Source organism: Prevotella sp. P2-180, assembly GCF_002251435.1.
In the GTDB taxonomy this organism is placed as follows: domain Bacteria; phylum Bacteroidota; class Bacteroidia; order Bacteroidales; family Bacteroidaceae; genus Prevotella.
In genome coordinates, this window is the sequence record NZ_NPJI01000014.1 from 1 (window position 1) to 57,671 (window position 57,671).

Consider the following 57,671-nt stretch of genomic DNA (forward strand, 5'->3'; position numbering starts at 1 on the left):
AAAATAGTCAGAAAGAAGATTTCCTATCTCCTTCATCTGCTCATCAGACTTTACATGTTCCATCAGTCCAATGATCTTCATTTGATACGGTGAAAATGCTGTAGCTTCCATATTCTTTCCATTTTTTTGGAGCAAAGATACAAACTATTTTCCATACCTCCAAACTTTTCCCAGATTATTTGAAATAATTTGGTTTCTCTCAACTCCATCCAATAACCCCGAGCATCACATGTCAAATGGATTTCGGAAAGATTCACTTTTCCCTCTTCCCTACAATCCAATTCCACATAATCACGAGGAATATCGACCAAAGTAATATCTGCATAACCCTATTTCTTTATTTCAACAACCAATCCCAAGTTAAGTTCTTTGGAAACTTTATCGAGAAACTGTTTCTTCATTTTGTTATTGCTATGGGTTATCAGTAACCAACCACCTCCAAGAGGTCTTTGCGAACTGCCATATTTCTCATCACGGCGGTTGGAGATTACAGGCACCTTACAGAACTTCAGGTTAAGCTGCTCCACCACTTGACGCACTCTGTCAGTGCCAATTTTCTTTACTGCTTTCTCAAAAGTGTCGGCAGCTTTCTTTTCAGCGATTACCTCACCATTAGGAAAACGCACCGTCAAGTCTGTTGCAGGACCACGCTGTGTTTGAGTTTCTGTGCGGAAATGTTTTGAATGAGTCACCTCTGGGTCAATCACAATCTCCTTGGCATCTGGTATATCCGCCGCGAAGTTACGCTTACGGCTGAGATGCACACTGAGAGGATTGCCTGGCACATAGTCAACCACAAGCACAAGTTCCCGCTTCACTGGCTGCAGTGCCGGTTCTATGTTCTGTTTCAAAACAGGAAGAATCTCATTCTTTATTATTTCTTCTTCCGCAAGGCTTACCTTTGCCTCAAGGTCAGCCGTTGAAAGATGCTCACGCCGCATTGTCTCAATTGCCTTATATAAATCGTCTTATCTGCTCATAAAAACTAACTTAGTAAACTATAATAATGATTTAAAACCTCTTTTGCTGGATGTTTAAGCATTATTATTGGATCAATAAAATACAAACACTCATCGTCAGCCAAAACATTATCGCCCTCATTAGAAACATCCGTCACCGCCAACCACTCGTTGCCATAATAGTACTTATTTTCTTTCTTCAAACCTAAGCCGTTCTGAAGATACGATTCAATTCTATCTATTGATGGCACGGGATATTTATCTGAAATATAAGGCTGTCTAAATACAAGTCTTACCTCACCATTTTCTTCTCCTATACCAACCAACGAATATCGAGTATTTGGAAATAATATGTTATGGACAAGATGTTCAAAGATAACATCATGGGCATGTAGTCGTTTCAAATGAGATTTTGCAAAGGGATTACGAACTTTATATACACATGAATTCTTCCCATCAAAATACACGACACTTTCACCTGATGGCAATCTCTTTCTATCACCAAATGATTCAATTTGGCTTTTCGTAATAAATCGTCCGTTGTTTTTAGCAATGTCAATTAAGCGCGCGCTCTCATTCTCATACGCTGAATTTCCCGTGCCTTGCTCGTAATCTCCATATTGTTCAGAGGATAGCCCAATCTCAAACACTCCAATATCGCGTCGGTCGCAATCTGCCTCACTCCGACATTCAAGCTCTGCACATAAGCCAACGCATTCTCGCCGTTTCTTAAATATATTGCCGATAATTTTTCTTCCATATCTCCACATATAATTTAATATTGAGAATTTTCTGCAAATATACTGCATTTCCATCATTCCTCCAAACTTTTCCACGATTTTCTGCCAAAACGAAAGGCAGCGACCGCTATTTGTCGCTGCCCTTAAACCAATTCCATGCAATTGTAGGAAGATACTAAGCAAAACAGGACACTCAACTGTCCCACTGTCATAACCTAATCTACTTCCAAGTCACCATCCTGGTCTGTGCCGCCAAAGCCTACACGACCGTTACTTTCAACTCCACTGCCAGCCAAAATGGCTTGACGTTCGATGTTGAAAACCTTAATTCTTGGAGATTTGTACTGCTTTTTGTTTTCGTTTTTCATAACCTTGTTATTTTTGTAAATATTTCTTTCCACTTTTAATTATCATGCCTTTAGCCGAACCATCAACTTTCATTCCCTTCAAATTAAAGGTGCTATTGTCAATATTGATATCGGCATCCAGGGAATCAATGCGAGTGACATTACCGTCGTTGAATGTTATGCTTAAACTCATAGGTGCAGCCTTTTGAGTATTGTAACTATCCAAAACGGTTTGGAAATAGAAGTAAGCCCTATAGCCTTTCATATGTGTCAAACCTGTAGAATACCAAAACTTATTGTCACTGAGGAACAGATTTTCCTCTTCTATTGTAATAGGCACATAACTTCCTGTAAATGAACCAAATGTACCTTTACTGTTTTTACCTACTGTTACACATGGATCTTCGTCCGCCTGAATATCCACTGCGTCCGCAACAAATTCGGTAATTAGAGATGACACCTTTATTATATAAGGTATATTAGCTTCGATTTCGTTTACCTCCAAGAAACCTACTGATATGCCATCATCTTCCGTTTCTTCCCAACCTGTAAATTTAGCAACTTCAACGTCATCTCCAAAAGCTGCCTTAACCTGCTCATTGGACATTGAAAATGGTAATACAATGGAACTCCACGTGTTTGCCTTGATTGTTCGTTTCACTCTTACATCCACACCACTAACTGTTGCTGGTAATACGCTCGACTCCTCGTCAAGCACAACCCTTGTATCCATAGGTTCGCCAATGCTCAGCGTAAAAGGAATGTCGTCGAAATAATACGGTTCCGTCTCATTCGTTGTAAACTCGATGGCTGTAATCTTACCAGTAAATGTGCTTCCAATTGTTGTAGCCTCGTCTATTGTGGCATATGCCCTTAATACGGTTCCACTGAGAGGCAGAAGTTGACCGCTAAGTGAAACCACAACAAAGCGATACTTGTTGCCTGACACTTTTGAGCTTGAAACAATGTGGTCGGTATTGAAACCATTTTCTCCAATGGGTTTTCCCGCCTCATCAAGCTCGAGCGACACTCCATCGGCAAGTTCTATGTCAAATTGATAACCCTTGAATTGTGACTCGAAATCGCATTTTATTTCAATTGCAGTCTTGTCGCCTAATGGAATTACAACATCGTTGACACTCAACTTGTTCTCTGCAAACACGTTCCCTATCATCATAAAGAACGCAATGATAAAAAGATGAATCCTTTTCATATACATATTTCTTTTATTGTTATTTTCCTAATATTTTATCTATGACTGATATTGCATCTGTTACTGTAATGTTGCCATCATCATTCAAGTCAGCTGCAGGAGTCAGAAATTTGTTTGGTCTTTCCTCCAATACATAACTTATAATGCTAATAACGTCAGTCACGCTTATACTTGAGTCACCATTGACATCGCCAGGGACAACGGGGGCAATGGTTAGAGTGGCTTTCTTATCAAGCGGATGGAGTTCTTCAAAGTCACTGCCGTTTTTCACTGTTAAGCCTATGGATTTCAATGTAATGTCGTATTGTCCATTAGGGATTTCATCGGTTGTTTTTACCGCTATGCTCATTATTTCGCTATCTTGTGGCGAAATGCTCTTCCCCGATAGGGACACTACTACGAAACGATATAGGCCATCGGAAACCTTGCTTGCAGAAATTGTATGTGTAGATGCACAATCGGCAAGGCTGGCAAATAGTTTTCCATTCTCGTCCTCAGACACGGAAATACCTTCGGGCAATGCCAAGTCGAATTGGAATCCGTAAATGTTATCTTCATTCTTTAACCCTACATGAAGAACGTCATATCCACCAGCGCATAAAGCCATGTCCTTCAAAGTCAATCTGTCGTTTCTCATTACCATTATCTTGCAGCTTGATGTTTTTCCGCTGCCATCATTTGCAGTGGCTTTGATTGTACAAGTGCCAGTAGAAACAGCGGTCACTAAACCATTCTCATCAACAACGGCAATGTCTTCATTTGAGCTCGACCATGACACTGATTTGTCAGTAGCATTCTCAGGAGCAACACTTGCCGTAAGCAGCAAATTGTCTTCTATTGCCATTGTACATTCGCTTTGGTTCAGCGTAATGCCAGATACTAAAGTTGGCTTCACTGTAATCTGGCTCTGTGATGTTACACCATTGAACGCCGAACAAGTGATAGTTGTTGTTCCTAAACCGACGGCTTTCACATTGCCCTCTTCATCGACTGTGACAACTGAAGGATCTGCACTTTGCCAAGTCAAACCTGCGTATGCTTCAGGGGAAGATATTATTGGATTGAAGGTATATTCGTCTCCAACATACAAGTCAATAGACTGTGGTAACGAAATGTTCGTCAAATCAACAATCTTTACTATATATGTAACTGTAGCATGAGAATTATACGTCATACCCAAAGAAGGATGATAACAATATAACATTTTCAGCGCCATTGTAAATGTCCCAGTTTGAGTAGGCGTTATTGTATAAACATTATAATGACATCCAGACCTGACAGTGCAACCAACGGTATTAGTTGTAATGACTACACTTCCATTGGCATCCGTTGGAGTCACTGTTTTAGAAGATTCAAACTCAATCCGTGATGCAGGCAATCCTAATCCCTCAGCTGGGTCAATGACAAAAGATCTGCCCACCGTAGCCGTAATGTTTATCGTTTTGTCTGACACTTCCCATCCTTCCAACGCATAAGCTAATGTGTGGATGTAAACAAACAATAATAGTACAATTGCTTTCTTCATAAATGAATAAGAATTTGTTGCCTCCAACCCTCAAGAGACGTTATAAAATAATGTGATTGAAAAAAGGAAGGTTGCGAAAGAAATAAAAAAAGAGGCATAGGGTTGACATCTATCCTCTGGTTGAAGGCTCTGGACTGCCCATCGAAGAAAGAACATAGTCAAGACCCTACACCTATTCGGTGCAGGGCATTAAACCTTTGTTCTTTTCTTCGCTGTGAATTGTCCAGATTCTCAACCAAAAGAAACAAGAGTTAACGCTCTGTTTTATAAATCTTTATGTCGCACTATCAGTACTACGTCATCGGCATTTATTGTTTTGGGGTCTTTGTCGGCATATCCGTCTAAGACCAGTTAATACTAAGTTTATATCACCATTTGAACGACCGCCTTATCGTTGGCTGTCATTTTCAACATGCAAATATAAATAAAAATATCATATAAACAATAGAATAAAAGAAAAATTCAACTAAATAAACATTGTTTAACAACCTTTGGGCAACATTAAAAGGATAGGCAACCATGATCTTGTCTTGATTGATGGTTACTGATTATTGATTTATCTACAATAAATGGTGAATTATGGTTTCTACAGAAGAGCTTATTAGGGACTTCAGGGACAAAAAAGGTGACGCCTTCGTCGAAATGTATGGTTTCTACAAGCCAAAATCCTTGCAGCAAACACCATAAAGTGGAGTCCTTTGCGGAAGGGATCATGACGGATCATGGGGACAGGTTCCTTCGTTCGTTTCCATTTCGAAGTATCTTCTCATGATGCAGTCCTCCGAATTATTCTTGATTGTTATTGTCCCTCATGTTTCCTTTCCCCTTCTTGCCAAGCATCTTGATGCTGTCAAGATATGCCTGTTCCACAGGCGAGAGGGTCTTGACCTGGTATTTACGATACTCAGCAAGGGCCTTTTCCATTGTCTCTTCATGACTGACACTGCCAGTTCCTTGAAGCAAGGGACGACCTGTTGACATCAGGATGGAATCAAGCTGCTTTACATAGTCCATCATATACACAGGCTTATGCTCCAACGCCATAATCTCCGCGAAGTCGAAGTAACCTGAGACGATGTTGTTGAGTATCTTTATCTCTTTTTCATCCAAATAATTTTTGGCAATCTTAATATCATTCAAACAAGGAAGTTCTCCCTTGAATGACATTAAGCCCATAAACGGTTTGTCGGCATCGGCACGCTCGTAAATCACCTCGGCAGCTGTATGTCCATGGGCTGCATAATGCAACTTGTTTTGGACTATCTTGAAGAACAATCGGGATGCTTCTGTACGAGGGTCATAGTCAACACTGGTGGAATAAATATCAAGAACTTGACGATAAAGCACCTTTTCTGACGAACGTATGTCCCTGATGCGGTCGAGCAGTTCCTTCCAATAGCTACCGCCACCAAGGTTTTTCAACCGCTCGTCATCCATGGCATATCCTTTCACAATATATTCATGTAGCCGTTGCGTGGCCCATTGTCTGAAGCGTGTGCCTTGAATTGATTTGACACGATAACCTACGGAAATGATGACATCAAGGTTATAATACTTCACCTCCTTCGATTGTGTTTTACCCTCTATTGCGCCATGTTGAGTGGTATGTCGGAAATTCCGACATACCACTTTTTCTTCGAGTTCACCTTCTTTGAAAATATTAGAAATATGACCACTTATTGTAGTTCTACCCTTATTGAATAATTGGGCTATCTGCTCGATATTCAGCCAAACTGTATTACTCTCAAGCCGCACGTCAAGTCTTATGCCCTTGTCCGACTGGTAGATAACCATTTCGCCCAAATCACCATCGGTAGCGTCTTCCCACTTGTAGCCGCAATCCAAGCACAAATGCAGTAATCCCTCAGATTGTATATTCTGAGAATTGCATCTGGGACAATTTATATTATTGTCATTTATTGACCTATTCTCTTGCATACTTTACTCTATTGAAGTTCCTCACTCATTATTAATGTTTCTTCCCCATCATCAACTTTGTTTTGCGACGAGACGATGCGTGCGATATATTCCGGCGTAATCTTCTGAGGAAGCGATGCTGCATCTTTCAATGTCAGCTGATTGATGGTATGAATTTCATATCCTGAGAGGGCATCTGCCTTGATTACAGTGATAAGGTCGCACAGATAATCTTTGGGCAGTATGTTTGACTTCAACAGAGCCTTTATCTTGGCTACGGCATTGACGAGTTCCTTGTCATTCCGTTCCTGTACATCGCTCTTAAACAGAGAGGTTGTCATTTTGATATCAATGTCCAAACCAACCAAAATCCTGACATGCTTGTCTTTTAGTTGGTCTGACAATTGTTTGTAACCAGAACAATAGAAGTATCCGACAAGAAAATCAACTGCATTTGTTTTGGGGAGGATGCCATTGATAATGTCTGACAGGTATTTGTTCTTATTTGTTATAAAACTATTGCTCATAGCTATTGTTATTTTATGATGCAAAAGTAAATAAAAACAATCAAAACGCCAAACTTTTCGCGGTTTTTTTGATAGAAAGGAAATATTGAGGCAATAGAAGTTTGCACTACGTGGCTACGCTTACATTCAGGCATGGATGTCGCTACAACCCTACACTCTACATTATTGGGGGTTAAGTCCCACTGTTTCAATAAGTTGTAGAATGTAGGGTATGCTCTAACCATACATTCACCCTACATTCGCCCTACATTATCGCATTTTCGGCGTTTTTTCGGCTTGCATTTTCGCATTTTCGGCGCTTCTTCGGCTTGATGTAAGGTGAATGTAGGGTTAATGTAGGGTTAATGTAGGGTTAATGTAGGGTTAATGTAGGGCTGGGAGTCACCCTACATTCGCCAACATATTGATTATCAGTGAGAAATTGGCAAATAATGTAGAGTGTAAGGTGTTAGCGAAGCTGGCTTATATACGAGAGAATTAAGACTTGAATAAGCCAACAAATCCAATCGTCTTCGTCCACTCTGTCACTCTTATGACAGTCGCCTGCCATAGTTACGACAGTCGCCTGTCGTAAGCTGACAGTCGGCTGAACATAAGGTTACGTTAAGAGGTTTGAATGGTTGTGGAGTTTGGGAAGTTCAGTTGACAACTGGATACTCGAATATCACGGTCGTTCCATAACTGTTGAGACGGTCGTTCCATAACTATGGAACACTCGTGTTCAACGAGTATGGAACGACCGTGATACAAGGCGTTTGTAGTTTAACTATGTCATTGTTCACTCTGAAGGTTGACCACCACAACATAACGAAACAAAGAGATTGTTGTGAAATAAAAAACTCCCCCGAACCTCCTTATTAGGAACGGGGGAGTTGTATAAATGGGAAAGCAAGTGGTTACTTGCTTACTGGTATCTTCTCTACACGACGCTGATGGCGACCGCCTTCAAAAGTGGTCTTGAAGAACTCGTCCATGATTGCTCCAGCTGTCTTATTGTCGATGAAACGGCCTGGCATAACCAGTACGTTAGCATCGTTGTGCTGACGGCAGAGATGAGCTATCTCTGGAATCCAAGCGAGTCCGGCGCGAACTCCCTGGTGCTTGTTGAGCGTGATACTGATACCCTCGCCACTGCCGCAAACGGCAATGCCAGGATAAACCTCACCGCTCTCGATAGCTTCGCCCAAGGCATGGCCGAAGTCGGGATAATCGCAGCTAAGGTCGCTGTATGTACCGAAGTCCTTGTAGGCATAGCCATGCTCTTCAAGGTACTGGAGCACATATTTCTTTAAAGCAAAACCTGCGTGGTCGCAAGCTACTCCTACTGTCTTTACTTCCATATTACAACATTGCCTTTACTTGGTTGTAAACGTTCTCTGCGGTATAGCCGAGTTTCTCGTCAAGCACCTTGTAGGGAGCGGAGAAGCCGAAGCTCTCAAGTCCCCAAATCTTTGACTCAGGAGCGGCACCAATGAGGAAGCCCTGAAGGTTAACGGGCAGACCGGCGGTCATACCGAACACCTTGGCTCCTGCTGGAACAACGCTCTGCTGGTATTCGGCACTCTGTGTGCGGAACAGACCCTCAGAAGGAACGCTCACGATGCGAACCTTAACGCCGTCCTTGCGGAGCAACTCGGCACCACTGACGAGTGTAGATACCTCAGAACCGGTAGCCACGAGCACTACGTCAGGATTCTCGTCAGAACCAGCTACTACATAGCCACCCTTGCGAGCCTGCTCGTAGTCGTTGCCCTCAGGCAGGTTGTTGATGTTCTGACGGCTGAAGATGAGCGCTGTTGGAGTGTCGGTGTTCTCCATTGCCATAGCCCAAGCCACTGTTGTCTCCTTGGCGTCGGCTGGACGGAGCACGAGGCAAGAGTTCTTGCCGGCGTGGTTCTTCAGTTTCTCCATCAAGCGGATCTGTGCCTCCTGCTCAACAGGCTCGTGGGTAGGTCCGTCTTCACCTACGCGGAATGCGTCGTGGGTCCAGATGAACTTAACAGGCAACTGCATCAGGGCTGCCATACGGACAGCTGGCTTCATATAGTCAGAGAATACGAAGAAGGTACCGCAAGCAGGGATGACACCACCGTGGAGAGCCATACCTATGCAGCAGCAAGCCATGGTGAGCTCGGCCACACCAGCCTGGAAGAACGCACCACTAAAGTCGCCCTTAACGAGAGCCTTGGTCTGCTTCAGGAATCCGTCGGTCTTGTCGGAGTTAGAAAGGTCTGCAGATGCGCAGATCATGTTTGGTACCTGCTGTGCCAATACGCTCAGACAAGCAGCTGATGCGCTACGTGTGGCGTCGTTGTCCTTCTGTACGCACTTGCTCCAGTCAATCTTCGGAGCCTTGCCGCTGAACCACTCAGCCTGCTGGGCTGCCTTCTCAGGATTAGCGTCAGCCCAAGCCTTCTCCTCTGCATAACGCTCGGCGCAGATGCCCTTGAGTTCCTCAGCACGCTTTGCGTAGAGTTCCTGTACTTCGGGGAAGATCTGGAATGGGTTCTCAGGATCACCACCGAGGTTCTTGACGGTGTTGACGTATGCGTCGCCGCCGAGAGGAGCACCGTGGGTCTTGCAGTTTGCCTCGTAAGAAGAGCCGTCGGCCTTCAGGGCACCCTTACCCATGATACACTTACCGATGATGAGGGCAGGCTTGCCTTCCACCTGCTTTGCCTTGTCGAGAGCCTCGCGAATCTGGTCAACATCGTTACCGTTGATCTCGAATACCTCCCAACCAAGTGCACGATACTTGGCGGCTGTGTCCTCATTCATAACCTCCTTGGTCTCTGTAGAGAGCTGGATGTCGTTGCAGTCGTAGAACATGATGAGGTTGTCGAGACCAAGAACAGAAGCTATGCGGGCTGCACCCTGTGAGATTTCCTCCTGAATACCTCCGTCTGAGATATATGCATAGATGGTCTCCTTGCTGAAAGTCGGGTTGCCTGTATGTGCAGCAAGGAACTTTGCTGCGATGGCTGCACCAACAGCAAACACATGACCCTGTCCGAGAGGACCAGAGGTGTTCTCGATGCCACGTGCGATCTCAAACTCTGGGTGACCAGTGGTGGGTGAGCCCCACTGACGAAGCTGTGCCAGTTCATCGAGTGTGAACTTACCTATAAGTGTGAGCTGAGAATAAAGCATCGGAGCCATGTGGCCTGGGTCGAGGAAGAAACGGTCGCGACCTACCCACTCAGGGTTCTGTGGGTCATACTTCAAGTACTCGCTATAGAGCACGTTGATGAAGTCTGCACCACCCATGGCACCACCGGGGTGACCACTCTTAGCCTTTTCTACAGCTGAGGCAGCGAGAATACGGATATTGTCCGCTGCCTTGTTCATAAGATTCTTGTCATTCATACTATTCTTTGATTTAAGTTTGTATAAATAATTATTTGGTTCAACAATATTTACTATTTAACGTCAAGAACCACGATGGAACGTGCAGGTACCTTAACAGTGAGCACACCTTTCTTGAGCTTTGCGTCCTTGAAGTTAACGGGACGAATGCGGTCGGGGTTCTCAAAGTCATTATAGTCAGCCACGTTGTCGCAGGTGAGGATGCGTCCGCTTACAGCCTTTGCCTGTGCACCTTCAAGAGTTATCTCCACTTCCTGTGGTTCAGTGAGGCTTACGTTAGAAAGCGAGAGGATGATGCTGCCGTCGGCCTTCTTTGCTGCCGAAGAGTAGAGCATGCTTATCTCGCGGCCATCCTTGGCATGACTGTCACCGCGCGCCATCTTTGTTGTGCACTGAACATCGAGAGGGAGATAAGTAGCCTCCTGGAAGCCCTTGTACATCTCAAACACGTGGTAGGTTGGAGTCAGCACCATGTGTCCTGTACCCTTCTGGTCGGTGAGAATCATCGACTGCAACACGTTAACCACCTGTGCGATGTTTGCCATACGCACGCGGTCGCAGTGACGGTGGAACACGTTGAGAGAGAGAGCAGCCACGAAAGCGTCGCGCATGGCGTTCTGCTGGTAGAGGTGACCTGGAATGGTACCCGGTTCCTCATCCCACCATGTACCCCACTCATCCACGAGCAGACCAATCTGCTTTTTCGGGTCTTTGCGGTCCATGATTTCTGCATGTTTGTTCACCACATCCTCAATCTCTAGACACTTGCCGATGGTCCAGTAGTAGTCGTCATCGGTGAACTTTGTGGCAGCACCCTTGCTTCCGCTCCATCCTGTCACAGTATAATAATGTAGAGACAAACCGTTCATACGATGACCTACACGGTCCATAAGCACGTTGGTCCAGTTCCAGTCATAGTCACTGGCTCCACTGGCAATCTTGTAGAGATTATTGCCATCGTAGTTTCTGCAATATACAGAATAACGGCGATAGAGGTCTGAATAGTATTCAGGACGCATATTACCACCACAACCCCAGCTTTCGTTACCAACTCCGAGGAATTTCACTTTCCATGCCTTGTCACGACCATTCTGTCGGCGGAGCTTAGCCATTGGAGTGTCGCCATCGCTTGTCATGTACTCGACCCACTTGGCAAGTTCCTCAACGGTGCCGCTACCTACGTTGCCACTGATATAAGGCTCGCAGCCAAGCATCTCGCAGAGGTTGAGGAACTCATGGGTACCAAAGGAGTTGTCTTCTATAGTGCCACCCCAGTTGTTGTTCTGCATCTTGGGGCGCTTGTCCTTTGGTCCGATGCCGTCCATCCAGTGATACTCGTCGGCAAAGCAGCCTCCAGGCCAACGAAGAACAGGAATCTGAAGTGCCTTCAGAGCTTCGAATACATCCTTACGATAACCATTGATATTGGGTATCTGAGAGTTTTCTCCAACCCACAGTCCGCCGTAGATGCAGGATCCGAGGTGCTCAGCAAACTGTCCATAAATCTCCTTATGGATTTTCTGGGAGCCTTGGTTTACGTGTACTGTAACCTTGGCGTTGTCAGCCATTGCCGTCATTGAGAATGCGGCAATGGTGATAGCTGTGAATATTCTTTTCATACGTTCAAATGAACTTTAATTCTTTAATTTTTAATCCCAACAACAAACCCTCTTAAGCCTTGTTGTTGACCGCAGCCTGCTCGATGGCAAGACCACGCTTGTAGTTTTCAATCCACTTGTTGAAACCTTCAACATCTTCTGCGGTAGGCGCTATCTCCTCTCCGGTGTTGCCGGCGAAGACGCAGTCCTCGAGCCATCCTGCAAGTGTCTTTGCCTCCGGGTTATTCACAAGGAACGAGGCAAGCAGTGCAATACCCCATGCACCACCCTCGCCTGCTGTCTCCATTACTGAGATTGGAGAGTTGATGGCTGCCGCAAGCACACGCTGACCAACACCCTTTGTCTTGAAAAGACCTCCATGGCCTGTGATGCGGTCTACCTTTACATGCTCATCGTTGAAAAGGATGTCGTTACCTATCTTAAGCACTCCTACTGAAGCGTAGAGGTTGGCACGCATGAAGTTTGCAAGGTTGAACTTGTCGTTGGCTGAGCGCACGAACATTGGGCGTCCCTCTGCCAGGCCGGTTACAGGTTCGCCTGAGATGTAGTTGTAGGCAATAAGTCCGCCACAGTCAGCGTCGCCAGTCAGGGCATTGTTATAGAGTTTACCAAACACTTCGTTCATATCTACAGGAATTCCAAGCAGTTGCTGATATTCCTTAAAGAGATTTACCCAGGCGTTCAGGTCGCTGGTACAGTTGTTGCAGTGAACCATTGCCACGAGCGATCCGTCAGGAGTAGTCACCATATCAATCATCTCGTAAGGCTTTGTGAGGTCTTTCTCCAATACTATCATCGAGAACGAAGATGTACCGGCCGACACATTGCCTGTGCGCTGCTTAACGGCATTGGTGGCCACCATTCCAGTTCCAGCGTCGCCTTCAGGAGGACATACGGGTATACCAGGTTTCAGATGTCCGGAGATGTCAAGTTTCTTTGCACCCTCGGCAGTGAGGAAGCCAGCGCTTTCTCCTGCCAGTTTTACCTGTGGCAGTATGTCGAGCAGCTTCCATGAGAATCCTTTTGGTTCTACGAGTTTGTCAAACTTGGCAACCATCTCTGCAGAGTAGTCGCGGGTCTGCGGGTCGATGGGCAGCATACCTGAAGCGTCGCCTATGCCAAGTACCTTCTCACCTGTAACCTGCCAATGGATATATCCTGCGAGTGTGGTGATGAAATCGATGTCGGTCACATGCTCCTCGTTGTCGAGTATGCACTGGTAGAGATGTGAGATGCTCCAGCGCAAAGGTATGTTATAAACAAACAGTTCAGACAGTTCTGCTGCAGCCTTTGCGGTATTGGTGTTACGCCAGGTGCGGAAAGGCACGAGAATGTTCTGTTGCTTGTTGAAAGCCATGTAGCCGTGCATCATGGCAGAGAAGCCGATGGCGGCAAGGATTTCTATTTCGCAGTCGTACTTTGCCATTACATCCTTACGGAGGTCAGCATAACAGTCCTGAAGTCCATACCATATAGCTTCCACACTGTATGTCCACAGTCCGTCAACGAGTTGGTTTTCCCACTCGTGACTTCCCTGTGCTATCGGGTTGTTCTCCTGATCTACGAGAACAGCCTTGATGCGGGTTGAGCCAAACTCGATACCGAGAATGGCTTTACCCTGCTGAATAGTTTCTTTTGCGGTCATATCTTCTATATTTTGTTTGGGAGTTATAATGGGGAGTTATTTAACTCCTCACCATAACTTCCCCCTAAAAAAATATTACTTAAACGCCTTGTTCAACATGTAGTAAACCTCGTTGTTGCGGAGCTGGGTCTTGAATCCGCTGGTAGTGGTGTCCTTGTCGATGTTGATGCACTCGATGTCGAGCATCTCGGCAAAGTCTTCCCAGTATTCGGCAGTGATGTCGTAAGAGAAGGCGCTGTGGTGAGTACCACCGGCGAGAATCCATGCGCTGGCACCAATCTCGAACGATGGCTGCGGAACCCAAAGGGCAGAAGCAACAGGGAGCTTAGGCATTGGCTTTGGCTCGATGCACTCTACTTCAGAGGTGATGAGACGGAAACGGTTACCAAGGTCTACAACAGTAGCCTTGATACCACGACCAGTCTTCGAAGTGAACACGAGGCGTGCAGTCTGCTCCTTACGGATACCGATGCCAAGGAAGTGTACCTCAAGGGTGGGCTTGTTGACAGCGATGAGCGGACAAACCTCGAGCATGTGGCTCTGGAGGCTGGATGTGCAGTCAGGAGCGAAGTTGAGGGTGTAGTCCTCGAGGAACGAACAGCCCTTCTCCATACCTTGGTTCATAACCCACAGAGAACGGTAGAGACATGCTGTCTTCCAGTCACCCTCGGCACCAAAACCAATACCCTCGGCCATGAGGCGCTGAGAGGCGAGACCTGGTATCTGGTCGAAACCGATGAAGTTCGGGTCGTGGATGTCTGCCTCACCAAGGTCATCGAAGTTGGTAGTGAAGGCTGTGGCGCCCTCTTCCTTCAATACGCGACGTAGGGCAATCTCTGCCTTGGCGGCATGGAGCACCTTCTCCCAATATACCTCTTCGCCCGACTCGTCAATCTTTATGGTGTATTCCTTCTTATACTCCTCAACGAGAGCCTGTGCCTCCTCGTCGGAAACCTGCTTCCAGTACTCCATGAGGTTTGACACTGGATAGTAGTCAACATGGTAGCCTAGACGCTGCTCAAACTCTACACGGTCACCGTCGGTAACAGCCACGTTGTTCATGTTCATACCGAACATCAGACAGCGGCAGTTGTGGGCGTCAGCCACTGCGGCAGCCACACGCGACCATACGGCAATTCTCTCCTGAGCCTCAGGGCTCTTCCAGTGGCCAACAACAACCTTACGTGGAACACGCATGCGGGTGCAGATATGACCAAACTCGATGTCGCCGTGAGCCGACTGGTTGAGGTTCATGAAGTCCATATCGATAGTGTCCCATGGGAGGTCGGCGTTATACTGTGTATGGAAGTGGAGCAGAGGCTTCTTCAGAGCCTGCAGACCCTTTATCCACATCTTTGCTGGCGAGAAGGTGTGCATCCATGTGATGATACCCACACATTTCTCGTCGTTGTTAGAAGCCTTCATGATGGCCTCTACCTCAGCCGAAGAGTTGGCTGTACCTTTATATACTACCTTGATAGGCAGGCGACCAGACTCGTTGAGTCCTGCCACCATTTCCTTTGAATGACTGTCAACTGCTACAACGGCGTCGCCTCCATAGAGGAGCTGTGCGCCAGTTACGAACCAAACTTCGTAATTCTCAAATGCTTTTACCATAGTAATTATGTTTTTTAATTAGTAATTATGATTGTTTGAAATATTATTGCTTTTTCTTCTGTCCGTAGTAAGCATTAGGACCGTGCTTTCTGCTGAAGTGCTTCTCAACGAGCAGTGGGTTCATGGTAGTGCCTGGGTTTACGGCAAACGACACGAACGCCATCTTTGCCACTTGCTCCATCACAACGGCATTGTATACGGCATTGTCGGCATCCTTGCCCCAAGAGAACGGACCATGGTTTTTCACAAGCACACCCGGAGTGTGTACAGGATTGATGTTGCCTGCCTTGATGCGTTTCACGATTACATTACCAGTCTCGAGTTCATAGTCACCTTTCACCTCTTCCTCAGTCATCGAGTCGGTGCAGGGTATGTCGTCGTGGAAATAGTCGGCATGTGTTGTTCCGATGTTTGGAATGTCCTTGCCGGCCTGTGCCCATGCGGTGGCGTAAGTGGAGTGAGTGTGTACCACACCGCCTATTTCAGGGAATGTGCGGTAGAGCACAAGATGGGTAGGTGTGTCGGATGAGGGATTGAGGTCTCCTTCCACCACCTTGCCGGTCTCGAGGTCAACGACCACCATGTCTGATGCCTTCATATTGTCATAGCTCACGCCTGAAGGCTTTATTACTACGAGGCCTTTTTCGCGGTCGATACCGGAGACGTTGCCCCATGTGAATATCACGAGATTGTGTTTCACCAAATCAAGGTTGGCCTTGAACACTTTTTCTTTCAGTTCTTCTAACATAATTGTTTGTATTTGATTGTTATTGTTGTCAAAGTTTAAAGTAAGGGCCGTCCTTATAAACCCTTTTGTTGAAGCGGTAGAGCGAAGCGCCGCGCTTAGAGTTTTCCTTGTCTATGAGTTCGGTCTTCTCTATGAAGTCCATTTCTTTTATTCTCTTACGGAAATTTCTCTTGTCGACTTCCTCTCCCATCACAGCCTCGTAGAGTTTCTGTAGCTGTGTGAGTGTGAAGAGGTTTGGTAGGAGGTTGAAACCTATGGGCTCGCTGGAAATCTTTTGTCTCATCATCTTTCTCGCACGTCTCACCATTTCGTTATGGTCGGAGTAGAGTGTGGGCATATCCTGTATGTTTACCCATTCCAGGTTGTGCTGCTCTCTCAGTGCCTTGTCATAGTCCTTTACGTTGATGAGTGCGTAATAGGCTATGGAGATGACCCTTTCGCCCGGGTCGCGGTCGACTCTTCCGAAAGCGCCGACCTGGCGTATGTAAAGGTTACGAAGTCCAGTCAGTTCAAGTATAACACGGTTGGCTGCCTCGTCGATGCTTTCGTCTGTATTGACAAAGCCACCATACAAAGACCATTCGCCGCGCCCCGGGTCCATCTTTCGTTTGCCCACGAGTATTCGCAACTGGCCTTCGTCGAAACCGAAGATGATACAGTCTACAGCGACCAGAACTTTCGGATATTGTTGATAGAATTGTGTCATCTATCTATTTGGTTTAATTTTGTATTTGTTGAAACTATTTTCGGCTAAGTTCAAGGAGTTAAAGACAACTGTCTTTGCACTTCTCTAAGTACGAAGTAGTTATCAAGGCTTAAGACAATTGCCTTTAACTTCCTTAAACCCTTTAATATCTTTTACTTCCGATTATTCGCTAAAGTTGAGTGACAATCGAAAAATATTACCAGAAGTATGCGTAGAAGGCTGCGCAAAGTCCGATAACAAGGAGAGTACCTACGATATCAAACAATCCCCAACTCTCACGGATAGACTTCTTGAAGTCGGCAGTAAAGGTGATAGCCTCCACCTGTTCCTTGCTCGGAGCGGGAGTGAAACAGCTCACTACCACCATGAATATCAAAAGGAACACGAGCAGCCAGCACTCAAATACCAGCCAGTTGGTCTGCCAGAACCATGCTGTGGCATCCCAGAAAGCTCCGTCCATGGTGGCCTTGCCAGTGTCGGTGATGACGTTGGTGACAAGGCGGAGCATACCGATAAGGAAGCCCACTATCATGGTGTACTCACCAGACTTAGGAGTAATCTTCTTTGAGAAAATACCCATTGCAAACACAGCTACCATTGCAGGTGCGAGCAACGACTGGATTCCCTGGAGATAGTTGTAGAGTGTATCCATCTTCATCATTATTGGCAACCAAGCGAAACCAAGCACAACAACTATCACTGTCGCCACGCGGCCAACGAATACGTAATGCTCTTCGCTCATACCCTTCTTGAGAGGCTTGTAGAAGTCTTCGGTAAAGAGGGTTGCGCAGCTATTGAAGAAGGCTGCAAGCGAAGCCACGAGAGCACAGATGAATCCGATGGTCACGATACCCTTGATACCAGCGGGAAGTACGTTCTTCACCATGATGGCGAAGGCGGCATCGGTCTCCTGCATCTCTATGGAACCTTGCTCTGCCAATGCAGCTGCAATCATACCAGGGATAAGGAACATAAAGCAAGGGAGGACCTTAAAGAAACCGGCTGCGATAGTACCGCGGCGGGCACGCTTCATTACCTCCTCGTTGCTCTCGCCGGGAACCTGACCGAGTACACGTTGAACGATGTGCTGGTCGGTACACCAGTACCAGAAACCGATGATGGTGGCTCCGAGGAACACAACAAATCCAGGATACTCCTGATACATGCTGTCACCAGCCTCCCAGTGGAACATATGGGTTGTACCGTAACCATTGTTCAGCTGGTTGCAATAGTTCATCATGCTTGTCCAGCCTTCACCTATGCTGCCGCCACCGAGAGTGGCAAGACCGAGGAAGAGAACGAGGAATGAACCAATGACGAGGATAGGAGTCTGTATAGTGGAAAGTGTCATCACACCCTTCATACCACCAAACACGGTGAAGATAGTTGTGAGGATAATAAGTCCGATAGCGCCAGCCCAGAAGTTCAAGCCCCAAAGATATTCGAAGAAAATACCACCTGTAAGGGCAGTCACACTCACCTTAGTAAGGATATAAGCCACGAGGGTGATGATAGAAAGCCATGAACCTGTGCGCTGTGTGTAACGGAACTTCAGGAAGTCGGGCATGGTGATAATCTTGCCCATCTTGTTGATAAGAAGCTGGTAGAACGGCACGAACAACCAACCGAGTATAAGGATCATCCATCCCTGCATCTCCCAGTGGGCCATTCCCACACCACTCTTCGCTCCAGTACCGGCTAGACCTACGAGGTGTTCACTTCCGATATTGGCTGCGAAGATAGCCATACCGATTACATACCATGGCTCGCCCTTACCGAAGAGATAGGCAGAAGAATCCTCGCCCGCCTGAGCCTTTCTGTCTTTCACGATGGCTCTCCATACTGCCCATACCACGCCAAGTACACCTATAGCGAGCACTATCCAGTCAAGCCATATAAATTCTGTTGAATTCCAATTCATAGTTTTTTAATTATTTGATTAAGTTTGTAGTCTGTTATTTTATTGAGAATTTGTAAGCGCAGTGGCTATAATATTTCTCGCCTGGCTTCAAGTATGGCTGTGGCCAGTCTTTCTTGTTTGGCGAGTCGGGGTATTTTTGGCTTTCGAGGCAAACAGATACCTGCTTAGGATATTTGATACCGTGTTTGCAGCTGATGCCTGTGCCTTGGAAGTTGCCGGTATATACCTGTACGCCAGGCTCGTTGGTGTACATCTCAAGGAATATGCCGGTAACGGGAGAATAAAGCGATGCACATACCTGTGTGTCGTCACCCTTACCATCCTTATAGGTATTGAGACACCAGTTGTGGTCGTAGCCTGAAGCGTTCTTTATTTGCTGGAATGTTGTATCTACAATGGTTTCCTCAATGGCATGTGGCTTGCGGAAGTCCATCGGTGTTCCTTCTACTGGTGCTATCTCGCCTGTTGTCATGTATGTAGAGTCGGCTGGAGTGTAGTTGTCTGCATTAACATAGAGCACCATGTTCATGCCAGGATTAGAAGGATCGCCGTTGAGGTTGAAATAGCTGTGATTTGTCTGGTTGATGATTGTCTCCTTATCGGTTGTAGCTTCCCAAGTGATGTCGAGGGTATTGTTGCTCAAAAGTGTATAAGTTGTGGTAGCTGTCACGGTACCGGGGAAGTTGTTGTCGCCATCGGGTGAAACAATGGTGAACTTCAGTGTAGAGTCGTTTGGCTGCTCTGCATCATAAACCTGATACATCCAGCCTGTAGGTCCGCCGTGGAGGCAGTGGCCGAAATTGTTCTGTGGCAATTGGTACTCTTTTCCGTCAACAGTAATCTTTCCTTGGTTGATGCGGTTGGCATAACGGCCTACAGACGAACCGAAATCGCTTGGTGAGTTTTCAAGGTCAGCATACTGCGCGATGTTGTCATAGCCAAGTACCACGTCAGTGGGGTTTCCGTTCTTGTCGGGTACAACCAACGACACTACGCGTGCGCCGAAATTGGTTATGCACACTTCCATTCCATTTTTGTTGGCCAATGTGTACAACGCGGTTTTCTTACCATTGATTGTTGAATCAAACTTAGCAGGATTCAGACCTGAAACGGTCTCGGCTGTCTGCTGTCCTGAGGTGCAACTGGCTGCTGCTATTGCAAGCATTCCAACACCAAAGATAGATGCCTTAATCTTTCTCTTCATGAGCTTGTTTTTAGTTGTTATTCAAAGATTGTTCTTAATTTGTGCGCTAAATTACAAACATTTTTTGAAATAACAAACAATTTTGCCGTTTTTTTTTATTTAAAGTGTAAATTTTACACCTTAAGTGCCATTTTGACCTATATCAAGAGCCATTTTCATCCTTAATTAACACTTTTTTACAAGGTCTTCCCTCCACCCTCTTCCCTCTACCCTCTTCCCTCTTTATATATATATAATAAGGTGTAAGCTCAACAGAGAATTCTTCAGCATTGATAGATTTTTTTTAGAAAAAACTTGTGTGATTTAGAAAAAAGACTTAAATTTGCAAGCGACAACTAATTAACAACAAATGTTATGAAATTTATATCTACTTTTTTAGCTTTATTTATGGCCACTGTGGCAGCCAACGCACAAAAATATATTGGAGGCGACATATCGGCACTAACAAGAAACGAGACGTTCAACCCGACTTTCCTCGACAAGAACGGCAAGACTGTGAGCGACCCGCTTGATATTTTCAAGTCGGAGGAGATGAACATCATGCGAGTTAGACTTTTCGTCAAACCATCTGACTACGCCAACAACGACCCATGGGCTTGCCAAGACCTTGAATACGTCAAGGAGTTGGGTAAGCGCATTAAGGACAAGGGATTCAAACTCATGCTTGACTTCCACTACTCCGACACATGGGCAGACCCGGCAAAACAGTGGACTCCGAAACAATGGGAGACACTCACCGATGACCAGCTCTACACTAAGATTTATGAATACACCAAGGATGCCCTTGAACAGATGAAGGCAGCCGGAGCGGAACCTGAATTCATTCAAACCGGCAACGAGATTAGCTATGGTATGCTGTGGGGAAAGGAAGGTAGCAGTAGCCTGAAGAAATGCTTTTTAGGCAGTAGCGCCAACTGGAGCCGCTTCACGACATTGCTGAAGAATGCCGGCAAGGCTTGCCGCGAAGTATGTCCGTCTGCGAAAATCATTATCCATACCGAGCGTGCCGCACAGACTAACGTGCTTACAAACTTCTACGACCGCATGAAGAGCGACAATGTAGACTATGACATCATCGGACTTAGCTACTATCCCATATGGCACAACACCATTGCCACACTTGAGACTGCCATCAAAACCCTTGAAAGCAGATACGCGGACAAGAATATCATGATAGTGGAAACTGGATATGGTTATTCTTGGGAATACAAAGGCGACTACAATCTATACGCCACATACCCTGCTACCGAGGCTGGCCAAAAGCAGTTTACCGACGAACTCATCACCATGCTCAACAAGCACGAGAAGGTGAACGGACTGCTATGGTGGTGGATGGATTACAATGCGTATCCTTGGGCAACAACCAAAATGGATGACTGGTGGTACGCCCCACTCATCGACAGTAACACCGGCAAGCCATTGGCAGCCATGAGCAGTCTAAAGGACTTCCTGCAAGGCTCTTCGTCAGTAGGAGGAATAAAGATTGAAGAGGAAGAGACACGCGGTCCATGGTATAATGCTGCCGGTCAACCAGTTGGAGAAAAGCCCACAAAGCCTGGCCTTTATTTCAGAAAAGGCAAAAAGCTTGTAGTGGGAAAAGAGTAAAAAAAGAGTTAAGGAGTTAATTCCTTAACTCCTTAACTACCTGTCGAGCAATGCCGACGTACGTACTCGGCTAAGTGTCTCGGGTGTCATCTGCAAGAGGTTGGCAATATATACCAACGGGGCACGCAATACAAGTTGCGGTTGCAGTTTTACAAATTTTGCATATCTGTCCTGAGCCGTTTCGAAACGCAGCATGTCCGCATATATCTGACTATCGATGAGCGACTCCTCCAATATCTTTCTGTATAGAATCTGGATGTTCACACTCTTCATGGCCACCTGCTCAAGCAGCTTTCTCGGCATGGCATACACCACAGTAGGCTCCAATGCCATAATCTGCAGTCGAGTAGGTTCCTCCTTGAAGAGACTCTCGATACACATGATGATGCTGTTTTCCACAGCCATGTGCTCCGTAAGCTCCTTACCGTTCTTATAATAAAACTGTCTGACGAGCCCCTTTGCTACCCAGTAGATATTCTCGCATGTCTCGCCCTCGTTTAGTATCTTTTCGTTTTTTGCAAACTTCATCGGACGTAGTATGCTCTCCAGCACGTCTAGCTCATCGTGAGTCATCGTGCTGTATCGCCTTGCCAGTTCTCTTGCCACATCTCTTGTGGTCAACGCTAAATTTGCCATAGGTTTTAATCCTCCTAAATTAGGTTTTTTGTGGTTATTAATGAATAGTAATAAAAAAGAGAAGACACTCTTAATCGAGTTTTAGCACAGCAAGGAATGCCTTTTGCGGCACTTCCACATTTCCTATTTGCTTCATCCTCTTCTTTCCTTTCTTCTGTTTCTCAAGTAGTTTTCTCTTTCGGCTTACGTCGCCACCGTAACATTTTGCCGTCACATCCTTTCTTACGCACTTGATAGTCTCACGTGCAATGATTTTTGCTCCGATGGCCGCCTGTATTGCAATATCGAACTGCTGTCTTGGGATGAGTTCCTTCAGTTTTTCACACATCCTTCGTCCGAATGTCACAGCATTGTCCTGGTGTGTGAGTGTAGAGAGAGCATCTACAGGTTCACCATTAAGCAGAATGTCGAGTTTTGCAAGTTTCGATGGTCTGAAGCAGTCTATATGATAGTCAAACGAGGCATATCCTTTGGAAATGCTCTTCAGTTTGTCGTAGAAGTCGATGACTATCTCGCCCAGTGGCAGCATAAAGTGCAGCTCCACCCTATTTCCGCTAACATACTGCTGGTCTATCAGTTCTCCTCGCTTATCGAGACATAGAGTCATTATCGGACCGATATAGTCGGTGGCTGTAATGATAGTGGCTCGTATATATGGTTCCTCAATATGGTCGATGAGTGTCTGTTCTGGCAGTCCGGAAGGGTTGTGCACCTCTTTCACGTTGCCCTGCTTGTCGTAACAGAGATACGATACGTTAGGCACTGTAGTGATGACGTCCATGTTGAACTCACGGTCAAGACGCTCCTGAACGATTTCCATGTGGAGCAGTCCGAGGAATCCGCATCTGAATCCGAAACCGAGCGCTATCGACGACTCTGGTGAGAATGTGAGCGATGCATCGTTGAGTTGCAGTTTCTCCAGCGAAGCCCTAAGGTTTTCGTATTCTGAAGGATCAATGGGATAAACACCTGCAAACACCATCGGTTTCACCTCCTGGAATCCGGATATGGCATCCGTGCATGGTTTTGCCACATGAGTGATGGTATCTCCCACCTTCACTTCCTTGCTGTCCTTTATACCGCTAATAATGTATCCAACGTCGCCAGTTGAGAGTTCCTTTCTCGGTATCATGTCCATTTTTAGCACACCCACCTCGTCGGCTACGTATTCCATTCCAGTGTTGTAAAACTTCACTTTATCACCCTGTCTTATTGTTCCGTTCTCGATCTTGAAGTATGCAATGATACCTCTGAAGGAGTTAAACACTGAGTCGAAAATGAGTGCCTGAAGAGGTTTATCCTTGTCACCCTCCGGATGAGGAATTCTTTCCACCACTGCATTGAGCACTTCTTCTACTCCCTCACCGGTTTTGCCGCTTGCCCTTAGTATGTCGCTTCTGTCGCAACCTATAAGGTCAATAATTTCATCTTCCACTTCGTCAGGCATTGCGCTTGGCATGTCAATTTTGTTTATTACTGGTATTATCTCCAGGTTATGGTCTATAGCCATATAAAGATTAGAAATAGTCTGCGCCTGTACTCCCTGAGTGGCGTCGACTACAAGCAATGCGCCTTCACAGGCCGCAATACTTCTTGACACCTCATATGAAAAGTCGACATGTCCAGGAGTATCAATGAGATTCAGGATATATTTTTCTCCGTTATGTGTATATTCCATCTGTATGGCATGACTCTTGATGGTTATACCTCTTTCGCGTTCGAGGTCCATGTCGTCCAGCATTTGCCCTTCAGTCACCTGAATAGTATTTGTAAACTCCAGTAGACGGTCAGCAAGAGTCGACTTGCCATGATCAATATGTGCGATGATGCAAAAGTTTCTAATTTTCTCCATTCGTGTAGCTCTTTGGGTGTGCAAAATTAATGATAAAAGTCCACATATCAAAATTATTTTGACTATTTTTTTGTTAAATATGATGTTTATGGGGTGTAAATCACGGTTAAAAAAGATTAAACGTCAGAAAAATCCCTTTTTTCATCATGATATAGGTCAAGATAATATAGATTAAGGGTATGGAAATTGAAAAAAATGAAGTAATTTTGCAGTCGGAAAAAGAAACCCACCGATATGGTTATCGGCTCAAAAAATTATAATTACGATGAAAAAAATGATATTTACATTGGCGACATTAGCCGTGATTGCTTCCTCGTGTCAGGAGTCGCTGGAAGAACGTTGTGCAAGGGAGGCGAAGGAATTTAACGAGAAGAAGTGCCCTGTTAAGGTCACAGACGGTGTCACCATCGACAGTCTTGTGTTTGAACGGTCCTCACTCACCCTTCACTACTACTACACGTTCAGAGGTTTGTCAGACAACAAGGATGTTATTGACAAGTTGAACCCTCGCAAGCTCCTCGTCGATGAAGTGCGCAACTCCACTTCCATCCGCGCATACAAAGAGGCTGGCTACAACTTCCACTATACCTATTGGTCTGCCTCTACAAAGAAACCGCTTGCTGATGTGGTGGTGACGAAAAAGGAGTATTCTCAAAAAAAAGAGTGAGGAAAAATCCTCACTCCTCTTCTACTCCGGCTTCATATTTGTATACACATTCTGTACGTCCTCGTCGTCCTCCAGGAGATCTACCATCTTGTCGATGCTCTCGCGCTGCTCGGGAGTGACTTCCTTCAGGTCGTTAGGAATGCGGGTGAACTCGGCGCCTGTCACCTCAAAGCCGTTGCCCTCAAGATATTTCTGTATCTCGCTGAAGCTGGTAGGCTCACCGTAAATTGTCACCTCGTTAGCCTCTTCGTCATAGTCATATTCATCGTCTACGCCAAGGTCGATGAGTTCAAGGATTAATTCGTCCATGTCTACGCCGTCCTTCTTTTTAAAGGTGAATACACACTTGTGGTCGAAGAGGAATGACAGTGAGCCTTGGGTTCCGAGGTTTCCGCTGAACTTGTTGAAGACAGCACGCACATTTGCAACCGTGCGGGTATTGTTATCGGTAGCCGCATCAACGAAGATGGCCACTCCGTGAGGACCATATCCCTCGTATGTCACCTCCTTAAAGTCCTTCTGGTCCTTACCCATTGCGTTTTTGATAGCGCGTTCCACGTTAGAGAGCGGCATGTTCTCACGCTTTGCGGTTTGGATGACAGCACGCAAATGAGGATTGTTCTCTGGATCAGGACCTCCTGCCTTTACTGCGATGGCTATCTGCTTTCCGATTTTTGTAAACGTGCGGGCCATGTGACCCCATCTTTTCAGTTTCGTAGCTTTACGATATTCAAATGCTCTTCCCATTGGATTATTGTTTTTTAAAATTATTTCAAGTTTAAAACTAAAGTTATCTCAACTCTGCACCGAGCTTGTTTTTGAGGTTTGCCGTGAGTTTCGACATTATTGCCTCTATCTGCTTGTCGTTGAGTGTCTTTGTCTCGTCCTGCAGTATGAAGTTCACGGCATAGCTCTTCTTGCCCTGCGGCAGGTTCTTGCCCTCATATACATCGAAGAGTTCCACGCTTTTGAGGAGTTTCTTCTCTGTCTGTCGGGCTATCTGCTCAATCTCGGCAAACTCCACCTTTTCGTCTACCAGCAGCGCTAGGTCGCGGCTTACGGCGGGGAAATTGCTTATCTCGGTGTAGAGCACCTCGTTTTTCCTTATCACCTTCATCAGTGCTGTCCAGTTCATCTCCGCATAGTATACTGGGCGGTCGATGTCGGCATCCTTCAACACTTTCTTTGCGAGGATACCCATCTCCACGAGTTTCTTTCCTCCACGGTTTTCGATGGTTATTCCCGACACGAAAATGTCGTTCTGGCTCTTCTTGCGCACTGTCATGCCGGGGTTGAGTCCTATGCGGCTGAAGATATTCTCCACGTAAGAGGCCAGTTCGTAGAACGAGCTGTCTTCGTCGGCGTGTGCCCATGAGCCTTCCACTCGCTTTCCAGTAACCCATAGCGCCAGGTGGTTCTGCTCGTTGTATGCCGCCATGGGGTTTTCGTCGTTCTGTCTGTCAGGATCGAAACGATAGACATTTCCGAACTCGAAGAATCTGAGGTTGGCGTTCTTGCGCTTGGCGTTGTGTTCAATGCTTTCAAGTCCGCCGAAGAGCAGTGTCTGTCTCATAACGCTCAGGTCTGAGCTCAGCGGGTTCATGATTTTCACAGAGTTGTCGGCAGGCCACTCGTTGCGATTTTCGTAATATGCGCCGCGGGTGAGCGAGTTGTTGAGTATTTCATTAAAACCGCTTCCCACGAGCTGTTCGCTCACGAGGTTGGCGAGTTTGTGTTTCTTGTCTTCCTCTCCCTTTATCACGAGGCAGCTTTTCAGCTGTGTAGGTATCTCGATATTGTTGTAGCCGTAGATGCGAAGGATATCTTCTACAACGTCGCATGGGCGCTGCACGTCAACCCTGTATGCCGGCACTTCGATGTCGAGTCCTTGTGCGTCCTCAGCCGTGATGGTCATCTCAAGCGACTGACAGATGCTCTTTATCGTTTCGGGTTCCAGATCCTTGCCTATGAGTGTGTTCACATAGCTGTACTCCAGTCTCACCTTTGCGTTCTCTATAGGGTTAGGATATTCATCCCTAATCTCCATCGACACCTTTCCTCCTGCCAGTTCCTTGCAGAGTATGGCAGCCTGCTTGAGAGCATAGATAGTTGCGTTGGGGTCGACACCGCGCTCAAAGCGGAATGAAGAGTCGGTGCTAAGTCCATGACGCCTTGCACTCTTTCTTATCCATGTAGGATGGAAGTATGCGCTCTCGAGCACAACGTTGGTGGTGGACTCATAAGTGCCGCTACCCTTGCCGCCAAACACGCCTGCGATACACATCGGCTCCTCAGCGTTGCAGATGCTGAGGTCGTGGGTGCCAAGGGTGTGTTCCACGCCATCAAGTGTAACAAACTTAGTGCCCTCGGGTTGTGTGCGAACCACAATTTTGTGACCTGTAACCATGTCGGCATCGAAGCAGTGCATTGGCTGTCCGTATGCCATCATTATATAATTAGTAATGTCAACAATGTTGTTGATAGGACGCAGACCGATAACGCGGAGCTTGTTCTGCAGCCACTCTGGACTTTCCTTCACCTCACATCCAGTTACGCTCACGCAAGCATAACGACGGCAAGCTTCAGTGTTTTCAATCTCCACGTCCACTACGAGGTCATGGTTGTCCACGCGGAATGCCTCACAGTCAGGTCGGTGGAGGCTTGTCTCGTAACCATTCTGCTTCAGCCATGCGTAAAGGTCTCGTGCCACTCCCCAATGAGACAGGGCGTCAGAGCGGTTGGCAGTGATGTCAACCTCTATAAGCCAGTCGCTCTCAAGGTTGTAATACTCGGCAGCCGGTGTTCCTACTACGGCGTCTTCAGGCAGGACGATAATACCGTCGTGGCTATTACCCACACCTATTTCGTCTTCGGCACAAATCATTCCGCAGCTTTCCACACCTCTAAGTTTTGACTTTTTTATCACAAATTCCTTGTCACCGTCATAAAGCACGCAACCTAAGTCAGCCACAATCACTTTTTGTCCAGCAGCCACATTAGGTGCTCCGCACACGATTTGTGAAGGATTTTCATGACCCAAGTCCACTGTTGTGACATGCAGGTGGTCGGAGTTAGGATGCAGTTCGCAGGTAAGCACCTTACCTACGTACAAACCTTTCAATCCTCCTTTTATACTTTGCACTTCCTCAAGGGCACCCACTTCAAGTCCCGTGGAAGTCAGTGCATCACACACTTCCTGTGGTGTAAGGTTGAAATCTACGTATTCTTTCAACCATTTGTATGAAATATTCATTATAAATGTTATTTATGTCTTCAAAATTCGGCGCAAAAATAATAATTTTTCGCCATTTATGCAAATTTTTTCTTCCCTTTCTTCTGAAATATTGAAAAATTGAAAAAAAGTATGCCAAAAGTGGTTTAAAGAATAAAAAAAGACTACTTTTGCAGAAAAAAAAAGAAATTTTTCGTATTTTGCTGTAGTTTTTCATGCCATCAGCAAGTCAAACAATCGTAAACAAACAATACACAACTATACAATGCAAGTAAGTGAACAACAATTCGCACAGTTTGTAAGGGAACACAAGTCCACCATATATACAGTGTGCTACATGTTCTCAAAAGACAACGACGAGGTAAGCGACCTGTTTCAGGAAATACTCGTGAAACTATGGAAGGGATTCGGTTCCTTCGAAGGACGCAGCGACATCAAGACCTGGGTATACCGTGTGAGCCTGAACACCTGCATAACACTCGACCGGAAAAAGAAACGACACCAGAAGAAAGACTCGTTGTCGATGGACATCAACCTCTACGATGACAACGACTCCGACACGCTGCAGGTGAAACAGCTCTACAAGCGCATCAACAAACTCGGATTCTTCGACCGCGCCATCATACTTCTGTGGCTTGAAGGAATACCATACGACGAAATTGGTGAGATAGTGGGCATATCGGCTAAAAACGTCTCGGTGAAACTCGTGCGAATACGTGAACAATTAAAAAACATGAATTAATAATACCTTATAATATTTTGAAAGCATGACAAACAATGAAAACATCAACGAGCTCGAGACATTGCGCTCTCAGCTCAACATACTGAAAAAGAAACTCAACGATCAAACAATAGTCAACGACCAACTATTGCGCAACGCCATGTCAAACAAGATGTCGTGGATAATGAAATACATCTGGTTTGAACTCTTGGCCCTGCTGCCGCTGTGCGCACTGTCGTTCATGGGAATAAAACTGATGTTTCCCGGCATGCCTTGGGGGCCGATGGTATGCATTCTGTTGCTTGTAGCGGTGGACATAGTGCTCGACTTCTACCTGAACCACACGTCGGAGAACGACTGGCTCGCTGAAAACCTCGTGGCCACAGGCCACAAGCTCATTCGCATGAAGAAACTGCGCTGGATTCAGGTGGCAGTGAGCCTGCCAATAGCAGTGGTATTGTTCATATGGTACGGCTTCTGCTTTTCTGCCGAAACCGACGAGGTCATGAGCATGGCCATGAACATCGGAATGATTGTCGGAGGTGTGATTGGATTGGGCATTGGTCTTTCCGTCCTGGTGAAAATGAACCGCACCAACGACTCGCTCATCCAGCAAATACGTGAACTCACAAAAGAAGAATTATAATCACTTTAAATAAATATAATTATGTTTAGAAAAATTGCAATTACAGCCATCATGTTCACACTGAGCATTATTGGCCTCAAAGCACAACTGCTTTACAAAATCAGTGGTAAAGACCTTCAGAAGCCTTCTTACATCGTAGGCACATTCCACGTGGCCTCATCGTCGTTCATCGACTCCATACCGGGACTCCGCGCTGCCATGGACGCATCAGAACAGGTATGCGGCGAACTTGACATGAAAGACATCACCTCGCCTGAGAACGTGCAGAAAATGATGACGGCAATGATGATAGATGGAGACAAGACCATCAAGGACCTGATGACAGAAGAAGAGATGAAACGTCTCAACGCCTACATGACATCGCTGCTCACCGTTGACTTCAACAACCCGATGATAATGCAGCAGATGGGCAAGTTCACACCATCCGCCCTCAGCCAGCAACTCTCTCTCGTGAGCATTGTGAAGAAGATGCCGGGCTTTAATCCCCAGGACCTTCTCGACAACGCCTTCCAACTCTATGCCGCTGAGAAGCAGAAGCCTGTGGTGGGCTTGGAAACCCTCGACTTCCAAATCAACACTCTCTATAAAGGCAAGTCGCTTGAGCGCCAGAAGCAACTGCTGATGTGTCTCGTGGATAACCCGGAATACAACGACCAGATGATAGACCGCATGATAAAGGCCTACTACTCCCTCGACCTTCTCGGACTTAAGGCCCTGCTCGACGAGAAGACCAACGACCAGTGTGACTCCACACCAAAAGAAAAGGATGACATCTTCGGCAATCGCAACCGCGACTGGCTTACCAAGATGCCATCCATGATGTCAGCCCACTCCACCCTATTCCACGTTGGTGCCGGTCACCTTCCCGGTGACGACGGCGTCCTTCAGCTTCTGAAGAATGCGGGATATACAGTGGAAGCTGTTAAGTAATTACAACTCCACTACTTCCAGTGAATATGGCGGAATCTGCAGCTGCAGGTTGCCGCCATTTATTGTGCCTTTCACTGCCGTAGCCACTTTCACCCTCTCCTGCGACGGCTTGCCACTAAAGCCCTCTGTAGGACAGTTGGCCTTGAGTGCTGGAGCCTTTACGGTGAGAGTGAGCGGCACTGGCAGAACATTCACCACCTTCAGGTATCTCTTACCCGAAGCAGAGTCCTCAACGATGGTGGCTGCCACTCGCTTCGTCACACTGTTGTCCACACCTTCCATGGTCACACCCGACGCCAAAAGGCGGTCGCCGGAATATTTCGAGAAGAGGCGCTGGGTTTCATAGCTCGGGGTGAGCTCAATGGTCTCGTTGTCGAAATATATCATGTCGGGATTCCAGTTCTGGTGCTTCAAGTGGCAGAGCATTGGTGCGTATGAGGTCATCTCCACTATGTCTCCATTGCGCTCTATGCCGCAGAGGTGAAGAGCCTCGGAGAGGGCGCAATCGATATTGCCACGCTTGCTGCGGGCGGCATACTCACCAAGGTAAACCTTCGGCGCATTGCGGTCGTAATTGTCGTAGTAGTCCTGGTTGTTAATAAACCATCCCACACTCTCATAGTAGTGTTCGTCTATCATATAGAAGAGGTCACCCTGCTGTTTTGCAAACTTCCATCCTTCTACATAGTCAGACGAAGGGGTATGGAAAGGACCTGCCGTTCCACATATCTTTATCTCCGGATAACGCTCGCGTATGGCCTTGCTAATCATGAGGCATCGCTCTTCGAACACGGTGGAAATGATGTCCTCGTTGCCTATTCCGATATATTTCAGGTTAAATGGTTCGGGATGTCCTGCGTCGGCTCTCATCTTCGCCCACTTGCTTGTGGCGGGATCGCCGTTAGCCCATTCTATCATGTTCATCAGTTCCTCGATATATGCCGGCATGTCTTCCATCGGTATGCCTCCCTGCTGTCCACCAAATCCGCACGCATTTTGTGAGGAGTTTTGGCAAGGAACACCTGCTGCCAAAACTGGCAGAGGCTCGGCACCAATGTCTTCACAGAACTGGAAATACTCGTAGAATCCCAGTCCGCGGGTCTGGTGGTAGTGCCATATATTACGGTCGGGCGTGCGCTCGTAGAGCGGTCCCACGGTATGGTTCCAATGGTAAATATTTTCAAGTCCGTCGCCATGGCTCATGCAGCCTCCCGGGAAGCGTACAAACTTTGGATGGAGATTGGCTATGGTTTCCGCGAGGTCTCTTCGCAGTCCGTTCTTTCGTCCCTTGAAAGTATCTTGCGGGAAGAGGCTTATCAGGTCTATCAGGGCTTCCGTCTTGCCTGTGGTGACGATGCGCAGTTCAGCAGCTTTCGTGTCGGCGTTGGCCACGAGTTCAGCCTCATATTTCTGCCATCCGTCGTGCAGTCTTTCTGAGGCTTTTTTGTCGGCTGGCTTCACGTATAATGTGGTTTGTGCCGCCACCTTCCCGTTTTCCACCACAGCCACGTCGAAGCGTTTCTTTCCGGTCGTATTAACGTAGAAGCTGAAGAGGTATTTCTCTCCGCGTTTCAATGCCATGCCGTCCCATCCTGTGTTGTAGAGAGTGTCGGCAATGATGCTCAGTGCGTTGGCGTTAGGTTTTCCCAAAGGTTTGTTGTTCACTATCTGCGCCTTGCTTCCTGAAGCCAGTCGCCATGCTGTGAAGGCATGCCAGCCTTTGTGGTCCTTTGGAGTGTATTCAAAGTCGCGGTTCTGCACCATCTCGGCATATAGTCCTCCATCGGCGGCATAGCTAATATCCTCGAAGAATATTCCTATTAGTTTATCGCTGATTTTCTTTGCATTACCATTTTTTACTTCAATTGAAGCTTCAACACTTCCTTTTGCTATCAGCGATGCAAAATTCTTTTGATCGTCGTTAAGTGTTTCACCCCATGTAGCCGATTTTTCACCCAGTGCCTTGAAGTAGTTTCTTACGCCTTCTACAGTCTGTGCCTTGCCTTCGAGCGATATGATATTGCCCGTAAACTGCTTTCCTCCAATGTTCACCAAGTCACGCTTTTGGTTGGCTGTCTCGTACTCTTGCGCAGTAGTCTCAATGTCTGGTGAGAAGTGGCGGAACTGGGCGTCAGTGTTTGTTTTACGGTACTTGCCGTCGCGCGTCTTGTACACGACAGAGTAGGAGTTGTTGCCGTTGCGCACTATCACGGGTGCCAATACGCCCTGATGACTCATCCTCGGATAGTCCTGTGGTCGCCATGTGGTAAGGTCTTCACTGTATGCCACAGCAAAGCAAGGAGCCACGTCGTTCACTTGGAACACGGCAGCATATCCGCCTTCGTCAAGGGCGATGGCATATTCAGAAAACATCCGTTTCTCCCCACCCCACGTTCCATAGTCGGAAGAGAATATCTGAGCTATGTCCACAAACTCGCCTCCATCGGGTTTTGTCTCGTCAAGGTATGCTATTCTCACTCCGTCTTTTATGCCTGGTGAATAGAGGAACACCTTGTCGCCTGCCGTGGCTGCCATAGCTAACGCGGCAAGCGAAATTGTAAATAGTTTTTTCATCATTTTATTAAGTATATAGTTAGTATTTCCAAGTTAGGCTTTTAGAGTTTATAGAGTTATTCTATGTAACTGTCTTTGAATCCGAGGAAGTAAAGCACTCCGTCAAGCCCTATGGTGTTTATCGACTGCTTTGCGTTAGCCACCACACGCGGCTTGGCATGGAAGGCGATGCCCAGTCCGGCTTCAGAAATCATGGGCAAGTCGTTGGCTCCGTCGCCCACGGCAATGGTCTGTGCGAGGTTCACCTTCTCCACCTGTGCTATAAGTTTCAGGAGCTCTGCCTTGCGCTGTCCGTCCACTATTTCTCCACGGTAGTTGCCCGTGAGCTTTCCGTTGTCGTCCACTTCCAGTTCGTTGGCATACATATAGTCTATTCCGTATTTTCTTTGCAGAAACTCCCCGAAGTAAGTGAATCCTCCGCTGAGTATTGCAATCTTGTAGCCATATCGTTTCAGCACCGCCATCAGTCGGTCCACACCTTCCGTTATGGGCATGTGCTCTGCAATGTCCTTCATCACTCCCACGTCGAGACCCTTCAGCAGCGCCACACGTTCCTTGAAGCTCTCCTTGAAGTCTATCTCGCCCCTCATGGCGCGTTCGGTAATGGCCTTCACCTGTTCGCCCACTCCTGCCCTCATGGCCAGCTCGTCGATACACTCGGTCTGGATGAGCGTGGAGTCCATGTCGAAGCAGATGAGACGTCTCATGCGGCGGTACATATTGTCTCGCTGCAACGAGAAGTCAAACTCCATGTCAGCGCTCAGGTGCATCAGTTTCGACTGCATGGAGGCAAGGTCCTTAGGCGTACCGCGCAGGGAGAACTCTATACATGCCCTGGTGTTTTTCTCGGGATGCATTATGCTTTGCCGTCCTGTTAGTCTCTTTATGGAGTCGATGTTCAGGTCCTGGTCTCTTATCACCCTTGCCGCCACGGCAATCTGCTTTGCCGATAGGCTTCGTCCTATCACGGTGAGTATGTATCGGTTTTTTCCCTGCTGTCCCACCCAGTTCTCATACTTCTCGTCGTCGATGGGTGTAAAGTCGATATGGATGTTTAGTTCTGTAGCCTTAAACAGAAGTTCCTTCATCACCTGTCCTGAGAGTTTCTCACTGATTCTGAACAGTATGCCAAGTGAGAGTGTACTGTGGATGTCAGCCTGTCCGATGTCGAGAATCTTTGCGTCATATTTTGCCAGTATCTCAGTCACCGACGCTGTGACACCAGGGCGGTCTTGTCCGGCAATACCAACGAGAATTTGTTCTTCCTTTTCCATGATTGTTTATGTAATTAAAAAAAGTGAGGATAAAAGATGTTTCTCTTACCTCACTACCTGATTATGTTTCAGTGGAGCTGGAGGGAGTCGAACCCTCGTCCACACAGGGAAACCATACGCTTTCTACATGCTTATTCCTGACTTTGGTTTTCGTGTTGCAGCAAGACCAGGACCACCAACTGCAACCTTATCCTCTAAAATTTCATCCCCGGCACGAGGCTGCCAAAGACTATTTCCGATTTACCTGCACCGCTTGGCCAACCTGATTCGGAACAACATCCGGTTGAGCGATGTCTCGTCCTGTCACCTTGTGACTGGATAAAGCCAGTAATCTACTGTACTTCGATTAGGCAGCGAGAGCGTAGTTGTTTTCGCCAATTAATTTTTTGTCCACTCTGATTATGGAGTTAGCCGACGAGACTCCGCATGCTTACGTACCATTTCTGCCCGCTGTCAAATCCAAACAGCCCCATTAAGATACTGTAATCTGGGTGCAAAGATACGCATTTTCTTCATACACTCCAAATTTTTCCCCGTTTTTTTCACATAAAAGTTAGGCGGTTCCAAACAAAATCACTAACTTTGCATTTTTTTAACCAATTCTTTTATTTTTTATTGAGATATGAACACATTAAAGGAATACCAATGTCATATACCAAGCCCCATCCACCAAAAACAAGTGCACTAATCCCCAATATAAGGAAAACAAGAGAAATGAAAAGAAACGAAAGTAACCATATAATGCTTATATATAAGGCTTTATAAACACTTATTCTATTCCTTTTGGTTCTGTCAAATTCTCATTTTCTTCGATATTTTGTTACTCGTTTTTGCGACAGATTGAATTATTTTTGTTACCTTTGCACCCGAAATCACACACAGGGTATAATATGAATACAAAAGAGACTGCATATAAGAAAGAACCCGTAAGGCTTCAACTGCGCCAACGGGCAGGTGGGAAACAAGCCGTTTACTTGGAGTTCTACAAGGAAGGTGTGCGCACATACGAACGCATACCAGACCTGGTGATAGTACCAGAAACAGACCAAAAGGCTATAAAAGCCAATCAGGCTGTTCTCGCCAAGGCTGAAAAGATATGCAGGCAGCGGAAACGGGAAATGTTGAAAGCCCAAAAACAGCAGGGTTTAGTCGTAGAAAGCGAGAAGCAAGAACGCAAACTGTCATTAATGGACTGGATCGGCAGATATGAAGAGATCCAGAAGAACCGAGGAGTAAGAGACCTCAACAGCATCCGTTCCCTCAGACGCTTTCTGTCATTGTACAGGAATGAAAGAGTGGCGTTGGAGGATGTTGACATTCCGTATTGCCTTGGCTTTATCGCTTTCCTGAAAACGGGGTACAAGACAAAGGACGGAAAGACACTGAGCGGCAAGACGGGATTTAATGTGCTTGGACAACTCCGAACCTCCTTGAATATTGCTGTCAACGAAGGAGTGATTCTGGTCAATCCTATCACGAAGCTCAATGCTTCCGAAAAGATAATTCCCAAAGAGACAGTCCGTGAGTACCTAACCATAGACGAGGTGAAAAGGCTCATAGACACCCCATGTGACAAGGATATTGTCAAGAGCGCTTTCCTGTTCTCTTGCAACTGCGGTTTGCGACGTGGAGACATCCTGTCCCTGCGATGGAAAGACATCACGTTTGATGACGGCGCATGGAGAGTATGCACACGCATGAAGAAGACCACCAACCTGGTATATATTCCGCTTCCCAAACAGGCAATGAGGTGGATAGGAAGTAATCCCGGGGAAAGAGACGGTGAGGAACTTGTATTTGACGGACTGAGCGCAGGACTCATCTCTGACCATCTGCATACATGGGTTGAGAAAGCGGGAATAAAGGGCAAGCACGTGACCTTTCATGTGGCGCGGCACACATACGCCACCATGCTCATATCGCTTGGAGTTGACCTTTATACAGTTTCAAAACTCCTTGGGCATACTAGCATTAGGCATACCCAACGCTATGCTAAAATCATTGACAGCGTTAAAGACAAGACTGTGGGATTGATGGATGAAATGATACCCTAAGCCCACAGGACCATCAAAGGCAGATTTCACCATATATATAATAATACAGAAAGCACAACCCTCAAACAGCATACACCATGACAAAGAAGATAAAGTCTAAAACGCCGAAAGAGCCAATCAGACTCCGTACCAAGAAACTTGCAAACGGTTCAGAATCGCTTTACCTTGACTGCTATGACAACGGGAAACGCAGTTACGAGTTCCTTAAACTCTACCTCATACCAGAGACAAATGCGGCAGCCAAGGCACGCAACGAAGCTACGCTGAATGCTGCCAACACCATCAAACTAAAGCGTATTCTGGAGTTCACGAACAACAAGGCAGGACTGAAGAACACTTCCCTCAAATCGAGAGTAAAGTTGTCCGACTGGATGGAGACATACAAGAAACGACAGGAGGAACGTGGCATCAAGGACAGGAAACTCATCTCCAACACCATCCATGCCCTCAACGGGTACGGTATGGACATTGCCATCCGGGATGTGGGCAGGGATTATCTCGTCGGACTGACAGACTATCTTAGGAATGAGCACAGGAAGCCAGACGGAACGCCGATACAGGCCTATACGGTCATCAATTACATGGCTTGCCTGAGAAACGCACTCAACATGGCAGTCCGCGAGGACGTTCTTCCTGAAAACCCGATGAACAGGCTCACGCCACAGGACAAGGTGAAAGCACCGGAAAGCAAGCGCGAGTTCCTTACCATTGAGGAGGTGAAACGCCTGGAAGAGACGGAATGCAAGCATCTGTATGTAAAGCAGGCCTTCCTCTTCGGGTGTTACTGCGGACTTCGCACGAGCGACATTAGGAAAATCACATGGGGACAGCTGACTGACGACAACGGCCAATGCCGCCTGCATATCATCATGCACAAGACAAAGACACCGATTTACCTGCCATTGTCGAAGAAAGCCCTGCAATGGCTTCCCGAAAGAGGTGATGCAAAGGATGATGACCGCATTTTTCCCAAACTTCCTGTACAGGTAAGCACGAAACATCTGCTCAAAGACTGGCTTGACTCGGCAGGCATAACCAAACCAATCACGTTCCATTGCAGCCGCCATACATTCGCTACCATGATGCTGACATTGGGAGCCGATATCTACACGGTTTCCAAACTGCTTGGTCATACCAAGGTGGAAACAACGCAGATTTACGCAAAAATCATCAATAAGAAAAAAGACGATGCAGTCAGTCTGATTGATGCCGCCTTTGCCTGATTGAGACAAGAATGTTTGTGAATCATCAAGAAAATCGCCCAATGCTGATATAAAAACGGCAATAAATTTTGTTTGTTGCCGTTTTTATATTACCTTTGCAGACAAAATAGTACTTCAAAAGCAAGATGGACACATACAAGAACCTTATATTGCAATACTCGACAAAGAAGGAATCGTTCACTTTGGATGACCTTTGGACTTGGCTGTCGGCAATGGGCTTGACAACCCGCAGCACCATGAACTGTATGCTTTCAAGGATGGTGGATAAGGGAGAACTTGTCCGCATAGCCCGAGGTGTGTATGCTTCGGCAGGACACAAGAACCTGTTTTCTGTTGAGCTGACATCGGAGGAACTGGACTTGGCGAGGAACCTGAAAGAACGTTTTCCATTCGCGCCCTTCTGTATATACAATGGCAAGAGTATTGCGCCCCTGCAACACCATCTGTCAGGCAACAACATGACATACGTGGAGACAGACCGTCTGGCAATGGAGAGCATATTTGAGTATATCAAGGAACATACCGGCAAGGAGGTTTGGTTGATGCCTGACGCGGATATGGTCTATCGCTACATTGACCTTGAAAAAGGAGGCATAATCGTCAAGCCGCTTGTTACCGAGGCTCCCTTGCAGACAATGGAAGGAGTCACGGTACCCACTTTGGAGAAACTTCTGGTGGATATAAACAAAGATCCAGACTTCTCCTACCTGCAAGGTGCGGAGGCAGAGCGGATGATGGCCAATGCCAAGGCACTTTATATTATTAACGCCACCCGTCTGAGACGCTATGCGAAAAGGCGCGGATTGAAAATAGAAGAGATATTATGATTGACAACAAATGTTTTACCACCGAATGGATAGAGACAAAAGCCAAGGAACTGAACTATACAGACACTAACCTCATTGAGAAAGTCATCCGTGCGCTTTCCCTGCTGGATATGCTTTCCCGTTCAGGATGTCCTTTCCACTTCAAGGGCGGCTCATGCCTGATGCTTCTGCTACATGACACTCCCCACCGTTTGTCGATAGACATCGACATCATGTGTCCGCCGGGTACAGACATCGAGCAATATCTTGCCTCGTATGCGGATTGCGGATTCATTGACTATAAGCTTGTGGAACGGAAACAGGCTGGGACGGATGTGCCAAAAAGCCATTCCAAGTTCTTCTATCAGGTGGCTTTCAAGGCAGACATGGACAGGACATCGTACATCTTGTTGGACGTACTGTATGAGGACTGCCACTATCAGCAGGTGGAGCGTGTGCCTATCCAGAGTGAGCTGATAGAAGTTATCGGAGAATGTCCGCTGGTCAATGTCCCGTCCATTGGCGACATCCTTGGTGACAAGCTGACTGCATTTGCACCAGAGACCACAGGTATTCCCTATTACAAGAACGACAAGCTGGCTACCCTTGAAATCATTAAGCAGTTGTATGATGTGGGAAGACTTTTCGACCGTGTGGACAATCTCACCATCACAGAAGCTGCATTCTCAAAGATTGCCCCTGTAGAGCTTGGCTATAGGGGGCTGTCCACGAGTGATGTGTCTCTCATCTATGAAGACATCAGGCAGACTGCCCTGAATATCTCCACAAGAGGATTTGTGGATAAGGAGAAATTCGCCCTGCTCCAGAAGGGCATCATAAGCATTCGTCCTTTCATGTACAGGCAGAACTACAAGATAGAGGATGCAATCACAGACGCATCCAAGGCTGCCTATCTCGCAACGCTGTTGGAAAAAGGCATCCGTGAGGTCAGACACTACAATGGCAATCCCTTGTCGGTATCAGATATGACGATAAGTGGCAGACTGACTACGAAACTGAACAAGTTGAGGATGGGCAATCCCGAGGCTTTCTTTTACTGGTCACTCACTGATGCACTGTTATAATAACCAACATCAAGCCTACAATGAATCGCCCTAAAGACACTTTTCTTATCATGCTCCTGCCCCTGACATTGACAGCGGCAATAGCATTGACAATGTTTGCCGTGATTGCCTTCCGTATGGAGGCAAACACGGAAGGCTTTGTATTTTCCTTTTTCTCCTTGTTCGCATGGATAGCACTCGTGAGCGAGTTCTTCCTCCTGTATGACTCCATCATCGACAAATGGCTTTCCAAAGACCGCTCTGTCATAGCAGCCACATGGTTTCTCCTTTCCCTGCTGTTGTCTTTCATGCTTACTCCAGATAAGCATCTTGACTGGAGCACAGCCATTGTCATGCTGTCCCTCTTTGCCGTCATATTCCTCCTGCCGTATATGGTGTGTATGGTCTATGGAAGACACATATCTTCTTTTTTGCTGAGACTTTGGAATGATAAACTCAAGAAGAAAGATAGAGAGAGTGCCATGTCCAAAACAGAGGAGACACAGGCTGTCATTCCTCCACCTGCACCCAAGTCCATGAGCCAGGAAGAGGAGATAGCGTATTATGAGAAAATGGTTGCAAGCATTCCATCTGGCGTAAAAGATCAGTTACCACAGACTCTCCAATCCAAAGATGCCCTGTTCCTCTTGTTGCTGCTCCAGGAGGGCGGTTTCCTTGACAACGAGCTGAAACCTGCCATAAGGAAAGAGGACGGAGAAATCAACCAGACGCTGTATGCCTATATTGCCGATGCCGTATGCACCGCTTTGAACATACGTCAGGGCAAGTGGAAGATATTCGAGAAACTGTGGCCTATCAACAACGGCACACAGACTGTCAGCAGGTACAAGCAGGAGACCAAGGACGCATCGACACAATACCAGAAACAGATTGCCAGAATGCTCCGCAAGGCAACGCGCATCCGTCCGGGACTCGACACATACGACCTCCAGTATTTCAAAGGGCATTGACTCTGTCAGTTGATGTCAGATAGGTTAGGACAGACATACTCCTTGTTCCCCGTCACCGTAAGAAAGTGGCGGGATTTTTTTGCCCTTTCCGAAGCCAATGCCAAAGCGCATTCCCTTGTATTCTCATGCAGGGTTATTCGGTGTTTATAGTGTGTTTACAGTTCCGTTATAATCCGATTGGTTCTGTTTATATTGCCGTTTATAATTCGCAATCTGCTCTCCTTGTGCTGTTTACATTCATTTTTCGGCTTTAATTCCTCACTACCTTTGCACTGTCTTCATGACAAATGAGGCACGTATTATTCACCAAAAACAGATTATATATGAGCGAAAAGAAAAAGCTGTTAAGCACCAAGGAGGCTGCCGAGTATTGCGGTTTCAAGCTCTCCTACTTCCGCAAGCTGATGATGCGGAGAACAATTCCCATGTACAAGCCTACGGGCAAGTTGTGTTTCTTCAAGCAGGAGGATCTCGACGCATTCCTCACAGGTGTGCGCATCTCCTCGCAGGATGAGATAGAGGAGGAAGCCAACCGCTACATCATCAGCCGCAAATAGACAACACCAGTTATTAACCCTTTAATTGATTATTGAATGGAAGAAATCAAGAACATGGAGAAGGCTGCCGATATGGTATCCGCTCCCGCACTGAAGAAGAGTGCAGGAAAGAGTGAGAGAAAGAATGACAATTCCAAGGAAGCACAGGTTATCCGAGGCTTTCTGGAATCAGTCGGAATGTACGAGGCTGATGCCATCAGGGTGAACATTGCCATTGCAGATGGAAAGACATCGTGTGATGACATGCCCCATGATGACCGCATAGCCGTGAACCGTTATCTCAACTATGGGTTGAACAACAACCAGCGCAGCACAGAGATGATACAGGGACATCGGGTGAGCCGTTCCTTTCTTCTGATGAAACGTGTGGCAGACTATGTGGACAAGCAGCAGGCGATTCTCCTGGGGCAGTCCCTATTCACCATTGCCGTCTGTAAGAAAGACATCGATGAGGTTTACAACAACTTCGACAAGCGTCCAGGTGGCAATGCCGTCAGTACTGCTAATACCAACGTAAACGCTACGGCAAAGCCATGACCGTACAGATGTCAGATTCTCAGCAAAGAAGCAAGCAGGTTGCAGATGTCTGTGTGTATGTGCATATACTTCACCAACTATCTGCACAGAAAATGCAAAACATCTGCACTTGCCGCTTCTTGACATGGGAAGGTTTCATTAACAAGGAGTACGATTGCATGGAACAAGGAACAATCTCCCACATCAAAGATTTGCGAAACGTCCCATGCTTTTAGTCTCCTATATCAATCAAATAACAAATTATCATAGAGCATGAATCATAAGAACAAGGAAACTACATCTTCGATGTTCCCGGCAAATGTCGGAAGCGTCATCTTCCGTCTTTCCGCAGAGGCAATTGTCTGGTTGGATGGAACAACGAAAGATGATGACGGCGTTCTGAAAACCAACAGGCGTTTCTTCCATGACCTGCTTGTAAGGATGCAGTTCTCAGATGTGTCGGAAGCATCCTGCTCTTCAGACTCGTACACCTCTGAGGCTTCGCCTCATCATTCTTCTTTCCCTCATTTCGTTTTCCGCAGACCACTGCTGTTGCATATCGGTCAGATGCAATATTCCGAAGAGATGCTGTCAGCACTCTGGCACCTTGGGCGTAAACGGATAAGGAATCTTCTACAGAGGATGGAATTGTTGGGGTTAATCAGAATCTATCCGTCACGGATAGCCTCCTATATGACTTTCCCCTGTATTGATGGGTGGACACTGAAAGGGAACGGCTTCATCGCCAATCCACACCGCATCAAACAGAGGGAAATGGCTTAACAAGAGGGAAGAGAAGGAAACATCATCGACTTCTTGCGAGGCGGACAAAGAGAAGCAAACCGGCACATTGCCCACGCTTGTCAGACTGGCTTTCATGCACCTCCAACGACTTCATGCCATTGGTCTATGGCTGTTGTAGATGTGTGCGTAGCCGAGCCGCAGATTTTTTGTTGCGAGATATGCCTTTGTGTTACATCGCTGCACTCTGTCCACACCAAGGCGCTCTCGCATACTCACTGCCGTTCGCATGATAAGGACGCTCGCAGGCTCGCATCCTGCAAATTACCTCTTATAAGAGGGGTTGTAAAGACACCCTTCTAAACGGAAGTGAATACTGTTATAACAATGGCAACGAAACAGCATCATTGCCGAATTTATATACAATTAGAATATTGATATGACGAATAAAAGAATAAAGAACATCGCAGTTGGTAACGCTGCCGAAGGCAATATTGCCACAGTTAGCACAGACCAAGACAAGAACAAGCTGAGCCGCACCGTAACCATCAGATTGTCGGAAAAGGACAACCGTATGGCAAGACTGCTGGCATCACGCTGCGGCACCAATAAAAGTACGCTTTTCCGCTCGCTGTTGTATAGTGTGCAGTTGAAGGCTCGTCTCTCTGACGAGGAGAAGTCTTTACTGCGAAATCTTGGCGACAGCCGCCGTGACATGGTGAACTTTGCAAACGCACTTTCCGGGCTGACTAATGAAGAGAAACTGTCTCTGTTCCGCAACCATCGCATGATGCTTGAATGGTACGAGAAAGTTGCCCCTGTAACCAACCTTGTCATAGAGTACTTGCAGTTCGTGATGAAAGCCGGTTACTTTCAACCACGCACAACGGGCAGCAGAGGCTGTTGCCAAGAGAAGAGGATGGACAACGGCTAATCAGATAAGGACTTCCAACATTCAGCAGGTCAATGAGGATTGCATGGAAGTCTTGCGTGCCATGCCTCAATGGTCATTCGATGATTATTTCCAAAGGCTTATCGGCAATGGCTACTATGTCAAGTCACAGGTTGACAAGCAAGGCGTGGTAAGAGGCTATACCCTTGTCAGCAAGAAAAACCTGAATGTCCGTTACAAGGCTTCCGACCTTGGAGCAGGTCGCAACCTTACGGCATCGAGGATAGAAAAGACATGGATGAAACTGAATCAGCCATCGGTGGCAGTGTCTCCGCAGCAGCCAGGTACGCCTGTGCATCAATCGCCACAGCAGCCACAACCATCCAAGCCACGAGGAACCAACAGGACTTTACGTTCAACCTTTGCCAAGGACTACACGCAATGGAAGCCCAGCCGTTCCAAGGTCACCATTGATAGTGGAGGAAAGACCTTCACCCGTTATATCCCTGATGATGTCATGTCTCTCTTTGAAGGCGAGTTTGACTGTCGTGAGGTTGCCAACTGGCAGCCGCTCACCAATCTTACGATGGCATTTTTCACCATGCTCGCTGTTCCTGATGTAACGCCTTCGGGTGGAGGAGGTGGCAGCTCGTCCGACCAAGGATGGGGAAGAGACAAGGATGAGGACGAAAAGGAGTGGGCACGCCGTTGTGCGCAAGCCGCCGTCAAGGCATTGGGCAGAAAGCCAAAGAAAGGCATGAGAAGATAACAGATTTTACAAACAGTAACAACATCATCCACAGACATGAAGATTACAAATACAGAGCAACTCCGTGCAGAGTTGGAAAAGCTCTCGCCAGAGCAGGAACGAAACAGAAAAGAGGCAGAAGTGAACAAGGAAATAGCCGTCCTTACAGAAACGCTGTCAGACATCAAAGACACCATAGGCAAGCTGTCGCCACTTGCAGATGCGTTGAAGGAAGCTAGTGCCGTGCATATCCCCAAGGATATGGAATCTCAGTTGATGACGTTAGCCAAAGCGCAAGGTGCACTTGCTGCTGACACGTTCAAATCCAAAGTGGAGGCAACTGTAAAGAAAGTAGGAACGGCTGACAACAGGGTATCAATCCCTTTGCCAGCCGCCTATTGCCTGTTTACAGTTTTCTTCTTCCTTGCCGCCTTTCTTGGACTTGTGATTGCTGCAAACGTTTTCCTGTTACACTCCATGGAGCTTTGGAAAATCGTTAGATTCGTTACTGCTGGAATGGTGGTTATGTGTACTGCCATTTTGTATGCCAAACATAGGAAGTGGTTATAAAAAAGGATGGCGAGAACACAATCTTGCCATCCTTCGTTTCGAACTAAATAATCCAATAATATTATATCGCTTTTAACAACACTATGTTAATACTATATCTCTTCAGCCACCAAAAGGGAAACTATGGCAAAGAAAAACGGATGATTTTTCAAGCTATTCCCTTTCATATTGGGCTCACATCATAAATAAGTGCTGTAAAATGCTTTCTCCTTGTGAATGAGGATAAGGCATGAAGCAGACGACTAATAACAATATCAGAAATATGGCAACGATTATCACCGTACCCCATCGAACTAATGCGGGCGGTATTTCGCCTAAAAGGTTGCGAAACTTCTCTGAACGCAACTCTATATCAGACGAAGTGTTTTTTTTAGTGTCCATCATATCTATTCTTCAATTATTTCTTTAAAATTACACCAATTTCGGGTGTTTCTGTACAACTCAGCAGTACCTTGGGGCACAAAAAGTGAACATCCTTCAGTTTTAGGTACTATTTTTATTTCAAGAGGATCCAACCATTTAAGATGGAGACGTGAAACAGAACAACCTAAAAAAGCCTCACTTGATACATTCATTACAGTTATTGGAATATTCAAGTCCTTCAATAAAGATCCAGTCGTAAAGGCTTGGTTTCCTATTGATGAAAGATTCGAATCAGCATTAATTTGTATTTCTTCCATCCCAACGCAGCCATAGAATGCCATGCTATTAATTTCCTCTACAGAATTGGGAATTTTAATTTGTTTCAAATTTTTACATCCCTTAAAGGCTGAAGCACCTACGATTTTCAAACTTTTGGGAAGAACTACTTCCTTGACATTAACGGCATTTGTGAACACGCCAGAGGGAATTTCTGCATATAGAAAGATTTCTTCGTATTTTTTCTCAGGTTTCCATCCGTAGTATTCAAATGGATTTCCTAAACCGGCAACTATAGAACATTCAGAGAGGTCAATACTTACAGGATTTTGTAAATTGTTGTTTTCTTGTTCTGAGAACAAACTTCTTATTACCGGGAAATCAAGGCCATTAATCGGACCAACAACTTTAAAAGAACGTATGCATTCAAGATTGCCGACATTATTTCCCAAAAGAATCTGAAGACTACCTGGCTTATCGACAGATATTTCAACCTTGTTTTCAAATGGTGCAGGCTCTTGAATAAGACAAGGACCACAACCTTTTATCACAGGACGACCATTGATTTTAAAATCCAGAGATGCAATACGCCCCAATCCTTCGTTCTTTTCAAGAATCAAGAATACATCGTATTCATTCTCATTGACCGCTTTAATTTCTTTGATTTTTATCCAGTCCGCATTTTGTGGATAGATTTCGGCAGCCGGAATAGAACCAGACTGTACCCTTACTCTAATTTCTCCACTCTCATAATTATGGCTATAACAATCTTTTTCCGGTATAACATTTGGAACTCCTTCTTGGGTTATGGGAATAATGATTCTTTCTCCTTGGGAATACACAACCACATTTCCTTGTCTTGAAAAAATTTCGGAATTCTCCAAAACACTGACACATAGTTCTCCAACACCATCTGTCAAAGATAGTGAAACGTCAATCCATGATTCGTCCGAGGACACAGAAACATCTGAGTATATAGAGGTAAAACTCAAAATTACTTCCGCCTGATTGTGATTAAGATTAATTCCTTCCCTTACAATAACCAATGCGTCCTCAGACCATGATATATTTTCAATTTCATTGTCATGGCATCCAGACATAAACAATGTTACTATGACGCCTAATAAATATTTGATCAATCTCATTGTATAGTGCGTTTAAGAGGAGAGACAAGTATTTGTCCCTCCCAAGTTATTATTTAAAGACCGATTATCGTATAATTCTGAAGTATCATCATGGAAATCTTACGCTTTGGTAATGACTCCACCCACTCACGTATTCCATAATAATCCAAAACATAATCTTCGTAATCTTCATCATAAAGATATGACAACGCTATTTTGTTGGTAGGATCATAAATATACCGCATATTAGAATTTGTATCTTCATACAGGTACATATTATCCTCATTAAAACCATTCATGCGAACACAAAGAGGTTTACGTACATTCGGATTATAAGTGGTATTGTAATTTGTTGAAAATTGCAGTCCCTGAAATATCGTTTTTTTCTTGGCATATATTTCCTGAACTTTGTTCATCATCGTTTGGTTATTGTTATTAGCACGAAGTTCGTTGTCTGTTGAGCTGTTATATGCTCCATCACTTAGAACAATTTTGTCTCCTTGGCGTGTGGTCATCACAGCTGCCACCTCATATAATTTTTCACCAGATGATGTTGTTCTTGCTAGCACCTTTACTATCTCGAATTTTGGATCTTGAACTTCATCTAAAGATTCAAGAAAGCCGTTTGTCGTGTCATCCATTCGGAATTTGAAATTTTTCTCCAATACAAAATCTGACATTGGATATAATCCACATTCCTCTTCATTATAACCTGATGTTATATCTATCATAGTATAAGTATTACTATTATTCAGTGAATTTAACCATGGAGTTAAATCTATCGACAGGTTATCTAACTTCGTAGGTGAAACTATGGTCTGCAAAGTAGGTGTTCCTCCAAATGTTTGAATGTAGATTTCTGTATTTTCTGTTTCATACTGAGAAGAGCTACCGGATCCTGTATTTTTCCCAAAAGAAAGAGTTCCTGATGCTGAATTGGAATCAGATCCGGATTTCCATGAGAAAGAGGCATTAATATCTTTTGTCAACCCCTTCTCTCTTGACTCGGAATCAGATCCGGTCTCAGACTTTCCTGCATAAAAAGCTGTAGCCTTACCTCCAGTAATATAACTACGGAGTACGAATGGCCCATAAGAGTCTATCAGGTTTCCTATTGTCCCACGATATAAATCAGTAAGGAATGTTTGGCTCAAGCATTCACGGGCATAAATTTTCCTTTTATCTATCGTTGATAATAATTCATATTGACTTCCTTTAACTTCTATATTTAATTCGCCATAAACACATTTTAAACCAAAGGAAGAGGCTGATTTAAAAAGTTCAGTCATCTTCTTTTCTCTTCCAATTTTGAAAAGTCCTACATTCAGACTAAAACCACTCTTTACTGTTTTTGATATTTGGCTGTTCGTTTCATATCTCGACATTCCATTATAAGTAAATGAATAAGCCGAAGAAGACCTCAAAGGTTTCGCTGTAATCAATGAAGAATATTTAGCTTTAATTCTTCCAAGATCAAGAACAGGAAACTTTACATTTTCCATATCACCAAGTATGGAGTTCCCAATTGTGTATGAATATCCAAGCATCAATTCAGAGTCTCCTATCAAACCTCCATTATTAGAACCACTTCTTGTAGCGTTATTGTCTAATGCTTTGAGTGGAAGTTTTTTGACATGCGGTACCGAAACTTGCCTGTCCTGAAGAATAATATTCTCAGTATTATCATTGCAATCCAATGAAGACATATAATTGTCATCATTGGTGCAGCTTACCATTAAAAAAATGGATATAACTACCGTTAATATGCTTTTAAGTCTATTCATAATTGTGGATTTATAAGTATTAATGAATCTTTCTTTATAACAAACATAGGCTCTTTAAGGATGATATCTCCGTCTGAACCAATAGGTGTATAGGTAATTGTCTCCTCGGGGGCTATTTCTTCCGGATTCTCTACAATACTACCAGACCAAGTACCTTTTAAAATACATTCTCTTCGGTTTCCTCCTTCTTCATATACCGCTTTAGCAGTATATTTTACAGTTACGTTGTATTTTACAAATTTCAGAGTGACTTTAGCTATTGAAGATGGATTACAGCGAATAGGATGACTATATTTAATAGGCCTATCTATATATTGGGTATTAGTGTTGATGAAATTAGCATCAACAGGACTGTCTGGTTCTGGTGAAATTACGATACCAGCAACAACAGAGGGACGTTGAAATTTTATGTCTTGATTACTGAAGTTAAGATTCACATTCCACGTGTTACGATTAAAATAAGAATTTTCAGTCTCATGAAAATCAAAAGGAACATTTATTTCTTTTTGTTGAGACGATGTATTTTTTACAGTAACCGTTTTTGTGAATGAGGATTGGGAAACTGTAGTTGAATTCACATCATATTCCAAAGAATAAATTTCAAATTTCTTGTCAGGAGTGATTATAAACTCTTGTTGCGCTTTGTTAGAAACTCTTTTTGCGTAGCGAATTTTATTGCCGCTTACAGCCTCTAAAACATAATAGAAGATTGACCATGAATTGTTTGGGTCTGATTGTCCAAGATAACTCTCGCTTTGAATTGCATAATAGTTTTTGTATGAATCGGATTTCAAAAGGTCCCAACCACAACCCATCAAAGAACCACTATTGTCTTTCGATGCCATTAAAATCTTATCATCAGGTTTGTTGGTATAGTACCCAACAGTCAGAGGTGTCCCGGATGCTTCAGAATAGATTAAATATGGAACTCCTGCTGAAGGAGGTAGAACCTTTATGTAGAAACGATTTTTAGTTGCATCATTAGAATTGTTCAATATAACCTCTTTTCCCTTTCCATCACAATAAAGATTGACATATTCGTTAGTTGAACCACTTGTAGCCTTAGCACGAACTTTTATCGTAGCAGGTAATTCGCGGATGGCGTACATATTGTCCCAGAATGTATCATCGTATAAATCTTGGTTAGAGATTGGAAGATTTTTACGCTGTGAATGAAGCTGTTCATATAATTCTTTCATTCTCATCATATCATCAGACATAACGAGTTCTTTTGGATTTTCCAAAGAGACAGAATCTTCTAAGATCGCACGAGTTTGAGGCATTTGTACCTCAGATTTTTCAAGAGAGGATACAACATCCTCCATGGTGTCAGTACATCCGCTAAAGAGCGTGATTGCACACATAGCTAAAATTAAAAATTTTGGTTTCATATCATGTTATTTAAAATGAATTAATATCTAATTATTTTTTTAAGTTATAAGCCTCATTTCAAAGAATAAAGCTATAAATAATCTCAATGACTTTACTGCCAAGTTGTTGGTGACCTTGACTTATGATTGCCAGTGTGCAACGACATTGCTATACAAGAATCATTAATGTCAAAGCTTAGTCGCATAATTTTACACATGACAGAAATTAAAAGATTCAGTTCCATATTTTAACAATTAATTACCTAATTCAAGTTGATTCTTAACAAGATTATAGTATCTTCCTCTCTTTTCAATGAGAGAAGAATGATTGCCGGCTTCGACAATCTTTCCACCATCTACCACTACGATTTGGTCTGCGTTTTTAACCGTGGATAGTCGATGTGCAACCACTACAACTGTACGACCTTTGTAAAATTCATCGAGGTTCTCGACTATTGCTCTCTCATTTTTTGCATCAAGGGCATTGGTGGCTTCGTCTAAAAATATGAAATCCGGATTCTTATAAACTGCGCGGGCTATGAGTACACGTTGTTTCTGACCTTGGCTCAGTCCAACTCCGTCACGTCCGATAATAGTGTTATACTTCAGCGGAAGCCCCATGACATAGTCATGGATATTTGCAATTTTCGCAGCTTGTTCAAGCTGTTCCACATCTATCTCACCATCATCGACAGCAATATTCCGGGCTATGGATTCAGAGAATATCACTCCATCCTGCATTACTACTCCACAATGGCGACGCCACCATTTGAGGTTATATTCGTTGATATTACGTCCGGCAATAAAAATTGAACCGTTCATAACTCGATAATAACCGAGCATGAGTTTAATTAGTGTGGTCTTTCCACTTCCTGATGCTCCTACTATGGCAGTCACTTTCCCTTCTGGAATGTCAAAAGATACGCCCTCAAGTGTTTTCTTCAAAGCATGAGGGTCGTATTTGAAATCTATGTTCTCAATTTTGATTGACTTTTCTTTATCAAATGATTTTGCCTGATTTTCTTTTGATTCTTCATTCTTACCTTCGTGAATCTCGTTAATTCTTTCAAGAGAAATTTTTACATCCTGCAAAGAGTATATAAATGACATAAACTGCTCGACCGGAGAGTTAAGCTGCCCAACGATATATTGGATAGCAAGCATTGCGCCCAAAGTAATCTGGCCGTTTATTACAGCAGTTGCCGCAAAAACGGTTATCAGTATGTTCTTGATCTCGTTAATGAATACAGAACCTGCCTCCTGTGTCTGTTGCAGTTTCAACGACTTCATTTGGACATTAAACAAGTCTGCTTGTGTATCTTCCCATTCCCACCGTCTGCGCTGCTCACAATCCTGCAACTTTATTTCCTGCATTGATGTAATGAATTGGTATGTCTTATTTTGATTAATCGCTTGCTGCTCAAATATCTCATAATCAATTACTTTGCGACGCCGCAGAAATGAGAATATCCATAATCCGTAAATAATGCTTCCCATAATAAAAACGCCAAAAATTACTTTGTTATATATCAACAGAACAATACCAAATATAATGAAACTCAAAAATGTGAAGATAACATTCAGAACTTGCCCTGTGAGGAAATTCTGAACACGCGAGTGGTCTTCAATACGTTGCAATAAATCTCCCATCAACTTTGTGTCAAAAAAAGCCATAGGTAATTTCAACAACTTGACAAAGAAATCACTTACTAATGAAATATTTATCCGCATGGAAATATGAAGCAACAACCAGCGTCGTATAAAGTCCGTGGCTGTACGTCCAATAACAATCATAAGTTCTCCTAACAATACAAGCCAAATAAATCCAATGTCATCGTATTTTATGCCTATATCAACGATTGATTGGGTCAGAAATGGCATGATCAGTTGAAGTAAACACCCCAATAAGAGACCTAAGATAATTTGAATAAGATTTGTTCTATATTGCAGTAAGTAACCAAATAAAAATTTGAAAGAACGTCTCTCTTCTTGCACTCCCGCAACATTTCTTTCTCCAAATTTTTCTGTGGGTTCAAGAATCATAATAATGCCTTTTTCTTCTCCATTCAAAGTTGAACTAATCCAATGCTTCTTAAACTCCTCCAATGAATAGCACATTAATCCTTTACCAGGGTCTGCTATATAGAATTTCTTTTTGCTCTTTACTTTGTATAAAACAACGAAATGGTTTTGATTCCAATGCAATATGCTTGGCAGAGAAATGGTGACTAATTGCTCAATAGAAGCCTTGCCGTATACTGAATTGAATCCTATTTTTTCTGCAGCGTTTTTTATTGCGAATAGCGACACACCTTCAGTTGAAACACTACATAGCTTAGAAAGTGCTTCAATACTATATGCGTTTTTATAATATTTGCAAATCATTGCCAAACAGGCAACTCCGCATTGCATTGCATCCAATTGTTTAACAAAATGAAATCTCATTTTTATTATTTAGCAGTATTAATATTAATCAAACCTGAATCTTTATCAGAGTTACTGATACGCTTTCCTACGTGACCACGAGATTTGCCTTTGTAGAAATAGTATGTGAATTTCAAGGATACGAGATTCTTGAAGTTGTTCCACTTAGTTTCTTCCGAATAGCTGAAGCCGTTGATGTCAGCATAGATTTTTGATGGATTCGGATTGTAAATATACTCCAAGCCTACTGACATTGATTTGAATTTGTAAAGTATCGAAGCACTCATATTGAATCCCATACGAGTGTGTATGTCACCATCGACCAATGTCATCGGCATGTTGCCGTTCCACATAAGCTGCCAGTTCTTTGGCAGGAACTGAACACCGATGCCGGCATTATGGAGATTATGCTTCACAACCTGATTAGGTGTTCTGTATGTTGAGTATTCATAGTTGTAGAATGGTTGAATGACAAACCAGTTGACAGGCTTATAGTTCAACGACAAAGAAGCTCCTAATGAATGAACATTATCAATTTTCGCCATCCGGAGGATAATATCGTCACCTTCGGTAAACAATACAGGCATATTCTTATTCGGATAATACGAATAGGTCACAGACGGGGCAATGTAAAATTTCCCGTTGTCAGAAGCATATTGGTAGTTAAGGTTGGCGTAATAGTAATAATACGGCTTCAGTGCCGTATTCCCTTGTGAGTAGAAATGTTCGTCAATTGTCACAATACTATTGGTCAGATCTCCGACATTTGGAACTGATGAGTTTATGGCGGCGGTAAATTTCATTGCTGAATGTTTGTTATATTGAACATTCAAGACCACTGACGGACGGAATACCAGATAATTGAATCTTTCGTTTGTCGCAGTCTTATAATGATTGTTTTCCAACCCAAGACCTATGTTATATGAAAATTTGCCTATCGCATTACTATAATCGGCATATACATATTCTTTATGTGTGTCGATTGTTGAGTAGTCTGTGAAGTTATATTTTTGGTCCAGATTCTTATATTGATAATAAGTTCCCAGATTGAAATCTCCGTTCCATAGTTTATCGCTATACAGAGCTTCTGCAATCAAGGAATATGATTTGTTGTCGATATGGTTCTCAAACGTATATCCACCTGCGTTGTTTGCGAGGGTGTTATCCGAGTTTGAATGATGGTAGGTGTTCAATATGTTTATGGATAAATTCCTGTTCTGATTGAACATATACATATAGTACAAGTCAGCAGCAACGGAAGAATAATCACTTTTGAGACTTCTACTGTTGATTGGCGGATTGTCGTTTTGCCACATCAGTTCTTGTTCGTATTCTTGTTTGCCGGGAGATTTACGGTATTCGACTTTGGCATTGAAAAGATTCTTGCCTTGATAACGCTGATAGGCAATTTGTCCGATATGATATTGTCCGTTATATCTGCCGGGCAGTCCTCTGTATTCATTTGTTTTATCAGCATAGGAATACGTGTTATTCATCCGGTTGTCGTTCAACACACGATAATCTACGAAATATGCGGCTGTAACCATATTCAATGAGTCCATATATGCCATAGAGAGCATATCTGTACCATATCCAGTCGTAACACCGTTCTTTGTGTCAAGATAAAGACTATATAATTTATCTGTCTTTCTCTTTGTTTTCACATCAATCACTGCACCTATATTCTCATGAGCATATCGTGCCGGAGGTTCGCTATAAAACTGTATGTTTTTGATTTCATCAGCTTGCAGCATTTTCAGTTCCCGTGAGGAACGCCTCATTCCGTCTATCAGTACAAGAATACTTTTATTGTCCACCGTAACTAAAGCATCATTGCTGATATCTGTCTTGAATTGTGGCAGGCTGCCGATTGCATCCAAGGCGTTGTTGCCTACCTTTTTTGATGATTCACTCAGTGTCAATTGATTTTTATTGCCGAAAGTATTCAGGATTTGCGGAGTAACGACGACTTCGTCAAGAAGCATAGCATCATCGTTCAGAATAATATCTCCCAAATTACCAGGCTTACAAACTTGGTGCTTCTTTTCATAACCCATACAAGACAATTGGAGAATGTATTCTTTTGCCTCTTTTACTGTCAATTCAAACCGTCCCTCCATATCACTTGTCGTTCCTGCAATTTGTGTCGAATCGGGCAAATTCAAAAGCAAACAGTTAACTCCAGCAATAGGATTCTGTTCAACATCCAAAATCCTACCACTGATAATGGCTTGTGCATTTGCAATTTGGGCACAACCAAGCAACATAATCGAAAACAAAAAAATATATCCAAGCTGTCTCATATATGATTATTTTTGAATCAAAATCGAACAAATCAAGATTCTGAGCCAATCAATATTCTTCATTTGGTTGTCCAATTTTGATATTATATTTTATAATTAGTTCATTACTGATTAAAGATTACTTGCTTTCATTGCACATTGAATTAATGTAATTTACTAAAGCATCTTCTATCTTCATGTCCATTCCATTGAATTTACAATATGATGCGCTTCCATAATCGCGTGGACATATACCCATACATATTGGTAAATATTTGCAAGAGAGGCATTCTGTATTCTCAAAAGATTTGGCCTTGTATTTTTCTATAAAATCACTATTCCACTTGATTGAACCGTCATCATTTATGATTCCATGAGATTGTTTGTCATACAAATCATTACAAGCTGTACATTTGAGCACATCACCATTATAGTTAATGGCATTATAGTATTTCCTGTTGGCATAACATGGAACAAAATCCCAAACAAAGTCTAATCTATTTACTTTATAGCCAGATGATTCGAACAAATTCAATAATGTACTAACATTATTATATCTGTCTTTACTGACCGTTTCTTGCCATACTTTCTTTGGATTGATTTGAATTCGGCAACGATTTGCAGGAGAAATTAAATCGTTAACATCATCTACAATTTGATAGCTAAGATTTGATTCTGTATAATTTATTCTTAAGAGAATCTGTATGTCATCTAAATTATTTAGAATATTCTCTATGTTTTCTAAAACATGTACAAATGTCGATGCACAATTATGCTGAAATTTCACCTTGTCATGCTCTTGTTTCGGCCCATCCAGAGTTATTTGAAATCTTTTGAATCCTAGTCTTTTAATATCACAAATTTTCTCTGGGAAAAGGAAATATCCATTAGTAGTAGCACTTGCTATATACGGAATACTATGCTCTTTACAAATATGCTTGGCATATTCGCATACGGGATTAATAATTTGATTGAAGTACATAAATGGTTCCCCACCAAACCACTCTATTTGTAAAGACGTTATTTGTTCTACATTGACCATATAATTAATGTGTGCTTTGACAGATTCAATAGTCTCAAGCGACATTCGTGATGGGATATGATCTTGTATGCAATACCAGCATTTATAATTACAATTTAAGGTCGGAAGAATAATCAGCAAATAATCTTTCCGATTTATTCGTTCTTCATTTCTTGTTCTGATAACATCCAATTCGTCAGTATCATCGGGAATGAGAAATCCGCCGGTTGTAAGTTTATCTACAAGTACATTCGGCAGCAATGTTATTCTATTCGGAGTATTGATTATTGTCTCAATTTTACGACTTAAATCAATCGGCAAACTAAAATATTTGTGCTCTATTCCATTATACCAATAGGCTATATTCGTTCGCTCAATTATATAATTATATTTACTCGCTTTCATAATTGTTATTCTTAAAGTCGGGCTATCACATGATAGCCCGACCAATGTTAAGCAATCTCAGTTATTTGAAGGTTGGAATTGTCGGAACAGTAGGAACAGTAGGTTTAGGGCTCACGATAACAATATCACAAGCGCATCCTGCTACATTGTTTGAACAACCATTCTGAGTAACAGCAAGTTCTGCTATTCCACCTTTGACATTAAGTGCTTCTAACACTGACATCTCTTCAATTGAGAATAATTTCAGATCTTTCATGTTTCTTCTGATTTATATATTCCTACTCTTTTCGCTTTTCGGATTCCGCGCCTTTTATCCAGTTCGGTCTGTGGGATTATTGTCGACTTTAATCTTTCGTGTTATAATTTTTATCTTTAAGAAGGACTTTTGTTGAATCGCAGTATATCACACTCTCGGGCACGAAGAAGTCGCTTTGAGAGATGGATTTCAACTTATTATTAACGAATAGTAGTTTCGTTGATACTATAAATTCGCAATTAGCTACCGGCTTGGGCGATTTATATGACAAAACCACTATAGTATCATTGTCTGAAATCTGAGCATCGAACGAAAACGGTTGCCCGTATTTGGTTAGAATAGATTCTTTATCCATTCCAATATTCAGTTCTCCAATAGAGATAGATGCAGATGCACTATTTCTATATACACTACATGATGCCAATCCAATTACAGCAATAGTAACCAAGCTCAATATTCGCATGTTAATCGACTTTGACATAGCCATTAGAATTTGAAATCATCTCATCGGTAATTTGTATCTTTCTACTTGCTGATTTCGTTCCATTAATTTTATTAATGTTATTTGAACGCCAATTTGTTAAAACGATAGATTTGTTTATGCAATTATTATGATTTCTTGCTTTATATTGTTATGCAACCAGTAGCAACCCAATTATCACATTCTATACTGATGGAGAGTCGTCCATTATAATCTTCCGGAATATCCAATGTGGTATTAGTAATTGAAGAATAGGCAATAATATTTCCATTTTCATCACATAGGAATATTTGTACATCAATATCCACTGAACCGGAAATCTCTATTTGACGTAGTTCGTCGTCATAATATACATCAATAGGGATTATCATAGGAGAACGATGAACTGTTGTGTTTTTGCCTTCGTGACCATACTTGTAAAAGTCCATATAGACTCCAGATTTTGCGGCATTGGCTTGAAGACATCCAATAATAATTAAAACTCCGAGGAGTGAGAGTAACTTTTTCATTGTTATTACTTTAATTGATTAAACTGATGCAAAATTACTGTAGAAAAAGTTTTCAACCAAGGGTAAAAGTTTGACAGTCAAACTTTTTACTACGCTGATAATCAATATATTGCAAATGGGGGGGGTGATTGATTTCTGCGCGGGGGAGTCAAAAGTTTGACGGTTGGATACAATAGGTCTAAAAATGCTAATTAATTACAGTGCCCAAGAATTATATATTATTGTTCTCAAATCCGCTAAAAGAATAAAATTATGGACTATACTTTTCTCATGAGAACAAAATATCAGACTTACTCTATCGTTAAACGAAAATAGCATGAACAGCGAAAAATCTCATGATTTTTCAGATTCCGTTTAAGCGGATAAAGGGTCAGGATGCCCGTCATGGAAAGGAAAATAGTACGTAACAAATACAGAACTATATCGTATCACTTATACTGGTTTTATTGCGAGGTTTGAGAACTGATGATTCTTAGTTCTTTATTGATGGTTTCAACTATATAATGGTTAAAGATACTATGATCTTTATTTTTAAGCGACAATAAAAGTTTAACGTGGTAATTTTGTATTATATTGAATGATAATGTATTACTACTAAAAAATAGTCTATTTTTTGTACATTTATCATCAAAATCTGATACTTTGAATTGTATATAGGGACAAACTATAAAAAACAATCCATTTACCTGATTTAGTAGATAGGCTGTTCGGAACGTATAAAGTAATTATCTGATAGAACTACAGTTGTTTCATAAGTTTTCTAATGTAAATGCCTATGTTTGTTTGATGTTCATCAATATCAAGTTTCTTACGTACATCACTGCTAATATGATAATGCCTTTTCAGCTGCAGATATTCACCAACTTCCTTTCCACGGAGTCCAATCGCATAAAGACATACATAATTTATCTCTGATTCAGTAAGTTCATGTTGTTCAAGGTATTTAATAAATTTAGGATGGGAAGCCTTAAACGCAAGACGAGTGGTATTCATGAACTCGTCCTTATCTTGAATAATTTGATCTTTCCAAGTACCATACGGTT

The 57,671-nt window shown here is 44.1% G+C and carries 47 protein-coding genes and 1 other RNA gene (1 of these 48 running past the window's edge); 16 read left to right on the top strand and 32 right to left on the bottom strand.

The genetic code is table 11. The annotated features are described in order from the left end of the window. Positions 1-329: 329 nt before the first annotated feature. The 16 genes from CIK98_RS02320 to CIK98_RS02400 form a co-directional block, all read right to left on the bottom strand. Positions 330-941, bottom strand: a complete 612-nt coding sequence (locus CIK98_RS02320; protein WP_253249614.1) for a hypothetical protein — start codon at positions 939-941, stop codon at positions 330-332. Between the two features lie 44 nt (positions 942-985). Next, complete coding sequence (locus CIK98_RS17870; protein ID WP_253249615.1) at positions 986-1,795, bottom strand: hypothetical protein; 810 nt, start codon at positions 1,793-1,795, stop codon at positions 986-988. Positions 1,796-1,914: 119 nt separating this feature from the next. Further along, on the bottom strand, positions 1,915-2,067 hold the full coding sequence (locus CIK98_RS17875; protein ID WP_172409783.1) for a hypothetical protein: 153 nt from the start codon (positions 2,065-2,067) through the stop codon (positions 1,915-1,917). A 7-nt stretch (positions 2,068-2,074) separates the two neighbouring features. After that, on the bottom strand, positions 2,075-3,223 hold the full coding sequence (locus CIK98_RS02340; RefSeq protein WP_094382681.1) for a hypothetical protein: 1,149 nt from the start codon (positions 3,221-3,223) through the stop codon (positions 2,075-2,077). Positions 3,224-3,278: 55 nt separating this feature from the next. Further along, complete coding sequence (locus CIK98_RS02345; protein WP_094382682.1) at positions 3,279-4,784, bottom strand: Ig-like domain-containing protein; 1,506 nt, start codon at positions 4,782-4,784, stop codon at positions 3,279-3,281. A 786-nt stretch (positions 4,785-5,570) separates the two neighbouring features. Beyond that, entirely contained in the window at positions 5,571-6,578 is a 1,008-nt protein-coding gene (locus CIK98_RS02350; RefSeq protein ID WP_094382726.1) for a virulence RhuM family protein, read from the bottom strand. Positions 6,579-6,730: 152 nt separating this feature from the next. Beyond that, positions 6,731-7,228 carry a hypothetical protein gene (locus CIK98_RS18470; RefSeq protein WP_094382683.1) on the bottom strand — a complete coding sequence of 166 codons (498 nt, stop codon included), beginning with the start codon at positions 7,226-7,228 and terminating at the stop codon, positions 6,731-6,733. An 896-nt stretch (positions 7,229-8,124) separates the two neighbouring features. Further along, positions 8,125-8,568 carry an RpiB/LacA/LacB family sugar-phosphate isomerase gene (locus tag CIK98_RS02360; RefSeq protein ID WP_094382684.1) on the bottom strand — a complete coding sequence of 148 codons (444 nt, stop codon included), beginning with the start codon at positions 8,566-8,568 and terminating at the stop codon, positions 8,125-8,127. Between the two features lies 1 nt (position 8,569). Then, entirely contained in the window at positions 8,570-10,594 is a 2,025-nt protein-coding gene (locus tag CIK98_RS02365) for a transketolase (RefSeq protein ID WP_094382685.1), read from the bottom strand. Positions 10,595-10,647: 53 nt separating this feature from the next. Then, on the bottom strand, positions 10,648-12,213 hold the full coding sequence (locus CIK98_RS02370; protein WP_094382686.1) for an alpha-N-arabinofuranosidase: 1,566 nt from the start codon (positions 12,211-12,213) through the stop codon (positions 10,648-10,650). 52 nt (positions 12,214-12,265) lie between these two features. Continuing rightward, positions 12,266-13,858, bottom strand: coding sequence for a xylulokinase (locus tag CIK98_RS02375; protein ID WP_094382687.1), 1,593 nt, complete (start codon positions 13,856-13,858; stop codon positions 12,266-12,268). A 75-nt stretch (positions 13,859-13,933) separates the two neighbouring features. Then, positions 13,934-15,475 carry an L-arabinose isomerase gene (gene araA / locus CIK98_RS02380; protein WP_094382688.1) on the bottom strand — a complete coding sequence of 514 codons (1,542 nt, stop codon included), beginning with the start codon at positions 15,473-15,475 and terminating at the stop codon, positions 13,934-13,936. A gap of 43 nt (positions 15,476-15,518) precedes the next feature. Beyond that, positions 15,519-16,223 carry an L-ribulose-5-phosphate 4-epimerase gene (locus tag CIK98_RS02385; RefSeq protein ID WP_094382689.1) on the bottom strand — a complete coding sequence of 235 codons (705 nt, stop codon included), beginning with the start codon at positions 16,221-16,223 and terminating at the stop codon, positions 15,519-15,521. Positions 16,224-16,251: 28 nt separating this feature from the next. After that, complete coding sequence (locus tag CIK98_RS02390) at positions 16,252-16,929, bottom strand: NUDIX domain-containing protein (RefSeq protein WP_094382690.1); 678 nt, start codon at positions 16,927-16,929, stop codon at positions 16,252-16,254. Between the two features lie 196 nt (positions 16,930-17,125). Then, positions 17,126-18,850 carry a sodium:solute symporter gene (locus CIK98_RS02395; protein ID WP_094382691.1) on the bottom strand — a complete coding sequence of 575 codons (1,725 nt, stop codon included), beginning with the start codon at positions 18,848-18,850 and terminating at the stop codon, positions 17,126-17,128. 34 nt (positions 18,851-18,884) lie between these two features. Then, positions 18,885-20,054, bottom strand: coding sequence for an aldose epimerase family protein (locus tag CIK98_RS02400; protein ID WP_094382692.1), 1,170 nt, complete (start codon positions 20,052-20,054; stop codon positions 18,885-18,887). A 354-nt stretch (positions 20,055-20,408) separates the two neighbouring features. Between CIK98_RS02400 and CIK98_RS02405 the strand changes: the two genes are divergently transcribed. Next, on the top strand, positions 20,409-21,659 hold the full coding sequence (locus tag CIK98_RS02405; RefSeq protein WP_094382693.1) for a glycosyl hydrolase 53 family protein: 1,251 nt from the start codon (positions 20,409-20,411) through the stop codon (positions 21,657-21,659). A 36-nt stretch (positions 21,660-21,695) separates the two neighbouring features. Here CIK98_RS02405 and CIK98_RS02410 read toward each other — a convergent pair whose 3' ends face one another. Both CIK98_RS02410 and lepA read right to left on the bottom strand, forming a co-directional pair. Next, complete coding sequence (locus CIK98_RS02410) at positions 21,696-22,295, bottom strand: Crp/Fnr family transcriptional regulator (RefSeq protein ID WP_094382694.1); 600 nt, start codon at positions 22,293-22,295, stop codon at positions 21,696-21,698. A gap of 70 nt (positions 22,296-22,365) precedes the next feature. Beyond that, positions 22,366-24,147, bottom strand: a complete 1,782-nt coding sequence (gene lepA, locus CIK98_RS02415; RefSeq protein ID WP_094382695.1) for a translation elongation factor 4 — start codon at positions 24,145-24,147, stop codon at positions 22,366-22,368. A gap of 265 nt (positions 24,148-24,412) precedes the next feature. Here lepA and CIK98_RS02425 point away from each other — a divergent pair, with 265 nt between their 5' ends. Further along, positions 24,413-24,814: a hypothetical protein gene (locus CIK98_RS02425; protein WP_253249616.1), complete on the top strand. Its 402-nt coding sequence runs from the start codon at positions 24,413-24,415 to the stop codon at positions 24,812-24,814. Between the two features lie 21 nt (positions 24,815-24,835). On the opposite strand, the gene CIK98_RS02430 is transcribed toward CIK98_RS02425, so the two are convergent. Next, positions 24,836-25,561 carry a YebC/PmpR family DNA-binding transcriptional regulator gene (locus tag CIK98_RS02430; RefSeq protein WP_094382697.1) on the bottom strand — a complete coding sequence of 242 codons (726 nt, stop codon included), beginning with the start codon at positions 25,559-25,561 and terminating at the stop codon, positions 24,836-24,838. 43 nt (positions 25,562-25,604) lie between these two features. Then, positions 25,605-28,067 carry a phenylalanine--tRNA ligase subunit beta gene (pheT, locus tag CIK98_RS02435; protein WP_094382698.1) on the bottom strand — a complete coding sequence of 821 codons (2,463 nt, stop codon included), beginning with the start codon at positions 28,065-28,067 and terminating at the stop codon, positions 25,605-25,607. A gap of 244 nt (positions 28,068-28,311) precedes the next feature. Between pheT and CIK98_RS02440 the strand changes: the two genes are divergently transcribed. From CIK98_RS02440 to CIK98_RS02450, 3 genes are read left to right on the top strand one after another with little or no spacing between them, the layout of a single operon-like run. After that, positions 28,312-28,788, top strand: a complete 477-nt coding sequence (locus tag CIK98_RS02440) for an RNA polymerase sigma factor (RefSeq protein ID WP_094382699.1) — start codon at positions 28,312-28,314, stop codon at positions 28,786-28,788. Between the two features lie 25 nt (positions 28,789-28,813). After that, positions 28,814-29,413, top strand: coding sequence for a hypothetical protein (locus tag CIK98_RS02445; protein WP_094382700.1), 600 nt, complete (start codon positions 28,814-28,816; stop codon positions 29,411-29,413). 21 nt (positions 29,414-29,434) lie between these two features. Then, positions 29,435-30,343: a TraB/GumN family protein gene (locus CIK98_RS02450; RefSeq protein WP_253249617.1), complete on the top strand. Its 909-nt coding sequence runs from the start codon at positions 29,435-29,437 to the stop codon at positions 30,341-30,343. Here CIK98_RS02450 and CIK98_RS02455 read toward each other — a convergent pair whose 3' ends face one another. The 3 genes from CIK98_RS02455 to ssrA all read right to left on the bottom strand — a co-directional run bounded on the left by CIK98_RS02455 (position 30,344) and on the right by ssrA (position 34,662). After that, positions 30,344-32,920: an alpha-L-arabinofuranosidase C-terminal domain-containing protein gene (locus tag CIK98_RS02455; RefSeq protein ID WP_094382702.1), complete on the bottom strand. Its 2,577-nt coding sequence runs from the start codon at positions 32,918-32,920 to the stop codon at positions 30,344-30,346. It lies immediately after the preceding gene. A gap of 53 nt (positions 32,921-32,973) precedes the next feature. After that, positions 32,974-34,191, bottom strand: coding sequence for a phosphoserine phosphatase SerB (gene serB / locus CIK98_RS02460; protein WP_094382703.1), 1,218 nt, complete (start codon positions 34,189-34,191; stop codon positions 32,974-32,976). 69 nt (positions 34,192-34,260) lie between these two features. Then, positions 34,261-34,662: a transfer-messenger RNA gene (ssrA, locus tag CIK98_RS02465) on the bottom strand. 419 nt (positions 34,663-35,081) lie between these two features. Between ssrA and CIK98_RS02470 the strand changes: the two genes are divergently transcribed. From CIK98_RS02470 to CIK98_RS02525, 11 genes are all read left to right on the top strand, one after another. Beyond that, positions 35,082-36,245, top strand: a complete 1,164-nt coding sequence (locus CIK98_RS02470) for a site-specific integrase (RefSeq protein ID WP_094382704.1) — start codon at positions 35,082-35,084, stop codon at positions 36,243-36,245. Positions 36,246-36,322: 77 nt separating this feature from the next. Further along, on the top strand, positions 36,323-37,468 hold the full coding sequence (locus CIK98_RS02475; protein ID WP_094382705.1) for a site-specific integrase: 1,146 nt from the start codon (positions 36,323-36,325) through the stop codon (positions 37,466-37,468). Positions 37,469-37,593: 125 nt separating this feature from the next. Beyond that, complete coding sequence (locus CIK98_RS02480) at positions 37,594-38,295, top strand: type IV toxin-antitoxin system AbiEi family antitoxin domain-containing protein (protein ID WP_094382706.1); 702 nt, start codon at positions 37,594-37,596, stop codon at positions 38,293-38,295. Continuing rightward, positions 38,292-39,359 (top strand): nucleotidyl transferase AbiEii/AbiGii toxin family protein, encoded by a 1,068-nt coding sequence (locus CIK98_RS02485; protein WP_094382707.1) that lies wholly within the window; start codon positions 38,292-38,294, stop codon positions 39,357-39,359. The genes CIK98_RS02480 and CIK98_RS02485 overlap by 4 nt, the downstream gene beginning before the upstream one ends. Positions 39,360-39,379: 20 nt before the next feature. Next, positions 39,380-40,309 (top strand): hypothetical protein, encoded by a 930-nt coding sequence (locus CIK98_RS02490; protein ID WP_141210368.1) that lies wholly within the window; start codon positions 39,380-39,382, stop codon positions 40,307-40,309. A 323-nt stretch (positions 40,310-40,632) separates the two neighbouring features. Then, positions 40,633-40,866: an excisionase family DNA-binding protein gene (locus CIK98_RS02495; RefSeq protein WP_094382728.1), complete on the top strand. Its 234-nt coding sequence runs from the start codon at positions 40,633-40,635 to the stop codon at positions 40,864-40,866. A gap of 36 nt (positions 40,867-40,902) precedes the next feature. Beyond that, a complete protein-coding gene (locus tag CIK98_RS02500; RefSeq protein ID WP_094382709.1) occupies positions 40,903-41,403 on the top strand; it encodes a hypothetical protein in 501 nt (166 codons plus the stop codon). Positions 41,404-41,655: 252 nt separating this feature from the next. Continuing rightward, the gene (locus CIK98_RS02510) at positions 41,656-42,165 is read left to right on the top strand and encodes a hypothetical protein (protein ID WP_216358947.1); all 510 of its coding nucleotides are present in this window, start codon (positions 41,656-41,658) and stop codon (positions 42,163-42,165) included. Between the two features lie 397 nt (positions 42,166-42,562). Continuing rightward, positions 42,563-43,057 carry a hypothetical protein gene (locus CIK98_RS02515; RefSeq protein ID WP_094382711.1) on the top strand — a complete coding sequence of 165 codons (495 nt, stop codon included), beginning with the start codon at positions 42,563-42,565 and terminating at the stop codon, positions 43,055-43,057. 43 nt (positions 43,058-43,100) lie between these two features. Further along, entirely contained in the window at positions 43,101-43,784 is a 684-nt protein-coding gene (locus tag CIK98_RS02520) for a hypothetical protein (protein ID WP_094382712.1), read from the top strand. A 36-nt stretch (positions 43,785-43,820) separates the two neighbouring features. Next, positions 43,821-44,333 (top strand): hypothetical protein, encoded by a 513-nt coding sequence (locus CIK98_RS02525; RefSeq protein WP_094382713.1) that lies wholly within the window; start codon positions 43,821-43,823, stop codon positions 44,331-44,333. Between the two features lie 386 nt (positions 44,334-44,719). Here CIK98_RS02525 and CIK98_RS02535 read toward each other — a convergent pair whose 3' ends face one another. From CIK98_RS02535 to CIK98_RS02580, 9 genes are all read right to left on the bottom strand, one after another. Beyond that, the gene (locus CIK98_RS02535) at positions 44,720-46,117 is read right to left on the bottom strand and encodes a leucine-rich repeat protein (RefSeq protein WP_094382715.1); all 1,398 of its coding nucleotides are present in this window, start codon (positions 46,115-46,117) and stop codon (positions 44,720-44,722) included. 53 nt (positions 46,118-46,170) lie between these two features. After that, entirely contained in the window at positions 46,171-47,880 is a 1,710-nt protein-coding gene (locus CIK98_RS02540) for an MAC/perforin domain-containing protein (protein ID WP_094382716.1), read from the bottom strand. Further along, positions 47,877-49,271: a hypothetical protein gene (locus CIK98_RS02545; RefSeq protein WP_094382717.1), complete on the bottom strand. Its 1,395-nt coding sequence runs from the start codon at positions 49,269-49,271 to the stop codon at positions 47,877-47,879. Before CIK98_RS02545 ends, CIK98_RS02540 begins: the two co-directional genes overlap by 4 nt. Before the next feature lie 234 nt (positions 49,272-49,505). Then, positions 49,506-51,695 (bottom strand): peptidase domain-containing ABC transporter, encoded by a 2,190-nt coding sequence (locus tag CIK98_RS02550; RefSeq protein ID WP_094382718.1) that lies wholly within the window; start codon positions 51,693-51,695, stop codon positions 49,506-49,508. A gap of 5 nt (positions 51,696-51,700) precedes the next feature. Continuing rightward, positions 51,701-53,977, bottom strand: a complete 2,277-nt coding sequence (locus tag CIK98_RS02555; protein ID WP_240513671.1) for an outer membrane beta-barrel protein — start codon at positions 53,975-53,977, stop codon at positions 51,701-51,703. A 118-nt stretch (positions 53,978-54,095) separates the two neighbouring features. After that, entirely contained in the window at positions 54,096-55,382 is a 1,287-nt protein-coding gene (locus CIK98_RS02560) for a radical SAM/SPASM domain-containing protein (RefSeq protein ID WP_094382719.1), read from the bottom strand. A 61-nt stretch (positions 55,383-55,443) separates the two neighbouring features. After that, positions 55,444-55,638: a hypothetical protein gene (locus CIK98_RS02565; protein ID WP_094382720.1), complete on the bottom strand. Its 195-nt coding sequence runs from the start codon at positions 55,636-55,638 to the stop codon at positions 55,444-55,446. Between the two features lie 624 nt (positions 55,639-56,262). Next, on the bottom strand, positions 56,263-56,628 hold the full coding sequence (locus CIK98_RS02575; protein ID WP_094382722.1) for a hypothetical protein: 366 nt from the start codon (positions 56,626-56,628) through the stop codon (positions 56,263-56,265). A gap of 738 nt (positions 56,629-57,366) precedes the next feature. Further along, a protein-coding gene (locus CIK98_RS02580; RefSeq protein ID WP_141210369.1) for a hypothetical protein crosses the window boundary here: on the bottom strand, positions 57,367-57,671 show its 3' portion. The gene runs 1,591 nt beyond the window's last position; the window shows 305 of its 1,896 coding nt (coding positions 1,592-1,896); its start codon lies beyond the right edge, outside the window; its stop codon occupies positions 57,367-57,369.

Coding starts and splice junctions, on each gene's coding strand:
- CIK98_RS02395 (WP_094382691.1), bottom strand. CDS start 18,850: ATGAATTGGAATTCAACAGAATTTATATGGCTTGACTGGATAGTGCTC.
- pheT (WP_094382698.1), bottom strand. CDS start 28,067: ATGAATATTTCATACAAATGGTTGAAAGAATACGTAGATTTCAACCTT.
- CIK98_RS02535 (WP_094382715.1), bottom strand. CDS start 46,117: ATGAGATTGATCAAATATTTATTAGGCGTCATAGTAACATTGTTTATG.
- CIK98_RS02520 (WP_094382712.1), top strand. CDS start 43,101: ATGGAAGTCTTGCGTGCCATGCCTCAATGGTCATTCGATGATTATTTC.
- CIK98_RS02545 (WP_094382717.1), bottom strand. CDS start 49,271: ATGAAACCAAAATTTTTAATTTTAGCTATGTGTGCAATCACGCTCTTT.
- CIK98_RS02550 (WP_094382718.1), bottom strand. CDS start 51,695: ATGAGATTTCATTTTGTTAAACAATTGGATGCAATGCAATGCGGAGTT.
- CIK98_RS02350 (WP_094382726.1), bottom strand. CDS start 6,578: ATGGTTATCTACCAGTCGGACAAGGGCATAAGACTTGACGTGCGGCTT.
- CIK98_RS02375 (WP_094382687.1), bottom strand. CDS start 13,858: ATGACCGCAAAAGAAACTATTCAGCAGGGTAAAGCCATTCTCGGTATC.
- CIK98_RS18470 (WP_094382683.1), bottom strand. CDS start 7,228: ATGAGCAATAGTTTTATAACAAATAAGAACAAATACCTGTCAGACATT.
- CIK98_RS02410 (WP_094382694.1), bottom strand. CDS start 22,295: ATGGCAAATTTAGCGTTGACCACAAGAGATGTGGCAAGAGAACTGGCA.
- CIK98_RS02480 (WP_094382706.1), top strand. CDS start 37,594: ATGGACACATACAAGAACCTTATATTGCAATACTCGACAAAGAAGGAA.
- CIK98_RS02495 (WP_094382728.1), top strand. CDS start 40,633: ATGAGCGAAAAGAAAAAGCTGTTAAGCACCAAGGAGGCTGCCGAGTAT.
- CIK98_RS02490 (WP_141210368.1), top strand. CDS start 39,380: ATGAATCGCCCTAAAGACACTTTTCTTATCATGCTCCTGCCCCTGACA.
- CIK98_RS02575 (WP_094382722.1), bottom strand. CDS start 56,628: ATGAAAAAGTTACTCTCACTCCTCGGAGTTTTAATTATTATTGGATGT.
- CIK98_RS02430 (WP_094382697.1), bottom strand. CDS start 25,561: ATGGGAAGAGCATTTGAATATCGTAAAGCTACGAAACTGAAAAGATGG.
- CIK98_RS02500 (WP_094382709.1), top strand. CDS start 40,903: ATGGAAGAAATCAAGAACATGGAGAAGGCTGCCGATATGGTATCCGCT.
- CIK98_RS02450 (WP_253249617.1), top strand. CDS start 29,435: ATGTTTAGAAAAATTGCAATTACAGCCATCATGTTCACACTGAGCATT.
- CIK98_RS02370 (WP_094382686.1), bottom strand. CDS start 12,213: ATGAAAAGAATATTCACAGCTATCACCATTGCCGCATTCTCAATGACG.
- CIK98_RS02470 (WP_094382704.1), top strand. CDS start 35,082: ATGAATACAAAAGAGACTGCATATAAGAAAGAACCCGTAAGGCTTCAA.
- CIK98_RS02555 (WP_240513671.1), bottom strand. CDS start 53,977: ATGAGACAGCTTGGATATATTTTTTTGTTTTCGATTATGTTGCTTGGT.
- CIK98_RS02365 (WP_094382685.1), bottom strand. CDS start 10,594: ATGAATGACAAGAATCTTATGAACAAGGCAGCGGACAATATCCGTATT.
- CIK98_RS02390 (WP_094382690.1), bottom strand. CDS start 16,929: ATGACACAATTCTATCAACAATATCCGAAAGTTCTGGTCGCTGTAGAC.
- lepA (WP_094382695.1), bottom strand. CDS start 24,147: ATGGAGAAAATTAGAAACTTTTGCATCATCGCACATATTGATCATGGC.
- CIK98_RS02475 (WP_094382705.1), top strand. CDS start 36,323: ATGACAAAGAAGATAAAGTCTAAAACGCCGAAAGAGCCAATCAGACTC.
- CIK98_RS17875 (WP_172409783.1), bottom strand. CDS start 2,067: ATGAAAAACGAAAACAAAAAGCAGTACAAATCTCCAAGAATTAAGGTT.
- CIK98_RS02510 (WP_216358947.1), top strand. CDS start 41,656: ATGAATCATAAGAACAAGGAAACTACATCTTCGATGTTCCCGGCAAAT.
- CIK98_RS02560 (WP_094382719.1), bottom strand. CDS start 55,382: ATGAAAGCGAGTAAATATAATTATATAATTGAGCGAACGAATATAGCC.
- CIK98_RS02405 (WP_094382693.1), top strand. CDS start 20,409: ATGAAATTTATATCTACTTTTTTAGCTTTATTTATGGCCACTGTGGCA.
- CIK98_RS02515 (WP_094382711.1), top strand. CDS start 42,563: ATGACGAATAAAAGAATAAAGAACATCGCAGTTGGTAACGCTGCCGAA.
- CIK98_RS02540 (WP_094382716.1), bottom strand. CDS start 47,880: ATGAATAGACTTAAAAGCATATTAACGGTAGTTATATCCATTTTTTTA.
- CIK98_RS02445 (WP_094382700.1), top strand. CDS start 28,814: ATGACAAACAATGAAAACATCAACGAGCTCGAGACATTGCGCTCTCAG.
- CIK98_RS02485 (WP_094382707.1), top strand. CDS start 38,292: ATGATTGACAACAAATGTTTTACCACCGAATGGATAGAGACAAAAGCC.
- CIK98_RS02565 (WP_094382720.1), bottom strand. CDS start 55,638: ATGAAAGATCTGAAATTATTCTCAATTGAAGAGATGTCAGTGTTAGAA.
- serB (WP_094382703.1), bottom strand. CDS start 34,191: ATGGAAAAGGAAGAACAAATTCTCGTTGGTATTGCCGGACAAGACCGC.
- CIK98_RS02440 (WP_094382699.1), top strand. CDS start 28,312: ATGCAAGTAAGTGAACAACAATTCGCACAGTTTGTAAGGGAACACAAG.
- CIK98_RS02525 (WP_094382713.1), top strand. CDS start 43,821: ATGAAGATTACAAATACAGAGCAACTCCGTGCAGAGTTGGAAAAGCTC.
- araA (WP_094382688.1), bottom strand. CDS start 15,475: ATGGTAAAAGCATTTGAGAATTACGAAGTTTGGTTCGTAACTGGCGCA.
- CIK98_RS02340 (WP_094382681.1), bottom strand. CDS start 3,223: ATGATGATAGGGAACGTGTTTGCAGAGAACAAGTTGAGTGTCAACGAT.
- CIK98_RS02425 (WP_253249616.1), top strand. CDS start 24,413: ATGAAAAAAATGATATTTACATTGGCGACATTAGCCGTGATTGCTTCC.
- CIK98_RS02400 (WP_094382692.1), bottom strand. CDS start 20,054: ATGAAGAGAAAGATTAAGGCATCTATCTTTGGTGTTGGAATGCTTGCA.
- CIK98_RS02360 (WP_094382684.1), bottom strand. CDS start 8,568: ATGGAAGTAAAGACAGTAGGAGTAGCTTGCGACCACGCAGGTTTTGCT.
- CIK98_RS02385 (WP_094382689.1), bottom strand. CDS start 16,223: ATGTTAGAAGAACTGAAAGAAAAAGTGTTCAAGGCCAACCTTGATTTG.
- CIK98_RS02455 (WP_094382702.1), bottom strand. CDS start 32,920: ATGATGAAAAAACTATTTACAATTTCGCTTGCCGCGTTAGCTATGGCA.
- CIK98_RS02345 (WP_094382682.1), bottom strand. CDS start 4,784: ATGAAGAAAGCAATTGTACTATTATTGTTTGTTTACATCCACACATTA.
- CIK98_RS02320 (WP_253249614.1), bottom strand. CDS start 941: ATGCGGCGTGAGCATCTTTCAACGGCTGACCTTGAGGCAAAGGTAAGC.